Source organism: Dehalococcoidales bacterium (genome assembly GCA_028716225.1).
GTDB lineage: Bacteria > Chloroflexota > Dehalococcoidia > Dehalococcoidales > UBA5760 > UBA5760.
Map to the genome: position 1 here is coordinate 1 of JAQUQE010000011.1, position 49,555 is coordinate 49,555.

Here is a 49,555-nt window from a genome sequence, read left to right on the forward strand (position 1 = left end):
CCTTTGTGGCACTACTTCCGGGGCTTGACCTCTTGACCGCTCTGGATAATATCTACGGGGAAGATGAACTCCCCGAGGTAGAGTCCTTCGCCAACATTACCGGCTTCGTGGATGCGGTCGGCGGCAGCTCGGTCGATGTCCAGCTCGAATTACTGGTCAGAGGCTAGGCTATTTCCTGAGAAATAAATCTGAGCGGTAATTACGCCGCTTAAAATGGAGGTAAATAGCATGGCCATTGAAACAGAGAAATATGCGGCCGTAGTGCAGACGTTAACGGCGCTTGGTATTGGAGCCCTGTTATTTAAGGGTGGAACCGCCAAGGCTTCGACAACGGGTGAATATCCTCCGGAAGTAATCCAGATCCTTCAAGCCCTGGCCACCGGGATGGGGACCACGATCGAACAGCTTAACGACGTTCTAACTGCCATACGGGGGATCCCCGGAGGGGAAGCGTCCCGTTACTGGCCGGAAAATGCCGATTACGAGACAACTGTTCGAGTCCAGTGTATACAGGCAAATGTGGCCTACCAAGTCCCCAGCCTGGTCGTTCCTGATGGTTTCGAGGTTCTTGTTAAAGCCTATCCAACTAATGGTCCGTTAGCTCTTATTTTTGTTATTACTAATCCGGCCCCGAACCAAAGTATGGCGTATCCCCTTTTACGAAACGAAACCCGTACCATGAAGATAAAGGACACCGGCAAGATATACCTGTTTACTGATACGGCAGGCTCTCAGGCTACCGTTACCGTAGAGCAAAGGAGCGGTGGCTAATGGCTGGAGGATCGGGAAGTCCCGTAATCATAGATGAGCTTGCCCAACTGGCGATAGTCAGTCAGGTCATCAGTGCTACTCAGTTCGTGGCTAACGGTTTGGCTGGATTCGATAACGGGTCATTTGTCGGATATTCCGTATGGGTCCTTTCAAAAGTCGATGGAACCACTACGGCTCCTAAAGGGGAAACACCTAAAGCGATCACCGTATTTGTCGGATCTGGCGGCTCAGGTCTTATAGGCGCTGTAACTCACGCGGCTTTCACTGTACCGCTTTCAGTCGGGGATTCGGTATTGATCCTGCATCCGGCTGTAGCTAACGCAGTAGATTTAACTACTCTCGTAACCGGATCGTTCGATACTTTTCCCCTCTGTTTACGCGGGACCGTGACGGCGGTACCGGGAGCCAACCAGTTCACTATCCCTACGCTGGCGGGGCTGGGAGCCGGGAAGTTCATTGATCTCTCCGGAGTGAGCCCTTATTATGCTTTTGTATTCAGGGACGCAGCGGGTGGCGGAGCAGCTCCGCAAAATGAGTCACGCCCTATCACTAATTATGCTACCTTAACAGGTAATTTTTCAGCCAACGCCTTCACGGTGCCAGTGGGCATTGGTGACGAGATTCTGATTATTCACCCATTCCTGGCCAGAATCATGAACCTTTATGGACAGCCTCCGGTAACCGGAAGTCTAGTAGCGAACTGGCAGGCGGCTGAACAGAATATAGTCAGTATAGGAACCGCGAATACCAAAAATAAAGTTCAAACTCTTTTTATCAATATGTCCACTATCGCAGGGACATTAACGATCCGAATGTACCACCCAATAGCAGGGGTAGAACGTCAGGTATACAGCCAAACCTTCACTGTGGCAGCAGACGGACCAGGGCGGTGGACAATCAATGGTACCGTTGGGATTTTCGACGTACTGAGAGTCACAGCCCAGAGTAATAATGCCGCTGACAACGGTGCTGCTATTGCCTATTCCTACATGTTGGAGTCAATGTAATGAGCCTTGAGACAAAAGGCGGCGGAGTCACCACATTATCGGCGCTTACCATCGATGCTGATAAAGACTGGGTACTCAAGGGTATTAGTAATTTGAAAGAGGTTGTAGCCGGGATGGTTACCGGCGATCTGATTCAATTTGATGGAGTTGGAATCAATATACTATCGCCTGGTCCAATAGGAACCATTTTGACCACTAATGGGATCGGAGCACTTTCTACATGGAGCCACCCATGAGCGTAGAAACAAAAGGCGGAGGAGTAACAACCCTATCGGCACTCACGATCGATGCCGATAAAGACTGGGCAGCGAAAGGGATCACTAATCTCAAGGAACTCGCCGCAGGCATGGCAATCGGTGATTTACTGGTAAGAAATCTTACCAAGCTGGAAAGATTACAGCCGGGCCCGATCGGTTATGGTTTCACCTCAGCAGGCCCGCTCCATATTCCCTCATGGCAACCATTCCCGGTGGCGGGTGTCTACTATTACCCGGCACCTATTATGTCCAGCCACACCGAAGCTATCAAGGCAGTAGCCCAGTCAGTCACAAAAAATGCGGCACTGGCTTCCATTCTCAAAAAGGCTTATTCCGACGATCCGGCCGATCTTATCAGGCGTTTTGATGCCACATTAGCATCTGCTCATGCAGAGAATGTAATCGCCGCGGTAGACGAAAGTATTACAAAAAACGCCAGGATAAAATCTGGCTTATCTATTTTATGTGATGGGTTTGTCGAAGAAACAGCCGCCGCGGCGCAGACCGACCATACTGCCGAGGCCAGGAGCGGAGCGGCTAATGACCTTAATCTGTGTCCGATGTCGGATACGGTTCTGGACAAGATCTATATAGGTTCAAACTATAAGTTCTGGCAGGCACAGATACAGGTGGGAACGGGCGGCGCTGGTAACTGGACTAACGTAACATATTACTGGAATGGAGCATGGGCGGCGGTTGTAGATGAAAACGATGGGTCAAATTCTTTCCAGCATGGGGCCGGACTTAAGTTCATCAGCCATACTCCACAAGGAGACTGGGCTCTAAGTAATATTATGGGAATGAATCTGTACTGGTTGATGATTCGTACTGACAACTGGATAAATAGAGTAACCAAGCCGCTCGGCTCTCAGATCTGGGTGGCAATAGCATAGGAGGAATAAATGCCAAATGCTGAACTAAATACAAAACCAACGTTAAAAACAATCAATCCTGAATATATACCTCATGTCCTAGAAGAAGGAGAGCTTGGTTGTTCAATTGAGTGGGCGGTAACAGATCCTAAGACAAAAAGGGTGAGTCAGCATGTAGTCAAAAGGTCAGAAAGTTACGTACGGCAATTTTTAGACCTTCTTTACGCCCAGATGCGTATATCTCAGCAAAGTGATAAACAGAGTATTCGTGACACCGGGAATACACTCCGAGATGTTTTTACACTTACCGATAGCAGTGGGGGGATTACGTTCGATGTCCTGGCTGGAGCTGGAGTCGTCACTTTTGGGATCGTTGTAGGAACCGGAGTAGTCGCTCCAACAATAAATGACTATGCTCTCGGGACTCCGATTGCGCATGGAGTGGGGGCTGGTCAATTACAGTACAGTGCTATAACATTTGGCGCTCCTTCAAGCGACGCTACGACCTCTCAACTGACAATTACCAGGAATTTTGCTAATGGGAGTGGCGGAGATATTACAATTACTGAGGTTGGCCTCTATTGCCGAGCCAACGATGGAGTAGCTGCGAGATATTTTTGTATCATCCGAGATGTCATCGGCGCTGGCATACTTGTCCCCAACGGCAGCACGCTTACTATCAACTATCGTCCCCAGGCGACCATATAGGAGGAGAGCCAAAATGGCTAAAATTGTAACGACTGTCAAGATTACCAGATTCGACAACAGGCATCGACCTGTTGATAGTAGAGAACAGCATTCGCGGAGTTGGTTGAGACATTTTTTTGATATCTGGTATCCGATTCTTGGTTATAACGTAAACTCGCTGGCGGGCATAACTGACTATGCTGGCGTTGCCAGAAATCTAGGTCAGCCCATCGATTCTCCAGCGAATTTAATTGTTATTGCATCTCCAGGCGGTGGAGGAAATCTAGTTCCGGCAGGTGAGGACGCTGGCAGAAGAAGATACGACTATAACCAGTATTCAACCGGACAGATAATAGGTATCGTTGTAGGTTCAAACAATACAGCCGTTACTCCGACCGATAATGCGTTGAATACCCGGATATTACACGGGGAAGGCGCAGGGACTCTACTTTATGGAGGCTGTGAGCTATATGGACTCACTTTTGCAAACCCTAACGGTTCGTTCAAAATACGCCGTTACTTTACTAACAAATCAGGCGGTAATGTGACAATCCGTGAAGTTGGGATATATTCTCCTGCTTTTATATCTACACAAGAGGTTCGCAGTTTTTGTATTTGCCGTGACGTGGTCAGTCCGGATGTGGTCGTAGCCGACACTGAGATTCTTGAAGTCGAGTACACAGTAGCGATCACGGTTTAAGAAATTATAAGTGGGGAGCCCTTTAATGAACGATACGCAGAAAAAAGAGATGGGTTCTTTTATCGGGGGTGGAGGAGTAGGTTTCCTCGTCGGTTACTTCTGGCCCCGTAAAAAGGCCGGGGGTGGGAGCGGAATAGAATTATCCAATTTAGTGATAGACCCGCCCAATGCCCCTTATAGTGAAGCTGCCACTAATGTTACCATCAGCGTAGACGCCGTTAATAACGGGCCGGCAATTGATGTCGATATCGTGGCTCAGTTCATCCAGGTTGATCCGGATTTCGATAACCTATTCGGTAATGTATTCATGCCAACGGCTGAACATTTCGAGGCTGGGGAGTCTCGGACTATTACCTGGAATCGCCAGTTACAGAATGCTTTTGATTGCAGAATTATTATATATGTTAACCCGATAGAGGGAGTTTTTAGAAGTATTCACCCGTCTTAATACAAAACTTGAGCAAAGGAGACTTCGAAAATGTCAGCCTGGCAAATCTTCTTAGTTTTCGGGGTAGCAATCGCTACTATCGTTGGGGCCATTGTTGGATTCTACTGGAAAATAGTTGATAAGGTGGATGAGAAGCTAAAAGACTCGGATAAAGCCGCCCAGGAAAGAGAGAAGGAAAGAGCCAAACTTGAAGCTGAAGCGAGAAAAGACGTCTCTGATAAATTAAAAGAGGCCGAAAGATTGGCTCAGGAGAGGGATAGAACGGCTTCTCAGGAAAGAACCGAACTGGCGAGAAAGCTAGAGGGCTATATAGCCCAACTAGCTGCCATAGCGTCGAGCCTAGAAAACTATAAGGATGTTAAAGAGTTTTGTTTTAACCGGTTTACTGAGATAGAATCTGATATCGTTTCTTTGAAAAAAGAACAGGACGCCATTAATGGACGGCTGAACGGCCATATTGGTGGGGTGAATAGACACAGCGGCAAATAGAAGGATTAAGTAATGGATAATACCGAAAAGGTCGTCGTCGGTATACTCGGTCTAGGCTTAGCTATCGGGGCTATTGCTGTGGCCTCCCGGCCGGCTAAAGCAGCTCCCGGTACCGGCACCCTTTCCGGAGCGGTCGGAGACGAGTCAGGAGATCCGGTCTCCGGAGTGAATGTGACCCTGGGTGAGATGACTACCCTTACGGATCCGGACGGATTCTTTTACTTTTCAGATATTACTACGGGCAGCTATCCCATGAGTTTTATCAAAGAAGGCTATGAGGCGGTGTATCTATGACCGTAAACATAATAAAAGGGGCTAACACTTTAAATGTTTCCATGACGCCCATTGCTGGAGTCACCCACCGCCTTAATGTTTCCGTTCAGGGACAGGGTACGACTAACCCGGCTCCGGGCGGCTATGATATTCCGGACGGGCAGACGGTTAACTTATCTGCAACTCCGGCAGCCGGCTGGACCTTCCGTACCTGGACCTGGCCGGGGAACGATCCCGATTATTCCGGGTGGCCGGATAATCCGATATCCTGGCCGATGACCGAGCCCCTTACGCTTATAGCTGTTTTCGACCAGACCGGCACGCCGACAGGACCGGTCGCTAATTTTAATGCCAATCCGATGTCCGGGCAGGCACCGCTTACGGTGGCTTTTACCGACACGTCGACCGGGAATATTACCGGCTATCTATGGAACTTCGGAGACGGGAGTACTTCTACTACCCGAAATCCGAGTAACGTATTTAACACTGCAGCACAATATTCGGTCAGTTTAACAGTAACCGGACCGGACGGATCCAATACCACCACTAAGGTTATAAACGCAACTTCGGAACCTATTCCTCCAACCGGAATGTTAGTCCCGGCCTATCTGGGAACTAGCATTCCCAGTGGTTTACCTATGAGCCGCATTACCGAGGGTATCTGGGAATATCTCCAACCGAGGACCCCATCTGATATGACACTGGTGGAAATGAGCTCATCTCTTAGTACCGCTACAGCCTTTATTAACGCCTGTCACAATGCCGGTAAATTAGCTTCATTCTCGGTATTCCTACCCTGGGGTACCAGCGAAGGAGATTTTACTACGGCCATTACCAATGCCTCGCTACGCAGTCAGTTTGCGAACAATATAGCCGCCGTATTCAACTCATATAATTTTGATGCGGTTAACTTGGATCTCGAATGTGATAATAAATCCAACGTAACCAGAGAGATGGTCACCGCCCTGATTAGAGAATTGTACGGGCTTGTCACCCCCATGGGCAAGACTATTTCTGCTACCGAGAATGGCAGCCCACAGAAAGTAACCATGAACACCGAAGCAGCCGACTACCTGGAATGGATCGGCCTCATGGATTACGATGTAGCTCAACCTACCTGGTACGGGACGCTTAACGATGTGGTCACGGACCTGGCCCTCTGGGCTTCAGCCGGCTTCCCCAGGAATAAGATGGTTACGGGTATCAACTTAGCTGCCCGGGATTCGAGCGGCAGTTGGTATAGACCGGGCTACGCCGGTATCATAAGTAACTACAATCCTCCTCCTAGTGCTAACTCTGCCGGGCCCTATTATTACGGGGGATATGATCTGACCGTACAGAAGGCCCAGTATGTGAAAAATAACGATTTCGGTGGAGTGTTCTGCTATTACACTCAGACGGACGCGTTTAGTGATTATCGTTCCCTGCTGCTGGCCCTGCAGACAGGGTTCTCGTAAATTGGAGGGAGATATGGCATTCGCTAAGATATCAGGGAAAGTCTCCGATCAGTTCAACAACCCGCTGAAGGGCGTTAGTGTTAACTGTGGCTGGGGGTTAGCGAAAACGGATGAAAACGGCAAATACGGTATTTCCGGGCTTTGTTCGGGAAGACATACAGCTACGTTTACAAAAAAGGATTATGGGAGGATTCAAATGGCAGTAACAATTAACCCGGGTGCAAATATACTCAATGTAACCATGGTCTTCGAACTCGGAACTCTAAGTGGCAAAGTGACGGATTCGGTAAGCAATGCCGGCCTTCCTGGCGTAGCAATAGCTATGACGGGACAGGGCGGGAACGCAAATACGATTACTGATAGCACCGGTAACTTTGGCATTACGGGAATAACGCCGGGATCCTACTCATTCACTTTCACCAAAACCGGCTATGTAACCGTAACCCGGTAAACCCGTTATTTCCTGAGAAATAGACCGTTGCTGAAGGAAGGTGCCTTATGGACAAAAATAAAAAGACAGCCCTCATTGTGGCAGCCGGCGTTGGAGTTGCGATAGCCGCCGTAGCTCTGGCCAGCCGCAAAACCGAAGCGGGGGGGGAAGTAGATCAAGCAGCACTGGGTGGTTATGTAATAGATTCAGCTACTACAATGGGGATCAGCGGAGCGGTAGTTTCCATAGGGGGAAAATCGGGAGCGACCGGGGCCTCCGGTTATTTTAATATCACAGGGCTTACCCCTGGTGATAAGAATATCAGTGTTTCAGCCAATGGGTATGAGTCTTTTATGGGCACGGTTACATTGGTAAAAGGACTAAATACTTTAACCATACCTTTAACTCCGGGAGGGACTGGGCCCGGGACTGCAACCCTCATAGGTGTAATCACGGATGCCGATACAGGTACCCCTATAGTTGGCGCAACAATCAACGTGAGAGATCTCAGTGGTAATCTGTTAGCTGCGGCGGCTTCTCAAATGTATGGGAATTATGAACGTCCGGATCTTCCCGTCACAACGGTAACATGGGAAGTAGTAAAAGCAGGTTATGAAACAAAGAGTGGGACCAAGACCCTGTTAGATGGAGATAATACTCTTAATGTCCAGTTAACAGTTATTCAAACCGGGGAGCTGGCAACCGTAGCTGGCTGGGTTGCCTATTACGGGCAGATTGAACCGGGTGGGGGTTACTGGCTGCTGGCGGTAAGAGATGCCACGGTAACCATCAGCGGCCACACGGTTAATACAGGGCCAAACAGTGAGGTTTTCCGCTTCGGGAGTATCACCTTTACCCCTGGCCTTAATCCGGTCCATGTTACCGCACCGGGTTTTCAGGATTATGACGGACAGGTAAATTTGTTACCCGGGTACAATGACAACGTTGGCATCATAATGCAGCCGGCGTAGGAGAAAACGATGCCTGATAGAAGTTACGGTTGGTTAAAGGATAAATACGACCCCAAGGCGATATATCACCGCCCAAAAGCTATAAGGCTTCTGCCATACGTAAACTTCTTGTCCTGGTGCCCCCCTGTAAGAGACCAGGGCTCGATCGGTTGTTACGACGAGTGCACAGAAGTATTAACAATGGATGGATGGAAGCCTTTTTCAAAAGCATCTTTAGAAGATAAATTAGCAACCTTGAGCCCTTCTGGCTTTCTGGAATATCAGCTACCAACCCACAAGTTTGAATCTTCCTATTCAGGGCCAATGGTTACAGTTGAAAAACCTGGCTTCAATTTCTGTGTTACTCCAAATCACAATATGCTCGTCAAACCGTGGAATGAAAGTCTAAGGAAAATAGATAATCAAACAATTCTCATCAGAGCAGATAAGCTCGGCTGGTTCTCGGCAGTACCAAGAACTGCATTGTGGAAAGGAGACGAACCCGAATACTTCATTCTCCCGAGAAAAGAGAATTCAGTGCATCCGATTGAACAATTGAGAATACCCATAAATGATTGGCTCTGGTTTCTAGGAATATATATAGCTGAAGGCTGCGTAAACCATTGTACTGATAATGGGAATTACAATATAGAGATAGCAGCCTCTAATCCTATAAAAAGAGAGAAAATAAAGATACATTTACTAAAATTACCTTGGCGTTTTACCGAACTAGAAGATAGGTTTGTGTTTCACAATCTAAGATTGTGGAAAGAACTAGAGCCACTTGGACAAGCCTTGGTCAAATACGTACCTCAATATGTAAAAGACGCAAGTTCCCCAAGTATTAAAGTCTTTTTAGACGGTTTTTCTACGGGAGATGGATCTATTGACGGGAAAAGACTCTATACCTCTAGCAAAAAATTGGCAGACGATCTTCAGGAGCTAGTATTAAAAACAGGGAAAGTAACTAATATCCGAATCGATAAAGAAGCAGGGCGTAAAAGTACTATCCATGGGAGAGATATTATTAGTACTTCGGATAGCTACCTTTTAATTATAAAAGAAAGAAACCAGTCTGACATTGAACGTAAAAAGAACGTCAGAATAGAAGATTATTCAGGCGATGTCTACTGCTTCGAGGTACCGAATCATACGTTGTACGTTAGAAGAAACGGCTGTCCGATGTGGTGCGGTAATTCTTGTACCGGGCATGGCATTGGTGGCGAAGCCTACACCGTCGCTAAATCCAACGGGTTTGAGGTCGAAATTTATTCGCCTACCTGGTTGTATAATGGAGCCCGGTTTTTGGAAGGGACATTAGCTCATGATTGTGGAGCGGTACCGGAAGATGTATTCAAGTGGGCGACCCTGAACGGTCTTCTTTACGAACCGTACTGGCCGTATAACCCCAATACTCTGGATAAGTCGGCCCCCAGCTCCCTCCGGATGAGCCAGGCTATCAAATACCCCGACTTCGAAGCGGTCCGTGTCGACAATGGACTTAACGGGATTATGTCGGCCTTATCTGAGGGTCACTGCGTGGCGATCGGCGCTCCATGGCCGTATCTCTGGCAATCCGGATCTGACGAAATTCTACCCACCCCGGGGCCCGGCTCCCTGGTAGCTGGCGGGCACGAAGTTTTTATCTACGGATATGACCAGACCAAGGCCTATTTTGACATACAGAATTCATGGGGAAAAGACTGGTCGACCGGTGGCCGGGCGAAAGTCCCCTTTGAATGGATAGAATGGTCCAAGCAGAACGGGGGGTACGATGCTCACTACATAGTCATGTTTGACCCGGGTCCGCATCCGGTACCGCCCCCGGTTAAGAAACGCTTTCTTTGCTTCTCGTGGTAATATAGGAAAATTCTTATATCAGGAGGGTTAAACAATGAGCTGGGGATTTTTAAAGACAAAGTGGTTCTGGTTAAACCTCATCGCTATCATCATTCTGGTAATCCAGTATTTCGTCTCCAACGAAATGTTCCCGCAGTACGTGGCATGGGAAGGGCTAGTGTTAGTCGTTCTTAACGCCATTGCCGGCATGATTCAGTCAGGGCAAAACACAGCCCTAAAGAAACAGAATGCCAAATTACTGGCCATGACTAAGAAATAGGACTCCTCCGTGGAAAATAGCGGGCACTTCTATCTCTGCGAACAGCTAAGAACTGAGGGTAGAGATACAGTGCCCGTCTTTTATGAGATTCAAACTACAGATCTGGGGACGGTTATCCAGAACGCCCAGCGGATCTCATCGGAAAGAGGTCACCGGTTCTGGGTTGAATGGCTCAGGGAATCGAAGCCCGATGCTTATTAAGATTTTAGTGATAGCGCTACTGGTCCTGTTTTTCATCGGGCTCCCGCTGACGTGGTGGCTTGCCGGCAGAAAAAGAAAGCACTAGGCTTACGATACCATAAATAAGCACCGAAAGAATTAAACCGATTTCCCCAGAAAGGACATATTTATTCGGCTCGCTAGCCCAGGAGCCCGCCGGCCACAGGCAAATAAAACATGTAAGCACTCCCAGCGACATAGCTATCAGTAAAAATAGAGTGAACTTATGTATTAATTCCCTATTTTCATTCAAGTCAGAAGACCCCCTCAATACTTTTTATTTGGCCTTCGTTTGATCTCAATGTATTTTTTGATGAAATCTCGAGAGCCGAGGATAACAAATGAAGTAGATATCGCGATAACCAGTACCAGAATTACCCAGGCTAATATGAATTTCGTCACGTTTACCTCCTAAATTTCCTCCAAATCTCCCGGAGCAAGTGTGAATATTTTAGGCAGTTCAAAATCTTCAATTTCCCCTTTCTGGCCAAGCCAAAGAGTGCCGTATTCGCCAGATTTTCTACCTACAAGTGTTATTTCAGTACCCGGTTCTAACCACTCTCCGAGATATATGGGTTTTTCAATTTTGACTTTATCGCCTAATTTCAGCATTCTAGTATCCCTCCAATGGGTCTCGTACTCGACCCTCTGAGATATAGTCTTCTTTGTAAAAATTACCATCTGCGTCTAACATAACTACACCACTGGTAACCTGGTAAACCATATCAGTTTCGAGTTCGTGTTCCGTTCCTTCCCAGGTTACAAGGACTTGGCTTTTCCCAGGGTATTTTTTCAGTTCATCGATAAGTTGATCTATATTCATTTAGCCCTCCGTTATTTTAAAAAGCTCAGCTTCCAGTTCAAGCAACCTTTTTGCTCTCATAGGATCAGCGGACATGAATTCGTCATCGCCGGTACAGAACTGGACACACTCGACCAGGTACTCAGCGTCCTGGGGGGAAATACTTCTAAGCATGCTTACCTCCGATATAATATTTTTCTTATATTGCTACTTAATCATCATCTTCGTATGGTGTCATATCTGGTAATTTTTTATCAGCAAAATCAAACGCATTTCTTACAAATGCTTCTACTTCGACATAATCAAGGAGCCATCCGACTGTTTTAGCTAACTCAACAAGAGTAGACAGAAATTCGTCTGTCATCCGTGGTTTTAAAAGTGCTTCCCGCTCTTCATTTGTCAATTTGGGAGCTCCTCAACCACCTGTAGCCGCCAGGACTCCTTCCAAACGAATTCCCCCTCTGGAAAGCGTCTTAGCTTCAATACTTCCTCGGGGGCCTCTTTAGTTTTTTCTTCGACCGTAGCCTCGAATATGTCGTCGCCGTCGACGTGGATCTCCTTCAGGAGATATCGGTGACCGATCTGCAGCTCTTTAACTTCTGGCATCATTATCAAACTCCTTATATGGTATTTTAGAAAACCAATTCTGCCGGCACCAATATCGGGTAAATCTGGACATTTCCTTTTCGGTCCAATTACCCATGCAATTTGTATCAAACTGGTCTTTTTTAAGTGCGTTAAGCGGCTGATATCTCATCATAAAAGGCCTAATACCCTTCTCTTTGATCTTATCCGCTCGGTATAAAGCGTCTTCAGATGTGTCATTGTAACCAAATAAGGCATAACAGTGAACCCGTCTTTTTGGGAAACCGGCTGCCAATATGCGGGCTATCGCGTCCATGATGACCGATTCATTACTGGTATCATCCCAGGCAAAGCGCAAGATCGGCAGTCTCAGTTCCTGCAACCGTTCAATGTGATGAGCATTGAGAAGTCGTGCATCTAACCCCTGGTTAAAGTCCACGCCTTTGAATACTTTCAGTCTATCGATCACGGTATCGAAGTGCTTTTGGCTGGAAGCTAGCAGATTGTTGTCACAGACTATCGGCGCGGGGATCCAATCGTTTAGTTCACGGAAATCGCCTTCAATTTTGGGTACAGCACAAAACGTACATCTTCTAATACAGCCACGGGTCGTAAAGGTCGCGTCCGGATTGTGTCTTGAAAGTGGGAGCGGGTACATATTCCCGCCTACTTCGGCAACGTCCGCTAGATAATGGGGCATTAGTTCAACAGCAGGGCCACCGGCTAGGACCCTAAAGCCGGCCTGTGTGTTCCACTGACATAGCTTGTGAGCAAGCGGTAGATGCCATGTGAAGGCAACCGAGACGTATACATTGTCTTCTTCCCGCCAATGGATAATTGATTTATTCCAGGACATTATCTTTTAACCTCCATCCAATACGTTTTTAGGTTTCCAGGAATCGTGGCGCCCGAATCTCCTTTCCCTCCTCTCCTTCCTGGAATCGTCGACAATAAGCGGCTCCGGATACGCTGGAGCATTAAAAGTGGAGACTGAATGTCTTCTTGTTATGCTCGCTACACTAGTAGTTGCAGTATCCTCTCCGATAATAACAATGACATTTGAAGTTGCCGCTGTACTATTTTCCTGCATTAAATTCCTTCCCCCAAGTGTTTTTCAGCTTCTTTCCGCTCTTCGTTTTCAATCCGTTTCTGCTCGGCAATGGCAGCCAGTCGCTCAGTTTCCTCGTCAAATTCGGTAAGAACTAAAAAATTACGATCACCCCAGTTAATGTTGACTGCTAAAGGTTTAAGATACTCATACCAATAGTTCTGTTTGATCTGGTCATAATGAGCTCTGTTCAACATGCGAGTGCCGAGTCCCCAGCGGTGTTTGTCGACCACTGCGACTTTACAATCGGATGGTTTACCCTCGTCAAAAGTACCTATATTATCATCCCAGTATTCAACGCGGCCTAGCTCAGCATTATCAAGGACAACTTTTAGCCTTCCCCATCCTTGGTCTGGATTCTTCATATTTAGAGAAGCCGTTCCCCTGATATGACAATCCTCCTCAACCCATTCGCCCCGGCCATCGCTCGCGTCGTAAGTGATAACAACCCTCTTACCGTGCCAGTTCCGTGCCCATTCCCTTGATTCTTCCATGGAAAGCTGTATTCTTTGGTACCTGCTTAATCCCTCCCGGCCGCCTTTAGCTGCCGATTCCACCGCTTTAGCGTCCATCTTATAGGCACAGGGAAGGCACACCTTAGCTTTCACGGTTATTTCCCGTTCAAGAGTTCGAAAGGTTTCCTGATGGCACAGCCCGCACTCGACGCCGACTATATCTTCTGGCATTATCAACTTACCTCCGCTGCCTCCGCTGCTCTAAAATAGAGCTGCCTGTTTAACATCTGCCTTTTCCTTATTCTTAGACTGTTTTTCTACTTTCTTCCCTCTCATAGCCATACCCGCGCCCGAAGTCTCCAGTAAGGCTTTCTTCAGGCCGTTGTAAGTGCCAAAGCCTCCATCCTCCAGGATACGGCACATTGCGTCTATGACAAGGACCCCTTCAGGCGTGGTCATTTCAACTATGGCTGGGACATTCTCCATACAAAGGGTTGCCGGTCGCATCTCCACGACAAGCCGTACCCAATCAAAGACCAGGCTATTTCTCGGGTCCATACAAGTCTTTTTCGAATTGGCTCTGGAAAAGCCCTGGCACGGAGGAGATCCGAAAACACAGGAAAGTTCCTCTATTTTCATGCCTATGTGGTCTAAAATGAATTGGCCGGTCACCTTTCTAACATCGCCCAAGAAAACAGCCTTAACCGGTGGTTTTTTCGGGTCAAAGTGATGATGCCAGGATCCCCACCGGCCATGTTCGAGATCGTCAACTTCTCTCCCGAAATGCTCCCTGGCTTTTGGATCCTTCTCTCCCTTCAGGAGTTTCTTCTTTGCATTTAGCGAGCGTTTAATATGGTCGGTCCACCGCTCCTTATCTTCCGGGGATATGAATACGACTTCGGTATCCGGACCTCCAAGATTCGCTAAGTAAGTGTGGATGCAGTCCACCGCATTATCTAAGCCAGCCAGTACATTAAAACCAGCCTGTATAAAACCGAGACTAAAACCCCCGCAACCACAAAATATGTCTACCCCAGTGGGGAGAATATCCTTTGGTTTTTCCTCGACCGCATGGCCGGGAACAAGAAGGCCGGATGCCGTCTCCACGTAGTCACTCCATGGATCTACTTCTCGGGAGCGGAAAGTACCGGGCCCTATTCCCCTTTCAACCATATGTCTTAAATCAGTTTCGAAGTCCAATTCTTGGGTCATTTCAGTTCCTTAACAATCCAGAAACACATGATCTTCCAGATTTTGTATTTTCTTTCAGGCTTCGTACTGACAAATTTTCTATTAGCAATGAGATAACTTCCAATCTGTATTATCACTTTTGATCCTCCGCTTCCCTTAAAAATAAACACGGCTTCGGGATACAGCAGATCTCGCCCTGGTATCCGGCCGTCGCCCAATACTTCTGGGTATGGCAGAAAGCCGAGCCGGTGAGCTGGCAGCCGACGAACTTCTTATCGGACGGCAGGAAGAGATCTGGTTCCTGGGCGGACGGCTTGGTTGCCGGGGTCGCCGGGGAGCGGGCCGGGGACCGATCGCCTGTCATCGCCGGGCGGGCCGGGCATGACGCCCGGTGCTCTCTTTCCCGCTCGACCGACTCCCGGTATGGTCCGGAGTAGTAAGTCGGGCACCAAGGGCATTTCCAGCTATAATCATAGGCCATGAGAAACCTCCGGCAGCTCAGAGTTATTAGCCAACTCAAGAAGTACATCCGCGTGGCAAGGTTGAGGATGACACCAACAAACTAGGTCTTTACCTCTTAACTCTGAAAGGTCATATACTTTAGGATTATCTTTAATGCAATGCCTAATCCATTTTCGGTAAGTTTCAATGACTTGTTCTCTAGTGCCATGTACTCCGATTTTGTATGGATTGCCCCACTTACTCGGTCTGCCAACATAAACAGCACCTTCAGGTGTCCCACTTTTATTTTTATTAATAACCTTTGGCATTATTCTTTCTCCCATACCCTCCGTTTGTATCATTCAGCCTCGTTTATATTCCAAAGTTGCCATGCAATGTAACCCAAAATACCAAACAATATAGCTATTGGGAACAAAAGTACCCAAGTCCAATAGTTATACACTATGCAATAAATACCTCCATATAGAGGGATGGCGCCACCGATCCAAATATCAACGGCAAATACCTTACACAGAATGGATATAATCTTGTCGTTATCCATATCATTCAGCCTCGTTTCAAAGAGAAGTAGGAAAACATGGTACCAAAACCGACCGCACTGAATAGACTGGCGATCCAGGAGAGATCTGGTCTCTTCGATAAAGACATCAGTAGTCCTAGACACGAGCCTATTGCAACCCATAAAACAAATACCCAAATGAAAAGCATAATATTTTTCACTACTATCCTCCCCTTGGAGTTGTTATCCGGAGCCCTTCTTTCTTAAACTGCTCGACCCCCGGTATCTCGAGAGTCCCCTTGTTTTTCACAACATCTTTACGGATCTTCACGACATCGGCAGAGTGTATCTTGTATTTTTCCGGGAGTAGATCGAAGTTAACAATCTTAAAATCCCAGTTCTCCGTCTCGCTCGCGGTACCGGTAGCAGTCCTGACGGTCTTCTGAGGAGCTGCCGGTACCGTATTTATAACGATTGGGGTTAAGACCTCTCCGTTATTGGCCGCAGCCTCTTTACGGGCATTCTCTATGACGATCCGGTTGGCTTCCTGCAGGATGGCAGTCTGGCGTTTGACTTCGGCCCTGTAAGCGCTTACCTTTTCTCTCAGTGTTTTATCGATCTCCTGAAGGGGCTTAATCACATCATTGAAAGCCCCGGCCACTAACTCGAGGTTCGTCTTGGTCGGGGCAGTCCACTCTTTTTGGGCAGCGGCCAGTTTCTTTAAGAGTGTAGCCACAGATCCCAGGTCTTCGGTCGCTGACTTCTCATCTTTGGGATTATCGATTACCCGGACCTTGCCCCACTCGAGGAGACGTAGCGCTTCCTTTTTCATTTCCTGGAATACATCATCCGCTTCCGGATTAACCTTTATAATTGCGGTACCAGGGACCGGAGCGATCGGGGAGGGCACGATTATCGTCCCTTCAGGAAGTTTTCCATCGATACCCTTAGTCTCGGAACGCTCAAAAGAAATCGGGACCGTTTCCAAGGGAATGGGTTCGTGATGAGTTTTTTCCACGCCTGCGCCGGCAACCCCGGCAGCGCCGCATTGTGGACAGATAAGCCCCTGATATTGGACAATAGACATTTTATCGCTGCCGTTTTCTTTTTCGTCATAATAGTCCCAAGTTTTAGGGCATTTAGTACAATGACAAGGTAAAGATGACATGTTTTATTTAACCTCCCGTTATTCCTTTAGTCGTCTTACATTGGTCGCGTAATTCTCGACCGGTATATTCGTGATATCCTCGGGCAAGAAGTACAGAAAGACCAGGTGGGCGTTGTTGGCCGCATGGTACTTGAGCCTGGCATAATATAGAAAATTCTTTACCGTCTGCTCCTTGGCTCCCATCTTTTCGGCGACCTCCCGGGCGGTCAGCCCATGGGCGGTATACCAAACAACCTCATGCTGCCTGGCGCTTAAATTAAGATGCTTTGTCATAAACCCTCCCTCTAAGGTTGATATTTGCACCATTCCTGCCACTTATCGTTGTCCCGGAGCTGCTCGCCGTCGACGCCGGGCAGGTGTTTGTAGCTGGCAAGCACATACTGGCCATGTATTCCTTTCCCATCCAGGAAGATAGTGCCGGCCTGCCCCTGTATCTGGTAGACATAGACCAGCTCATAGGTTCCGGTTTGTCCTCAACCTGGTCAAGAACGTCCGTCTCGACCGGGCCATCGAGCTGCTGTCTGATAACTGCCCGCAGATACTTGGGCGCCCGTTTGACCCGGAAGGTTCCTTTGCATGGACCGTCAATTAAGGTCAGCATACTTAGAACAGCACCTTAATTACTTCCCCGTCCGAGTCAAGAACAGTACCATCGTCAAGTTTTATCTTTACAGTACCGTAATCACCTGATAGATAACCATATTCTTCGTCCCACTCACTAGCCTCTATAGAAACAATCGTCCGACCAACAAGACACGCCTTGACTTCCTCAATTGTACGTTCGTGAATTTCTGGCATATCTACATCTCCTCTAATGTCAGCATTATTACCCTCAATCCTCTTCTGTAAAATTGATATTAGCTGTTTAATCTCAGATTCTTCTAGGTCGCAATATTTCATTCCAATAGTGAATTGGACACTTTTATTTCCATTCGGGCCAACAAAAGAATGAACTTGCATTCTGTCGGATTTGTCGTCAATCGTAGCAGGCATAAAATACTTTAATAGCTTTGACATCTACATCTCCTCAATAGCCCGGCCATTATCCGATTATCCTTGAAGACAGCCTCACCTTCCCCCCGATAGATTCAATGAAATTCTTTACCTTAACGGCACAATTCTCGCAAATGTGCGCTTCCCACACTTCGAGATCGCGTTCAGAGTCCCAACCCCAACGGGCACTGAACGTGGCATACTCATAATTACGGGCTTTTACAGGTCGGCACGAATCTCCACAGCAGTCACAGAGAATATCCTTGGTTACCATTGTTTGCACTAATTCTTCAGCTTGTAATATCATTACATCTCCTCGATCGCCTGGCCGTATTTCTCAAGAAATAGCTTTATTTTACTCGGGACATTCTCCATTTATGACGGTCCCAAAGGACATATCTCAGGTAATAGCAAACTATCTTCCAAACCAGTTCAGAGTGCCGGGTTGCAATATCGCCGGCCAACTCATCCAGAAACAGTTTTTTATCGTCTTCGGTAGCACAGTAGAAGGGGTTAGGGACTTTGGGTGGTTCGACATAAACAGACACCCCTTCTATGGTCTTTCCGGTATCGTTTGTAATCTTAAATTTCACATTAGTACCGGTGAATGACTCCACATTTGTAATATTGCACAGTACACAGCCCATATTTAACCTCACCCCAGCGTTATTTTTATTCCGTAATGGTGCTCAAAAGCCCGGCGCTTCACCTTAAAGACGGGAGTCTCTGCGCCTTTGAAATCCATAACTACCAGCTCCATTTTCCCACTGACCAGTTCACAATACACGGCGTCGGCGACATACATATTACCCCCTGGGAGCGGAAACCGGACCTGCAGCCGGAGTCCGAAGATCTTCTTGTGCTGCTCGGCCATGATAAGACCGGCCACGCCGGCCGCTTCGTGTCCGCTCTGGAATACCATGCCCTTCGCTTCTGTTTTGACGTTATGATACTTACTGGCCGGTACCGCGGGGACAATATCCTTAAGCTGAGGATTCCGGTCAACCGTATCCTGGGATAGCCAGTAGCCGCCTACGTACATGATTTAGTGCTCCCTTTCCCATTTCTCGATAGCGTCGGCAAGCGCCTTGCAGAACTCAGAGTATTCCCGTAATGATCCGGGGCTCCAATAGATGATCGCAGGTGGGTTAATAACATATCCCCACTTCCAGGATATCCAACACTTATAGCGGCCGCAGGAGACCTCGATCTCGTTTTTAAGACTGGTCATTTATCCCCTTAGCCTATGCATCGAAATGTTCAGAAGATTCCCGTTTTCGTCGGCTGTAAAATCTTCGAGGATCGCCAGGAAGGGGTTGCCCGGTAATCCGCTAAGGCAGCGTTCGTATTTGACTACGCCATGGATCTCAGCCCCATCCTCTTCCAGTGAAAGGATCTTGATGCTGGGTTTTAGCCCGGATTGTATCTTTTTAAGCGCTTTTACTTTCATTTTTCACCTCAAATAAGGAGTACGGCCAGTCACAAAGCAGCTCTTTCGCGAACCGGCAGCCCATACACCAGGTAGCGTCCGGATGGAAGAGAGGGCAGAAGAAGACTAATGTCATTTGCCTCTCCGGGTTCTATATTCAGGTCCCTCCATGGCAATTACCGTCCCTGGTACAAAACGTTTCAGACGGCTTCCGATCCGGCCTTCATCATCACCGGGCAGCTTATCTACTGACTTATTCGTGGTAACCATTAGCGGCAGCCAGTTTTCGTAACGGTAATTGATTATGGTTATAAGCCTCTCCTGTGCCCAAGGTGTAGGATTTTGGGCGCCCAGGTCATCCATAACCAGGAGCGGGACCTCACATAGCACTTTCATCCGTCCGGCCAGATTAAGGTCTTTATTGTTCATACACTCCCGGAGCCAGTCCAGTAGAGAGGGCACAAATACATATTTCGCCGGGTGGCCATGTTCAATCCATTGCCGGCACACGGCGATCGCCAGGTGTGATTTACCAAGGTCTTTAGTACCGCTCAATGTCAACCACTTAATCTTTTCGGACCCGGAAGCCAGTGCCTTTGCGGCATTTAAGGCTTGTTTAAGAGTTGGGTGATTACCCGGAATATAACTATCGAGGGTTTTGTCATCAGAGTGGCCCGGCAGTTCACAATACTGCATAAGCCACTCTTTTTTCTCGCGAGCAATCCGTTCTGCCTGGCATTCGCAGGGTACAATGTGAGAATAATCGATCTTCCCGTCTTTTAACTGGTAGACAAACCCATGGCCGCTACACTTAGGACAGATCGAGTTGCTGGGCTCCGTCAGCTCCCGCCCTTCGCTCTTCATCGGTTGTCTCCTCTCTTTCTTTGGTATTGAATCCCCTATTTTTTCTAGGTCTCCCATTATCAGCTTTCTCCTTTTGCATGATTCTCCTGGCCTTTGTCATCCAATTAAAAAGGGCTAATTTGGGTTTTTTCTGTTTCCGTCCTTCCCAGTAAAGTTGGTATTTTTCAAACTCTTCATCAAAGGATAAATCGCTAAACCGTTTTCGGAGATTTTCTTTGTACTGTGAAAAGCTGATTTTGCCGCCGTCTTCTATTGTAGATTCTATTGTATAGTTATATCTTTCTATTGTGTTTACCTCCCTAGGTAACGATTTCGTTACCTCGTTAGGTAACGCCCCGCGCGTTTGAGGTAACGATACGCGCGTTTGAGGTAACGATTTAGCGACATGCTCTTTGAGGCTATCGTTACCTAAATGGGTAACGGTTTCAGTCGTTACCTCACTAGGTAACAAAATTCCTTGAAAGTTAGACCCCATTTTTACTTTTTTCGTTACCTCGTTAGGTAACGATTTTAACCATTGAGAATAGTCTGTTTGCACCCCGTATTCTATGTTGTATCCAGTACTGGTGGTAAATATTATCTGTCTTGTCTCTAGCCTTTTTATGGCCCGTCCAATATGGGGCCTGGCCATCTCCGTTTCTTCTTGAAACTGGCTAAAGCTGATACGATCGGTCGCTTTTTGCCAGCCGAAGGTTTTCCGAACTATGAGCCAGAATATACGGCCTTCGTACCCTGAAAAGTTAGTCTTGACGACAGCAGCCAACAGCTCTGAAGGAACACCGGTAAACGAGTTTCCATTCTTATTTTTCTCCATCAGGACCCTCCCTGACAGGATGGAATAATATATTTAACCAGGGCTTCGAGCGTGCCATGCGTGCCCCCTTTATTCTTCTTGAATTAGATCCCAGTCTGCTAACAGGTTCGCAACCTTTTGCACCTTATCATCCGGAATTTCACTGAGCTTGGTAACCGGGGTGTCGAGGACCTCGTTAATCTTTGAGAGTAGCCGCTCGACCGGCCAGATCCGCGTCTTTTTATCGGCCTTCATCTTCTTATTTAGCTTGGTAGCAAGAGAATTAATCATGCCCCGGGTGTCGGCAATCGCCTTTTTCTGGTCCTCTTCGGACATCGTTATTTCCCCGTCCGCCTGGTTGCCGAAGAGCCCTTCCTCAAGAGGGTCACCGGTATTTTGTCCCGATTTGGAGACTACCGTCTTTGCAGTCGAATCAATAACCTGTGACCCTGGGGGCTTATTACGGGTATCGGGAGCCTTTTTTACGGCGACCTCAGTTTTTTTCTTGGGCTCGACCACTTTATATTCGGCTTCGATGAGTTTTTGTGCTTCCTTAACACCGGCTGACCGCTGTATCCATTCGCTGGTCATGTCGAGCATCTTCTGGCGCCATTCCGGGAAGTTCTCACGGACCCAACGTTTGATCGCCCGGATCCGGGCCTGGTTACCTGGTAGTTTTGCGGAGACAACCCTTCTACTGTCAGCTTCTTTTTGGTCGGCTTTAGTAAACCAGCCATAAGACGGGGAATCTTCCCTGGTGCCGGACTTTCGCTTTCCCAGCGCCACCCATACCCAGGCTTCACCATCTGCACAGAGGTCTAGAGCCTGGCGCTTTGCGATCTTCTCGATATCCGCAAGAGACCGGTCTTTAAGGTGGGGAAGGGAAAGCAAATAGTCCTGCAGGGGCATGGTCCGCGGTGGTCCGTCCCATTCTTCCGGATCGGCCCGCTGAGCCCCAGAGAGGTACCCATCTTCGGTAATAACTTCGACTACGACCGCGTGGGTAGTACCCTTACCGAAAACAACGGGTACTATTTCAGGTTGCCCCATAAGTGGTTCTAACCCAAGTCGGTAGCAGTCCATAAGAAACAAGGCAGCCGAAGGGGGATCTAGCCCAATATCTGGATATTTTGCCATCAGTGAGGCCATATTCTGCTGAAAGTCTTCTGCCGTGGTACCTCTGGGCATCATGCGCTTGTTAATCTGGTCGACAATGACGCCGGCCCTGGTAGCCTCTACCCGCTGCAGTTGGGTATATGACTGGCGCTCAATGAACCCATGATGGGTCCTATCCAGGCACCCGACCTCGATAGTCTTTTTATCCGGGTTGGTATGGATGGTTAGTTGGCCGCCGCACTGTGAACACAGATTATCAGCGGCGACCTTTTTCATTTCCTCGTATTGTTCAGGTTTTATGGTATCCTGTGCATATTCCACTATCCGCCTCCTCTGCGTGTAAGTGTTTTATTAACTGTTTATATCTCCGTTACATCAAGCGTCAAAGGTTTCCGTGGGACGACTTTTTGCTTGGAGGCCTTAGAAATAGAGATTACGATATCCCCTTCCAAAATATCCTTCCCGATGCGTGCTTCCAGCTCGCCGTCGTCTTTGACGTAGAAAGCGGAAAAGGGTAAATCGCTAGCCAATCCTCTCGTTTCTCTCAAAACTACGTAATCCAAAGTTGTTATCCTCCCGTTTCCTTTTTACTCTCCAAATATTTCCACCGGCAGCGGATATGAATATAGTCCGGGTGCTTGAGCCACCCCAGGCCGCCACCGGCGCGAGTCACTGCACAGCAGTGCTCCCCCACTGCTATATCTCCATCCCCCATCTTACAGGGACGCGTCTTACGAGCCTTATGCGAGGTGAAAATCCACCCCGCTTCGGCTTCAAAATTAGTCTTCTTCTCCATTCCCGAATCCCATATCCCCATCATCCGGGAACATTCGCCCCTGCTTTTCAAAGTCGGTCGCTGGCCGGGGCGGGCCAAGCCGCTCATTGGTATCCTGCCGGATCTCTTCGACGGTTTCCCCATCGCCAAGCATTTCGATGGCCACGTCGACGGTTCGCTCTTCCAGACCGGTCAGTACCGTATTGGAAAGGTTAGTCCATTCTTTCTCAAGAGCCCCCATTTCATTTTTCAAGTCTCTTTTGATCTCGGCCTGGTGAACTCTTTCAGCGGCTATGCGTCCGTTGATTTCGGCCAGTTTAATGGAACGGTCATGCAGCTCTTCCGGGGTTAAGATACAGGGCAGGAGTCTTTGCTGCATACCTACGCGGTGAGCGGTACCGGGTTCCGGTCCCTGATCGGATCCGGGAGGGGGTGGCGGTAATCCTGGGTTGGTCCCGGAATCATCATCCTGGGGTTTCAGAATTGAGTTCTTAACCCTCTCGTCGAATTCTTCCCTGGTCTCTTTTTTCTTAGGTAACTTTGATTTTGCCAATGTAAAACCTCCTTACTTTACTCTCCGGTTAAAATAACCTCTTTTATAGAGTGCATACGCTAGTTTGGCTTCGTGTATAGCGTCGTGTCCGGCCCTGTGTTTTTCTTCAAAAGGTGTCTCCGGAAAGAACCAGTTGTACGCTTCGCTGAATTTAGGGTATTTCCAGTCGCCGTACCTGCCCGGCAACTTGAGAATATCCTTTGTCGTCAGCATGAGGCATGGCCAGGTATGACCCGCTCTTACTCCATGCTTATAAAGCACCTGCAGGTCGAAGCTGAGATTAAAAGCAGTGATCGGACCAAAAGAAAGATATGCCTCGATCCCCGTCTTGATATCCGTAAATTTAGGAGCTGTTCGGATAAACTCGGGATCTAAGCCGCAATGGTTCATAAACCAGCAATTAGTCCAGGTCTCCGGTCCGGGCGGGCAGATGAGAGTATCGAACAAGAGCTCAATCTTTCCGGTCTCCAGATCGAGACTTGCCATTCCGATCTCAAGAATATTTGCGAGCTGTGGCTTAACGTTATCGGTTTCGGTGTCGACTATGAATATCTTCATGGTTCAAACCTCATTCCCGGCCTGCGCTTCTCAAGCGGTATCGCCCGCTGCGGCCGGAATCCGGATTTATCCTTTTTGCCCTGGGTCCCCGGCCGGAACTTTCCCTTGCCCTTAACTTTGGCGTGATAAGAGTTTTTCACTAAAAGCCCTCGATTAAGCTCTTAATCTGGACTAGCTTCTCCGCTCGTATTTGTTCCTGCTCTACAATCCATCTCATAATTTTTTGTGAGATTTCGAACAAGTCTTTATGAGTTTCGATCCGATAATCGATAGCTTCTTTACTATGCTGTTTTATCCCTTCTACAAATAGTCCCGGCCTTTCTAAATTTTTATGTGTGTACCCGTAAAGAGAATCGGCATACCAGTTGGTGAATTTTGGCTTGCCTGTATGAGAGTCTCCCCATACCAGAATATCAACAAAGCGAATCCACCTGAACCAGTTATCATTACCGAGCTCATCCGTTGGCGTTCCGTAGCACACTAGTTTTTCAAAGTTATTTTCCATTTCGCTCCTTACTATCTTGGCGGGCCGCCGTAAGACCTCTGAATAATTCTGTATGCTTCATTCAGGCGAGCCATCATTTCGGCGTTGCCGCCTTTGTCCGGGTGGTAGCTCTGCGCTTTGGCTTTATAAACCCGGTCGACCAGATCGGGCGGGTCACCGCGGGTAACCCCGAGGAAGTCAAAAGCATCTTCCAGATCTTCTTTATTCGCCCGCTCGCTAGTTACCTGGTCAGCTTGCACGATATCTGTGGTAAAAGTAAGGTTCTGGTACTGAATGCCCTTATTCTCGGCAATCCGGATGCGGTCGAGGAAAAGAAAAATATTACGCAGGTTGAGAGATCTGGTGGCCAGGTTGTAGGATGAAACTGTCTGCCACTGTCTTTGGTGCAGGTACCGGACAGAGACCCCCGGCAGCCGGCGCTTTGTGGCGCCAACTATCTCTTCCTGCCAGATAATCTCATACTGGCCTTTATCGACTCCCCACCGGTAGAACATATCCCGGATGTCCTTTCGACTTCTTTCAGAATCAACTCCTGCCATTTCTTCCCTCCAACGGTATGTATAGGTCTCGAGCTGCTTTTAATGTGCCCGGTAGTTTGGTCATAGGGCCGGCGCCGCGCGCGTCCCACCAACCGATTTTGCACGTATCGCAGACGAAGAGGGTCATTCCCGGAATGTCACCAGGTTGCTTCGGGATCCGGTGCACCCCTTTCGAAGCCTTATGAACCGGGCACCTTTTGGATTCAGGCCAATCAAAATTAACCATCTATTAATCCTCGACGGTGTAAACTACCTTGATTCTTTGGTGATTAGTCCGGCCACATATTTTCCTTTAGGAACCTTGACCACAGCGACCGCAACCGGATCCTCACCTGGTTGGTGGGCCCGGACTTCGACCACACAATCTCTTTCGGTGTCCAGCAGTACGGGGTTAAACCGGATTTCCCCTTCGACCGGGGGCCTCCCGTTAATCATCAGCGTTTCCGGTACCGTAACCATGACGCCGGCGCCGGCGTCCTCTTTATGTTCCGGAACAATGACGACTTCGACTGCCATGCCGGAGCTGATTAGCTTTTCGATCTGTTTAATATTTTTAGCTGTTAGTTCCAAAGATCTCACCCCTTCCGGTCAATTAAGACCTTGTTATTTTTAATGGAAACCTTGATCTCTCCGGCCTCGATGGAATCCAGGAGCCCGGTAGCAACCCGGATATTTTCCGCCCACCGGACCAGTATATCGATGTCACCCTGGGATACGTCGGGTTGATTCTCCATAAGCCGGGCGATTAACATCGCTTGTTCTCTAGCTGTTAGTGGTGTGTTTGCAAGTGCCATATCATTCCTCTACGTGGTGAAAAATATTATTCAAAACCGAAAAGGCCGCTTGCAGAAGGCCGTTAGTATAGCCGGCTTGCCATGCTTCCCATTTATCATTAGGGACCGATACCCCACTGGCCTCGTCGACAATATCCTTTGGGTACGGGTTTCCCTTTACGGTTGTTTTTCCTGCACTCACAATAATCTCCTATTTTTTATTCCCTGAACAGGTACCGGTGCCCGACCTTAAACTCTTTCATATAGCGATGGCCCAATTACCCTTTTTTCTCTGTTCGTTCTCTTTCCGCTGGAGTAGATCGCCCCGGTGCTGTTGTTCCATCAGTTTTCTTTGGCTTTTGCTTAACCGATTTCTTTTTGAACGGCGCTCCTTTGCACTTTTCGAGTTTGACATGACTCTACTTACCTGCTGCCAGCTTGAGAATGTCCTGCTCGAGCTGGGTGATACGATCTTGAATTGCTTTTAGGTCTACAAGATCGGTCTCTTTAATGTCTTCCTGAATTATTCCCCTTATGGCACTGCTCAGGGTCAAGTAATAACCTATAGTTTCCCAGTGCTCTCTCCCCATAAGAGTTGTATGCCTTTTTTGGATAACTATGTTGTAAGGAATACTGGCGATCCGGTATTTCTGACCGACAGGTATGCCCCTACGTGGCACCAGAGCCACATTCTTTGCCCTTCCTGGCGGTGTAACAACCCTTCCCCTACCAATTCCCTTACCCGACAATGTTAGGGGCTCCGTACGACGTTCTACGCTATTGGTTGAGTCTGTAGCTTCTGGCATAGCATTTTCTCCTGACTTTATCATTCGGTGTTTTTACTCCGACGTTTCTTCGCTTTTAAGTAGATGGTAATGTTGTTATCACCAAACGTAGGGCGTGGAAGCCACGGGTTTTAACCCGTGAAGGAAACGCCCTTTCCTCCTTTCTGTTATTGTGAATGTCGTTGTTATATGGTATACTAACAACATGAGCAGAGAATACAAACATGACGCCCATCGAGTCCATCTCGTGCTATACCATCTGATTTGGTGCCCCAAACGCCGGAAGGCGGTGTTGACTGGCAACGTAGCAATAAGGCTGGACCAGATACTGCATGATGTAGCGGCAAGCCATAATTGGAACATTGAACGTCTGGCTATCCAGCCTGACCATCTACACCTGTTTATCCAGGGCGATAGTATAACGCCGGCACATGAAATGGTACGGCTCTTGAAGGGACGCTCTGCACACGACCTCCGTAAGGAATTCCCTACTCTGCTACGGTTGCCCAGCCTATGGACACGGTCATATTTCTGTGCTACTGCCGGGAATGTATCCGCCCAGGCGATTGAACGATATATCGAAGCCCAGAAGGGAACGTAATGAAGCAGACCTTGATGATAAAGCTCGCTCCAACTAAAGAGCAGCACCAAGCGTTGCTTACCACGATGGAAACGTTCAACGTAGCCTGTACTTACGTTGCCGATGTGGCCTTTAATAACAAGATATTCGGTAAGTATCGCCTTCAGAAGTCGGTATATACAGTTCTTCGTGATGAGTTCAATCTCTCGGCACAGATGGCGATCAGGGCTATCGCCAAAGTTTCCGAGGGCTATAAAGCGGATAAGAAATCCCAGCACGTAATCAAGCCTCATTCGGCGGTTGTCTATGACCAGCGCATCCTCTCCTGGAAGGGCCGAGACATGGTTTCTATCCTTACTCTTCAAGGGAGACAGATGATCCCTGTCAGAGTCGGGGATTATCAAGAGGGTCATATGGATCGCCGTGTCAAGCAAACCGACCTGGTTCTCCAAAAAGGTGTCTTCTACCTGGCCGTGATTGTAGATATCCCTGAACCGGCCACCGATCTGGCAACCGGAAGCATGGGGGTTGATTTGGGTGTAACCAACCTGGCGGTCGATAACGACGGCCAGTTCTATTCGGGTGAAGATGTCGATAAGGTCAGGGAAAACATCGATGCCCTGAAGGCTGATCTCCAAAGCAAGGGCACCAAGTCGGCTAAGCGGCATCTCAGGAAACTCGGTGGCCGGGAGTCCCGCTTCCGGCGTTCGGTCAATCATCGAATCAGTAAAAAACTTGTGGCTAAGGCTAAAGACACGCATCGCTGTATCAGTCTCGAAGACCTCTCCGGTATCGGCGACAGCACGGTTCGACACAGCCAGAGGCGTAGACACAAGTCGTGGGCGTTCAATCAGCTCCGTACCTTCATCGAATACAAAGCTAAGATCGCCGGGGTTATGGTACGGTTGGTCAATCCTCGGAACACTTCCCGGGAATGCCCCCAGTGCCATCATATTTCTAAATCCAATCGCCGTTCTCAATCGCTATTCCTCTGCCAGCACTGCGGCTATAGCCTCCATGCCGACGTTGTTGGCGCTATCAATATCTCTCGTAAGGCATCCGTCAACGTGCCTATCGTCTCGCCTGGCCTCAATTGGGGCTGGGCAGGGACAAGCTCGCCGGCTTTAGCCGTGAGTGGTTGACCTTCAATGAGTCGAATAATGGAGTCGTAGGGTGTGAAACCAGAGGCTTGTATAGTTAAATTAACATCGCCAGCGGGTAAGTTATTAATCATAAAATAGCCATTATTATTGGTCGATGTTGCAATCTGAGAAGTCGAAATAGAGGCATGACTCAGAGAAGAAAGAGTTTTCTTATCTAAAACTTGACCAGTTAATGTTGCTAGATTTACTACTTTTTGAGGCATGTCTCCTCCATATTGACACCGGAGGAGGGTCATGCTAAATTATGAGCTAATCGTTCGCTTTTTATTTAGACCCTCGCGGCGCCTGGCTCCGGTTCAACCCACCGGAGCCAATTAATTTTCACCCTCTGGTTCAAGTCTTTGCTTCCTGATATTGTCTAGCTCTGTTTTGGGAATGTAGATAGTGCCCCCGATTTTAACCGCCTTGATCTTATCCTTATCGATCCACCGGTATAGAGTGGGACGGGGTACTCCAGTTTCTTGCGAAGCCTGGTCAACGCTCAATAAATCCTCGGTATTGATCTCAATTACGCCCATTATCACGGCCTCCTGTAGTAGACCGGACAATCTTATCACGACAAAAAAGAAAAAGTCAAGCCCTAATTTACCCTCTTCTTTTCCTGCTTTCGGGACTCATCCCCAACTTTGCCATTCTTTGGGCCTTGTCGATCAGGTAGATTGCTTCTGCCGGTGTAAGTACGAAACCTGGCGGCATGGGGGCGAAGGGATCGGCCCGCTGGACCTCCGGACGGATCTTGCTCAAGTCGATGTTGTCTGTCACGAAAAGACCTCCTACCAAAATATCAGTTGTATTATATTAAAAGCGACCGGGAAAACAGCAATGGGGACAAAATAGAACATCCACTTGGGCCTGTTCATCCAGACCAGCATCAGCGGGATTAACCCTACTACCAGCCACTTGGTCAATATGGTGATCGCCCAGCTCCCGGACATGAGATAGACGGGGTTGAGCTCAGTCGCCCCTAACCTGGTACTAAAAAAGGTTGTAATGCTATCAGTGGCATTGAGCCCGATCCACAATCCGAGGGAGACAGCGGCGACTTTGGAATTTAGCATTTTAGCCTCCAAATTTACTGAAGTATTTGCTTCCAATCGTCTGATTCGCATTTGGGGCAGATATCTTTTGCGTAATAGCCATCTACGGGTAATTCCTCTAGGCTGGCTTCGTATTCATGGCTGCAATGCGTGCATAGTAATTTTACTATTGTCTGCAAGATTCCCCTCCTTTTTTCTTTTTTCTGCTATCTCATCCCACCGGGCGGCAAGGTATTGCAGAAAAGTCCTCCGGTCGACGCCCTTTTCCTGGCATATTAGGATTAGCGGCTCAAGACTCAGTTTGTTGTCGGTTTGTACTTCGCTCAAATCAAGTCTCCTTTGGTGTAATTTAGTTTACTTTGGTGCACTAAGGTGTAAAAAAGTCACCTAAATTGGCGGCCCCGGACACCGGAAGGAAATGATAAGGGGTCTCAAACCAAACCTTCCGGGCCGGTGCCATGTTAAGAGGGGTAGCGCCCGCCACTTGTCGAGGGCGGACAGGCGCATCCCCTGAAGGAGAAGTCCGGGGCACAGGTATCCCCGCTTTACCCGCCGTTATACCGGTTGGTCACTTAGTCTATCACAGGCAACTAAATCCCTCTTAGCAAGGGCCGGTACTGTAGCGGCAGCCGACAGTGATCGACTGGCTCGCCTGTGCCCCGATTGAGTTTCTATGCGTCCTCGTCAAATAGGTTGGGGAAAAACCCCAAAGCTCCCTCTCTCTCACCTGGAGATAATCCGTAATTTGCATAGCCAGCTTTTTCTAGTAAAAACTGTTTGGCTTCTTCGTCTGATATCAAATGGAAATTGGATTCCGTGCCTTGCCACATTGACCAGGAGTAAGTGTAGAAATAGAGTTTGCCCGATCTGGCCTTATGGGCGTACAGGTCGACGCCGGAAGTGTACCGGGTGCCCGTATTGGGCGGATTGTGTGGCGCATCGAATAGACAAGCGTCGGTGTCGATATTGATAGCGACCTTTTTGTTCTCGGGAGTCATTAAAATGTGTACCATTTTAGCCCTCCGTTCCCTACCTGGCTGGACTCGCTCAGGGATTACGGGAAGGTATTGACAACAATTTTGAAGTATTATACGATGTGCTCACTTAATTCGATACAAATTTTTAATAAACAGTGATTGGCGCCACAAGAAGGCCCGGGCTATACTGCAGTAACCCGGGCCAAACTCGTTTTAGTTCTGTCTGTGGCACAGCGGGCAGGTCAGCCGATGGGTCGCTTCGTCTCCGAAGTCAGCAACCACTTTCAGGGCTTTCATGATCTGTCTGGTATTGCCCCTCTCTATCAGATGAGAGGTCGCGTAGGTTATCAGATTTTGCATGTCCCAGGCATTCTCCGGAGGCTGTTCTATCGCTCTTGCCCTGATTGCCTCTGCAACCGACCCGGTGATTCCAGAGTCTTTGATTAAGGCTTCCAGCATTCGGGCCCGTTCCTCTGGGGGGACTTTTTCATCGACCAGCTTTTTCCAGCCGGAGACCACCTTATCGAAAGAGTTGTAAGCTCTCCTGATGGACTGCCGGAAGAATTGCCAAACGCTGTCGCCCTCGCCCCCGCCACCCGTAAATTCAGAAAGGACAGTATTCGATGTGAGTCCATTGGTACAGACTAGCCTCACGGCATACGACTGGACAAAAGGCCGGGTTATTCCCATTGGCGAGAACCTCAGCAGCACTCCGGCTTTAACGAGATCCCCCCGCGGGATGTGAGTTCCGTCCGGGGCAATAACGGGAGCGGTTTCGGTGCCGGCTACTTCAAGCGAGACAGTCTGCTTATCGATCATTACCCGCATGTATTCTTCTACCGGTATGGTCTTTTCCAGCAGGTCTAGTAAGTGATCGGGTTCCACTGTGCGTCGAGTCCCAAAGGGTACCAGTGAGGTGATCTTATCGTCTTTGACGACCATGGAGTATGAACCATGCCCCTGCAGGAGCTCGGATAGGGCTTTCGAAAAAGTCTCCGGACTCAGTTTTCCAGCGAGTCCCAAGGGAAGGCCAGCGAATTCCATCAGCGACCGCTTATCGGCCACGTCGATTGCCGGGGATCCCCGACCCGGTCGGAGCTGGACCATATCCGGTGTTACCAGTATCCGGGTACCGCTGGAATCTTTGACGTCCCTGATTTTGCCCTCTACCAGAGGTTCGATAGTTTTAAGTACGGTTTCTCTTTTCATTTCGTTGCGACTAACTCCTTTTTACTTTGATTTTAATAACCATTTTGAATATAATACTGTAATGCCTGCTAAAAATAGCTTAGAGGTTGTTTGCTCATATTGCGGATCTGTTTTTTCACGCCCTCCTTCTTTACTTGAAGGTAAAAAACTCCATTTCTGTAATAATAAGTGCAGATCTCTTTATCAAGATCATAAGGTTCCAACCAGGTGTAAGGGCTGCGGCATTGTGATTTACGTTCAGCAATTCTTTTATTCTCATGGACAGTCCCATTTTTGTAGCCGTGAATGCTACGATAAACATAGGACAGAAGGGTCAAGATACATATCGTGTGATTACTGTGGAAAGATCACTTACCGGAAACCCTCTTTTGCTTTAAAACTTAAACATCATTTCTGTTCAAAACAGTGTTGGAGAAGATGGTTACACTTTTTTAGGGTACGAAATCTAAACTTTAACTGGCGAGGTGGAAAAGCCTATTATTATGGTCCAAATTGGGAATATCAGTCCCAATTAGCAAGGGAGAGGGACCATACTACATGTCAGCGTTGTGGGAAGAAACCAAATGGCCGCAAACTTGATGTTCACCACAAGAGGGCTTTTAGATTCTTTGGGTTGAAGAATTACATCGAAGCCAATGACTTGTCAAACTTGATTACCCTTTGTAGAGTATGCCATCCCCAATCTGAGGATGATAGACCATCCGTTACCCGCTCACGCAGCAACGTGCCCGTTCTCGAAAATACGACTCAGTTCGTCACACCACCAGCTCGGCAAATTATTGGTCAACAGTCCGAACCTCAACCTGCTGGTATCCATAACATAGCCACTTCTTAATTTCTGCCTGTCAGTTGGGATATTGGCGAAAACCTCGATAGCTCTTCTGGTGAACATCTGCATTTCGCTCCGTTCAAACATGGCGTGAGCCTGGGTAGGCTCTTTCCATATTACTCTTTGAGCCTCCATTACTACATTTCTGTCGAGTTTCGAGGAGTGGTGAGCTATGAAAATGATGAGCTGTTCTCTTTGACCTGATACACCAATTAGATTATCGAGTGTAACTGCTTCACCCGATTGAGTCCTTCGTGCATGAGCGGTCTGTGAGGCTTCATCGACAACTATTACCGCCTTTTTAGGTAAATCTTTGAGGGATGTGACAACAGAAATCCACGAAGGAAGCAGCCTTCGTTTAGGCTTTTCAAGTTGGAACGGTAAGAACAAACACCCGGGTAAGTCGCGTTTAGAGTGGAGGTAGTCCATTATTTCGAATGCTAACCCCGTTTTACCTTTCCTACGATCTCCCATAATAACCACTGTGCCAGGGAAAGGTATCTCTTTCGATATTGTTGTAATTTCAGGTTTTGAAAGAATAGCCCGAGCGAATTGCTCGTCTTTATTCCTTTCCCACTTTTTAAGTCTTTCAGTCCATGAAACTGCTGGTACCAATAATCCTTACCCCCTTATCCTTTTTTTGCCCCTACTAAGCATATCGATTGAGGTCGATTTATCGTTGCAACGAGTTTTTGACGCTATTTCTCAAGAAATGCTAGTACCTCTTAGGTTTTAAGACGACAGTGACTTTCGTCTCTTTTGGTATCCATGCCTTGTTTTTAATGACCATCGAGGCGGTATTGTGCTTCGGCTTCTGGAAGTATCCCTTAATCTCCCCGTCCGGTCCTTTCCGGTTTATCCTCAGTATCGCCTCAACTTCCAGGTGTCCGTTGGACCGGATCAGAGTATCCGGCTGAGGCATGAGCTCGATGAGCTGCCGGAGCTGCTTGGAGCCAACCGTAATGTCTCCGAATTCAACGGCGTCGCCCATTTTAAGGGCCTTGATGAGCGACTCGTTGAGAAAGACCCACCCGCCGTCTTTTTTCTTGCCCCACGGGCGTTGTATGGTACGCTTCAAATTCCACCCCCTTTTTAGTTAATATGGGCCTGAACGTATTCAAAACCGTACAGCCAGTCCATTTCGTAGATATTAGAGGCGGCCAGGAAGATGTTAGGTACCAGCCGGCAGAGGTCGGGATCGACCAGGGCGTTGCCAAAATGGTCAGGATAGATGGAGTCGTTATTATCCAGTTGGTCTTCCATGATTTTCCCTCGCTTGCCGCTTTTCTTCCCGGTGCTGATTCCAAAGACCCTCGACGAAAGCGACCGTAAAACCGAAGGTCAAGCACACGATGATACCTGCCATTATCCAAAACCACGTTGGGATTTTCATACTGGATTCTCCCTCCTTACTTTGACATCTTTTGCTCCATCCAGAAAAGCATCAGCTTCTTCTTGGTCGTTGATATCAAGCTCTTTGTAACACTCTGGACAGGAAAATGTATTATCGGAATACTCTGTATTCTTCTCGTGGAAATTGCCCCCTTGACTATAATCTCCACTTTCTGAAGCTGTTACGTGATAATTGAGGTAATCAATCTCTTTTTTACAGCTAGGACACTTCGGCACTTTGCACCCCCTTTGCGACTTTGACGATAGCCTCTCCGAATTTCAGGGCGTCTTCTCTCGATAGATGCAACTGGATTGGTTCGCTGCCGGCAGGGCGCCTACTGGATACCTCAATGAAAATCAGGTCTTCAATTACACTGGAGTCCCAAATTAGCGAATGATGTGGCGTAAACCACCCATTCCGGCCTCGCGCCTTATTGTCCTTGTTTGAGAATTGTACCTGAGCATCAAGTGACATAATCACCCCCTTAACATTCGCTTAGACAATCGCAGGTTCCGTCCCATGTGCCGTTGGCCATGAAATGAGAGTTGAACTTGCCGTCCAAGTGGCCGTTTTCTCTTTTGCAGGTTCCGAATGAATAAAATTGAGCCATTGGGAATTGACTGACGGTATAATTCCTCGCTCCGTCAACCATGTTCAAGGCATCTTTATGAACCTTGAACGGCCCGACTAAATAGGCTACTCGCTTACCATCGATGCAATCGACGTAGTAGCAAGGCTCATCAGTCCAGTTACCAAGTTTCACGGTATCAGAAGCCATTTGCACCCCCTTACCAACTAAGTACTAACGCCAGAAACAGGATTCCGACTACTCCGAGTAGAACAACGTCCCATAGATCGAACATAGTTCCTCCCTTATCGTTAATCAGCCCACTACTGCCAATAAGAAGATCACGGAGCGTTTCAGGCTTCTTACGGGCAGTCGGTCGGATGACTAGCTATTTTTTCTTGGTCTTATCGGCAGGCTTCGAACCGCAAAGTACAGCGGTCACTTGTACCTGGTACTTCTCACCCGCTTCGCCTAGCACTTTCCCTTGCCCTCGAAATCCGGTTGAGCCGGTGCTAAACTTGGTCGGACTCATCGGGATAGTGATAGATGCTCTGTTTAAAATATCCTGTCCGGTCATTGTGTTATGATTCCCCCTTATCTTTTTTTATTCTCTTATCGCACGTTTCCGAGCGATAGACACGCGGCCTTGAACTTTTTAATTTGATCCCGTGTATAGCCATGCTGGTATTCGTCGATATTGATAACCCGCGACTTTGGCACACTCTCAAGATCAAGCGATTCCCGCTTTGCGCGGTAATGTAGTTGACGATCTTCGAATTCTCCGGTCGGATACAGACCGATCAAGATTCCGTGATAGTGCAAGTAGTAACGCGGAATCTCTTTCCGTTTATCCCGCTCGCTATTCTCACCTTGAATTCGAGCGTTACACTGATTGCAGTATTGAGACTGAAGCATCGCTGGCCTAGTCTCACAGATTACGCACTTTGGCCTATTTACCACGCTTCACCCCCTTAACTATTTTCCCCGTCTCAAGTGACGCTAGTTTTGGGCACTTGAGGCCGCGGCATGGATAATTACATTTACGGCAGAACGATATAACCATAATTCACCCCTTATCGGTTTTTAGACCAATTCCGAGAGTTGACCGAAGTCAACCCCCGTCGATTGAGCTAAAAGCACAATCCCCCCTGTGATCTGCAGCAGGGGGTCTGTGCTGTAGTCATACTCACGGATGACAGTCGCGTGTGGTCGAGGATACAGTAAGCTCGTGTGGGACTTTTGCACACGGGACTCTCGTAATCGGTTACAGCCCAAAAGACTTGCTACCGTCTTGGCCGCCGTTCTAACAATAGCTCTCCCGTTATCCAGCGGAGCCTCTCAGGAGGGCGCAGGAAGAGAGCTAGTGCCACCGGCTGGCTGTACTGTGTTCTCTTGCTATTGGGGGAAGATAGCACAGCCGCGTTACGAGCATGGCTTACCGAACCGTTAGACCATCTGTTGGAGAATAGACTCCCGTCGATGCTCCACGGTCATAGCTCACGGCCTCTTTAACGTCTAGACAGGACGGGAAACGTAGTGCTTACGCTTCCGGAAGCCGTTGATTTAGGCCAACGAGTCCCCGTTCATTATCCGTCAGAGTCGGCCAGGAAGTGCAGAGCCTTATCCCGAAGACCACGTTCCCACGTAGGACAGCGATACACTCGTGCTGGCGTAGATTCCTCGGTGTGCCCAGGTCCGCGTAGCTATCAGGTTGACCATGTGACCCCCGCATGGGAGAGAAAACTCCCCCGTAGCCAGCTCCAGACTTCGGAGTGGTTGCGAGCACGTGACCGGATATTAGCTTTGCCTCACTCTAGGTATTGGCTCATTTTACTAGGCTTGAATTGTCTTATAACTAGCATATCGAATGACTGCTAATTACTGTTGCAATCCATTTACTAACAAAAACAAGTGAGAGACTTTTTATAGTCTCTCACTTGCCTTAATTAGTGCCTTATGCTTAGTCTATCGAATGACTGCTAATTAGTGTTGCACTAGCTTAAAGTTAACTGATAGCCGCTCTTAGCAATCCATCGCGCTAACTGTGAACGTTCAGTATTGGAAAGTGAATGACCGGTAATTGGACGCCCGCGCAGTAGAAAGCGCTTGTATTCTTTTCGATGTTTTCCTACAATCGGCGCTTGAACAGGTTCACGGATTGCGCGGTCATGGGTTAACGATTGTCCACGCATACGCTTGATGATTAATGGTTTTATGTCGTCTGGTATCCGCGACCACAGTCTAACCGCGGTATCATCACTCTCATACTTGTTAACGAATTCAATCTCTCCCACAATTAAGTCACCTAAACTTGTTACGTCACCATCGTCGCTCTCTATCTTAGAATCTAAGTCAATGTGAGCGTGAATCTTGCTAGCTTTCCACCAGTCTAGCCAGTCACCGCGTATGACTGAATATGCCAGTTTAGGCTCATCGATACCAGACTTCAAAAGCGTAGCTGTAAAATCTTGGAAACAATCCAGTCTATCATCATAAGGCACTTTAGACGCGAATATGTAGGCAATTCGCATTGATAGCTTCGTTTGTTCTGGTAGATTCTTTACAGCTTCGAGTGTAGATTCTACCGCGGCCGTGTAGTCACATTCTGGTATGTTAGTGCAAAGCACTTTAGCTATACTTCGATATTCAACTTTGATTGTATCTGTATTCATTTTTTAACCCCTTATCAATTTTTTATTTTTTAGCTTCAAATTTTAATTTTCGATTTTGAGGTTATCAGACTCTAATTTGATGTTTTTCACTCTCCATGACTTTACAATATATCCTATTGTTAACTTTGTTGGTATACGGTAATAGACATATTAATGAATCTCAAACACGATTGCAATAGGCTTGATTGATTTTTTTTGAAATTCGAAGCTAAAAAAATATTTTCGAAGCTAAAAAAAATTGAAAAATCGACGCGGCTCCACGAAGCTAATCGAGACTGGAAGCGGTTAGCCCTGGCCGGGCTATCTGGCTAGTCTGAACAGCTTCCTGGTCGGGACCTCATCCCTGCCTGAGAACTGAGGCTCTGGCGACTCCTCAACGTTCTCACTGATCTCGAGTATTCCCTGGCCCTGGAGTGTCCACACCTTAACCCGGAAGCTGTCCCAGGTAGCCATCCGGTAGGGGATCTTCCGGCCGGCCTGCACTGAAAGAGCCTTCATCCGGACCAGGTAGGCTTTGTGCATTTCGGTCGTACTGGCTTCCCGGTGGCTGGATAGGTATTCTACAATAAAGTCCACTACTCTCAGAGGATGATGATCGCCGCCCTTGGCTGATATAAACGGTTTTCTAATTACCACTTGGTTTCTCCTTTTCGAATAGCTTGTCGTACCAGTCCTGTTGCTCCTCGAGGGCCAGTTTCCGGTACCGCATAGTAGTTCCAATATCCTTGTGGCCGAGCTGCTCCTGCAGGAGCCGAGCCCCTTCCATGGTCGGGTTTAGCTTCATAGCATGGACCGCAAAAGCATCCCGGAGCTTGTGGGGACTGATATTGTGGTACTTTTCCGTCTCCGGGTTATAGATCTTCGGCAGGCCGGCCCGGATGCCCGCCTCTACAAATATCTGCCAGGCGTGTTGCCGGCTCAGGCTGAATAGTTTATGCTTTTCTTCTACCACCTCGAGTTGGACACCTTTCATATACCCCCGGATCATCTCCAGGGTATCTTTGTCGACCGGGACGGTCCTCATTTTGGGATGGGATATCACTTTCTGAATAACCGCCTCGACTTTGGCCGTACAGTGGGGACAAAAAGAGTCGGATTTACGGAGCCGTGTGTTGCACTGTGGGCAGGATATGGAAACCCTCGCTTTCTGGTGCCTGATCGTAATCAGGGACCGTTTAAAGTCGATGTTTTCAACGTACAAGTTGAGGGTCTCGGAAATGCGGCAACCGAGCCGCCTGGTTATCCGGATCATCAGTTGGTCCCGGAGATTCTTGGCAGCCGCCTCATGTTTGGCCGTTTGTTCCTGGTCGAGATAGGCTTGAGCCTCGATTGTTTTTTCTTCTGCCATATTCCCCTCTTTTATTTAACAATCTCTCAAATTGTCTTGCTTGTCAGTATAGCACACAGTTGAAAGTCGTGGTATCATTATGACAAAAGTATTTCTTGAGAAATGGAGGGGTTATCATGGCAGAAGTAACAGAGATCCCGAAAGAAAAGGAAATGATTAAGGTCTATACGGCCGGCCACTGTACCCCCTGCGAGGAGATAAAGAAGGCCCTCCAGGAAGGTAATTTCACGGTCGACGGTAAAGAGGAAACGATCGATGTCATCGATATCGAGACGGATGAGGGATTCGTTGAAGCCCAGAAAAGGGAACTTACGGCGGTACCGCAAGCCTTCCGTGGCGCCAAAGAATGCAAAATAAAGATCGACGACGAGACGAAAACCGTTCTAATCGAGTGCGAAAATGGCGAAGATAACAGCTAAAGTCATTGTCCGTAAAATGCCGGCATCTCACCCTTTGAGCGAGCACCAGCTCCACATCAGGGAAGTCAACGAGAAATGTGGTATTAAAAAGGGAATAACCCAGGCCGAATTCCAGGAAGCGATGAGGGAATGTATCCCCCAGGAATGGAAAAAACTCAAAGAGCAAACCCAGTCTGATGAAAATACGAATAACCCGTCCTAGGAGTCAACTATGGATAATAAGCCGGCGATTTCTGTTAAGTTATGTGAATGTGGCTGTGGTTTACCTGCGCCTATTTCAAAAGAGAATAGAAAGCGTAATGGCTATATCAAAGGACAGCCTGTAAGATTTATCAAGGGGCATAGGGGTAAACTGCCAAATAGATACAGATATCCCCCTGAATTTTGGGATGACATCGTTACTCTTTATGTTGACAAAGTATTAAGTACCACTGATATTGCCAAAATTAAGGGATGTAGTGACAATGCGGTGGCTAATTGGCTTCGCAGGAAGGGAATTGTACTGAGAGATTACAATGAGCGCTTCCAAAAAACATATAAAAATCATCCACGAAAACACGCTGATAAGGAAACAAATAAAGAAGGCTACGTTCTAATCTACCTGCCAGATCACCCTTATTGTAATAGCCATGGGCGGGTGCTTGAACATCGCCTGGTTATGGAAAGACGATTAGGAAGGTACTTACTGCCCTCTGAACATGTTCATCATATCGATGGAATTAGAAGCCATAATGAGGATTCTAACCTAAAATTACTCTCTCCGTCTGATCATTCTGTCCAGACTCAGATCTGTAGTCAGTGCAAACTTCGAAAAGAAATCAGGTTGCTCCGCTGGCAAGTGAAAGAGTTAACAAAGTCTCTTCAGTTAAGGCTTAACAATTAAAGCTAATTATTGAAATTAAAGAGGGCTCGATAAGAGCCCTCTTTAGGTCAATCACATCCACCCATCGGCTATGAGCTAAGTTAGAACTGATCAGGAATGCAGGTCCGCATCTTATTGACCAAATCTCCCCTACTCATACCTTTCTTGATCCCGCAGGTCTTAGCCGCATCGCGCACTTTCCGTTGAGGTGCAGTGATGGGGTATTTACGCGGGAACTTGGATAGGACGAACCCCGAATGCTGTTTGGTTGTAATTCCTTCCAGCTTGTGGGGGCCCGGCCGCCTCTTGATTACCAAGGGCATACTTTCGACTATCATTGAGACGTCCTCCAGAAATAATAAAACCCGCTTTCGCGGGCTGCTGGACCTTCCTGGTCTAAGTGACCTAAGCCTCGGATCGACCCTTAGCTCGATATCTTATCAGCCGATGGTCGGGCTGTCAATACCTCGAGAGGATCGTCGGTGATCTCAACGTTGGTGGAGTGGACGTCTAAAATATTGTCCGTCTTACAGCGCCGGCAGCGGATTACGACGGTACCTTCAACCATGGCATAGAGAGAGAGAAAACGGCCGCAAGAAGTACAGTGGAATTCTTTAAACTCGATATTGTCTTCCGGGGAGTATTTCGCCTTGCTTTCTGCCATTAGTCGGGTACTCCTGTTTTCACTATCTGCTGGAGGCGTTCGCTAAATTCTCGGTAATGCTCATCCTCATCACCGGCGATGTCTTCGTAAAGCCTGGCGCTCTCATTATCCCCATGGTTTCGGGCATGGACCGCTCTTTGATGATACCAGTTGGAGGCGGTCAGCTCCTCGCTCATACTATGCTGCAGTCCATCAGAGATCGTCGCCGGAGTATTATATGTCAGCGGTGCCCGGTGGAGTTTGTCGACCACTTGCTGGGCTATCTGTTTGGACAGGTCGATTATTTGTTGCTGGCTGATTTCCATGCTTTTTCAACCTCCCGGACTGCTTCTTCTGCGGCGAGTTTTTTAGCGTCTTCGAGAGTTAAAGTTACGGCCTGGGGATCGGCCGCGGAGTCCATGATTATCTTCCTGAATTGCTTGAACTGGTTGGCCATGACCGGATATTCGCCGGCATATTTTCCGCTGGCGATCGCCTCAATGGTGAGTTTCGAATGGTTTACTTTCAACCAATCTATGATCTCCTGGTAAACCGGGTTTCCCGGATCCTGGGCGACTAATTCTTCACTGGCTGCCTCGAGATAAAGGCCGTGTTTATGGTCCAAACAATCACAGGGTTTGCCGGCGATCTTCATGCCGGAGGTCAAATCCAGCTCTGCTTTATACAGTTCTTTGGCCAGGCGGCGTTTTAAGGCGACGGTTGTTTCATCAGATGTCGGGAGAGCTGGTTTTATTATTTGAGGCTGAACAGCCGCAGTAACGGAGGGTGGACCTATAAGAGATCCGGTTTCAGTGGTGGTTTCAGTCAGTTCCGTTTTTCTGGAAGTCGACCGAGAGACAAGGAATTTAAGGCCCTGGGATACTAGCTTTCCACCTTCACGAAGAAAAAGACCTTTAAGCGTAGCGTCCATGCCCCAAGTTTAGAACCACAATAATGGATTGTCAATATACCCAAACTAAAAAGTATTGACAGCCCCGGATATAGGGCTTACACTAACAGGTACCGTTGCGTAAAACTAGTACGCCGTTGCGCTAAAAGGGCTCTAAGCCGTTGCGTAGGCTCAAAAACGGAGTTAAGAATGGCGAAATTCGGACCATCCCCCCACAGAGATGAAGCTCTTAAATTCTTGAGAGAGGGTATCCAGGAAGGGAAGGACGTTAAAGAACTGAAAGAAGAGAGTGTCCGGAGATTCGGGATAGCTTTAAGAACCGCCGATAACTACGTCAAGGAAATCAATAGCCCTAAACCGCCAAAGCTGACCACGGTAGAAAAAACAAAAATCGGACTTAACACGGTTAATACCACCCCTCAATCTCCACCGGTCAATCCAACTGTCGAGCCAGACAAAACAGCAGAAAATACCCAGGTACCTCAAGCCCCCTCCGGACAGACCAAGCCAATTCCTCAGACAAAGCAGACGGTCCTCGATGTCGTTGGCCCGACACTGGTAAATTTTCGATTTTATAATGACCCCGTTCAGATAAATTTAGCTTATCTTGAGGGAGCATACGGCGATTACAAGAAAATTATCCGTTTGGATCCATCAATCGAAGACACATTTGAGGAAGCGGTTGTTGGCGCCATGAGATATGTTCTGACCTCTCTTCGTAAGAGAGCCGCCCGAGAATTCGTTCTAATTATGGAGGAAGATGATAATGCCAACGTTAGCGGACCGACTGCAGGATGATGAAAGTACCCCAGTAAAGGGAGAACGTAAACCCGCCTCTATTTCTTCTCTTGAAAGAGAAATGGCATTAGACGATGATGCCCTGGCCACTGATTTAAGACGGACCCGGGCGGAAGAGCTTATTGCTATTCGTAGAAAGCGGATTGAGCAACTCACTGGAAATTCAGGTCAGGGAGCTGAGGTATCAGCCAGGCGAGAGACAAACGTGGAACAATCACTTGTCGATGTTGCCCAGGGGCTTCTTGATAAAGGCATGGAACCGAACACCGTGGGTCGGATGGTAGATTATCTGATCGGAAGCCGTCAGCCAGTCGGAGCTTACGGATTTCCGGGAGCACCTGCCCCTGCAGGACAGCAAATTACACTCACTGATATGCTTAATTTTGCCGATCGGTTGAATAAACAACCCCAGACGGATCCGGCGATCGCATCTCTCCTGGATAAACTAACCACTGAGATTACTGAAATAAAAGCGAAGGTAGCAGGTGGATTTAAACCTACCGGAGCTATCATGGTCCAGCAGGCGGACGGTACCTTCCTGAAGGTTGCAGACAGCGATCAGACCGTCGTTATACCTCGGGCCACTCCTCCACCTACTGGAATATCTCTCGAGGAGAAAAGACTAGATATCCAGCATGAGGAATTTAAGGCAAAGTTGGACGCAGACAAAGAGCGAAGCACTGCTATTGTAAATACCCTGGCTGCAATACCCGAGAAAATTGGAGAAGGGCTGGCGGCATTAGCTGAGGCCCGTTCAAATACCCCGGCAGCAAGAACAGTGAATAAACCTGGCCAGAACCCTCAAAATCTACCGGTCTGGAGGTGCACTACGGAAGGCTGTGGGACGGATATACCGGTACCGCCTGGCGCCCAGAAGATAGTCTGTCCGAAGTGCAAGACTGAATATAAGGGATCGGAATAGCCATGAAAGTAGACGATATCCCGGAATGGTTAATTAGAGCTGCCGGCGCCCTGGGTGGCGATAAGATTGCTTTTGGTTTCCTTTTCCGGAAGCTCAGAGACGAGAAAGTAGACGCCGAAGCCGTCCGGATTCAGATACAAAACAATATGGCCTTATTTGTATCTAATGACGTAGAGTGGGCTAAATGGCAAGATCTCTTCGCCCGGGCCGGCCTGGGTAAGTTTATTACTAAAGAGCGCTTCGAACAGGAATTCGAAAAACACATGCCTGATGTCTGTCAGTGTGTCCGGGATGAGCCAGGGGGCATTAAGTGGTTCGAAAATCAGATATTAGATCTTAGAATCAAGCTAGGCGTGCAAATAGACCCGTCACATTTCAGACCTATTGACAAACCATAATTTCAGTCTTAACATTGTCTTGAGGCGGACGACCCAATTTTGACGAAAGGCGCGTCCGCTTTCCTTTTTGCAGATTGGGTACGTCCCTCTCGCTAGAGAGGTGCCCCGTGGATTACGAGACGATTGATCGGTTCATGAAAGAAACCGGTCTGGCCGAAGAGCCCGCTTTCGACGACCTTAACTTTCTAATTGAGCCGATTAATTCTACGATGAACGGGAGAACCATTCTTGGCCTATACTACAAGAATTCCGCTCGTGATAATGTCGGCGCCCTTCCCGCCCACACTATTCACCTTCCGGAAGATTCAGACTATCAGACTCTAATCCACGAGCTCGGTCACCGCCATGGCGACTACTACCATCAGAACTTGAGCGAAGAATATGCTGAACGGTACCGCTATGACAATCAATATTTACTGCCGGCCGTAGCCCGGGTGTCTGAAGCCCCGGTCGCTGCGACCTTAGTTCCCGCGAATGCCCACCTGGTCTATGACCACACCTATGAGGAGGCTGGCAGTTATTCCGGAAACACGGAGCAGTGTACCACTAAAGTAACCGTCAACTTACCGGATCAGCTCTTCTCGAGCACCTGGCTAGTCGGCAGCATAGCCAATACGGTTAAGCAGCAGATCTCCGATCAGGGCGGGATGGCTCTCACCGTGAAGATCTACGAAGACATTGGTCCTACCTGGGTGACCGATTACTATGTCGTCATAACAGCGGCCCCAGCTCCGGTCCCTCGAGGGGCAGTCGGCTTTCCTTTCCCCTGGGTTATAGTTATTCCTCTTATCCTGGTCATCCTGGTAATAGTAACTTTTACCTGGCTGATAATCGAAATTAAGGATGTTACATTTGGTTCGCCGGCAGGGCTCTTTGTTTCCGGACTCGGTATAGCCCTCATTGGAGGCGGCGCCCTTTTACTCCTCATTGCCATTTCCAGGGCTTTTAAGGGAGGAAAGGAGATAGCTTCCAGCGCTAGCCAAAAATTCAAACAGGTTAAAGCGACATGAGCAAGCAAGAAGAAGATCAGGGAGTAACCGCGGTCGCAGTAATTGGAGGCCTAACCGTACTGGGGGTCGGCATTTACTTTATAGCCAAAAAGATCAAGGAAGACGCAGGGGGAAACGGCGGCGGGGGCGACACGGCGACTCTGACCGGAAAGATAAAGAATAGTTTTACCAACCAGGGGATACTCGGGGCAAAGGTAACAGTCGGAGCTCGAATAACTTATACCAACAACCAGGGTAATTACAGTATTTCAGACCTCGATCCGGGAACCTATGATGTGACGGTAAGCGCCACAAACTATGACCAGCGGTTGCTCTCGAAAGAAATTGTGGCCGGGGCCAATACCTTAGATATCGGGCTTATCGCCCGGGTTACCCTGCAGGGGATCGTTACGGACTCGGTAACAAACGGAGCGATCGCAAATGCTCTCGTGACTATCGGGAGTAATCAACTCTACACAAATGGCTCTGGCGGATACTCGATTGTCCTTCCGGAAGGGAATTATTCGGTCTCAGCATCAAAGACCGGTTATGTTCCCCAGACTCAACAGATACAGGTAATCCTTCCCCTGGCAATACTCAGCTTCTCACTTGTCCAGGAGTTTTCCAATACTGGAGTCATTCAGGGTACCGTTAAGGATTCTTCTAATTCAAACGGGATCTCTGGCGCCGTCCTTACTTTTACCGGGCCCGACGCCATTCCCCACCAGGTAACATCCGGAGCCGGAGGCGGTTACTCTATCGAGCTCCCTTCCAACTCGATACCGGGGATAACCTACTCAATATCCGGAGTGAAAAGCGGATATCAAAACTATTCCGGATCGGTAACCTTAAGGACCGGGACCTACACCCCTAAAGACATTCTGATGACGCCGGTCACTGTCTATTACGGAGCTGCTCACGGTTATGCCCTGGATAAAAATACCGGCTTCGGTATTTACAATGCCAGGGTAGTATTGATTCAGAATGCCGCAGAGCGCTATACCTCGTACACGGACGCCGAAGGCTTCTATGACATCGAGAATGTGGCCACAGGGACTTACGAGATCTGGTGTATCGCCAACGGTTATACCCAGCAGCAGGCCAGCATTATGATTAATGCCAACCAGGTGACTAATTACAATTTCCAGATGCCGCCTGTCGGTACCGCTATCGGATTCCACATGGAAGTCGAGTTCGACCCGAGCAACTATCCAACTGCTTATAAGTGGTACTGTGAAGTAGCTGGGATGGTCGCGGCTTACCTGCCGGTGGATGTGAGTAACCCATCAAGTATCTGGCACGGTCCCTGGGACTTGACTACCCGGCCGTGGCCATCGAATCTAACCCTGGAACTTTACAGTCAGAATGGCACGTTGTTATACAGGCGTACTTCAAGCGTGACTATGCAGAACGGTCATGCTTACTCGATATATGCGGATCTCTACATGGTTAATCCGCTGGTTGATCTGGGTCCGTTCTAACCGATAAAACCCGGGTCAGGAGGTGCTTATAGAGGAATAAAAGGGTATTGACATCGGTCAATTCATGAAATACTCTTATGTTATTCAAAGCCGGCGAGGGTTTGTTGATAAAATAGGTCTGTCTCGCCGGCTTTCCTTTTTATCACGGACCCCCGCCGAAGTAGAAAACCCTAAAAGGAGGAAACCCAAGTGCCTAATTGGACAAAAGTTGTAACAAACGTTGGAATCGGGGGGGCCGCTGGCGTTGCAGATAATCTGGCTCAGTCTTATGACGAGAAGAGAGCAATGGAATACGCGGCAGCCAACCCGGGGAAAGCCCTATCTATGTGGAAGCAGTTTGGGACTTACCTCAACTTCTTAGCCCCCGCTGCAGGCGTCGCGGCCATCGCCTTCATGCGTATGAGCGATGAAAACCAGATGCGGATCGCCCTGGTTGGTGGCCAGCTCGCAGGCCGGAAAGCCGCCCATCGATGGTGGAAGGTAACCGGCGCTCCGGTATCACCGGCCCCGTACACCCGGTTCAATCGGGTGGTTTCACATTCTGCCCCGGCCCCGAGAACATACGAACCTGAGTTCGATGCTGCCGGAACCAAGTTCTAAGTAACAAAATATTTTAGAAGGACCTTGAAGGAGGTATACACTGATGGGTTCAAGAAATTATCTACTCAACGTAAACGACCTTTCCGTAACCGACCGGGGTGACTTAAAACTCTCCGCCCTGGCTGCCGGTCTCGAGCGCTGTGCTATCAAGGGAATCGGTGACTGTAATTCCGATATCCCCGGACTGCAAGCGATACCTGATGCCAATAAAATCCAGAGGGTTCAACTGATAAAAGGTTGGATCAAACAAGGGAATTGGCCTCAGTCTATTACCCAGCGCGAGCTAACCCCGAACCTTAACGGCGACCTGGTTGCCGCGACGGCTCTGGATAGCTGGCTAACCGCAGCCCTGGCCGCTGTCGGTACCTTCTACACCTGTTTCCAGGCCATCGTTTCCCCGCAGCTCGCCCAGGACAAACTCATGGTTCTCTACGGCGCCTCGGTTGATTCCGTAGCCGTACCCATGCCCGTGTCCCGGATGGTTATCCGGCGCGGCGGGGCTGCCGGCAATATCATCGCCCAGTACGATATGGAAGAGCAGATGATCCGGCAGGATGTCGACTTCTTCTTCAGCGAGCCCCAGGTGATCGATCCCCAGCAAGCCTTCGCTATCCAGGTACGTGCCCGGGTCGCGACGGCAGCCGCCGAGATCGTCCACGTCCATAATTTCCTGTTTGAGCAGAGTGGTCTAATCGTAACCTAAAAAGGTCGAAATCTAAGTTCCCCTAACTAGGCAAGTAGAATCGGCAGGGGGAAAACCCCTGCCGATTATCGAAAGGAGAAAAAGACAATGAGTCTTAGGAACGTAATTAATGCAATCTACAAGGCCAGAGTTGATTCTGGAAATATTAACTATCTCACCGGTTTAACCGGTGTCCCCGCCTCCGGTGCTCCGGGTGCTTATGCCAAGTTACTGGCCAATGCTACGGCGACCGTAGCCTGGTGGCTGTGTGCTTTGGGCTACGGCAATCCCGATGCTGCCGGCGCCGTCGTCTTCGACTACGATATCGCCCGCTTTGAGGATGGGGTTGGTGATCTTAACCTGGCTGCCGTCCGGATCCATGTTGACGGGGCCTCCACCGACATTTCCGGTCAGATCAACTTCCCGTTCCCGCGGAGATCTCCTGCGGCCCAGGGCGCTGCGGCACAACAGACCACGGCTTCCGGTAAGACGCTGGACGTGTCCATCCTGTACGCTACTGGTGTAGGGACCTAATAATGAATAAACCTTTTGAAGAGCTACTTAAACGGTTAAGCGCACTCGAGAGCATTCACGGTCTCTTCGATACGGCGGAGAAGGAAGTAGTCGAGCATATCGGCCTCCCGATCTGCATGGAAAACTGTGGAAAATGCTGTGAGAACAACGTCGTAATGGCCTGGGGAATTGAGGTCGAGGACATCGCCACCTACCTTATCAGCGACGACAAACTTCTTAACAAGGTTATGGACCGCTGCGAGGCATGGATGAAAGAATCGACAGGACCGGTGTTCACGGTCAAGCAGCTCCTCAGAGACCAGACCCGTTTGATGAAAAGGGCTCGCGAAATATTTACCGGACGTTGCCCTCTCATGGAAGGGACTAGATGCCTGATACACCCGGTTCGACCGGTTGCTTGTCGGTCCTTCGGTGTAACCACCTACCCTCGTGGTTGCAAAAGACCCCCGGGATTCGGTGAAACTATCGACCGCCGAGCTTATAACCAGGGCATGGCTATTCCCATTATGGAAGCGGTTAACGCCTTCCTGGTCGATTGCTCCGATAAACCCTATGATACCTCAGTCGGATTTTTGCCCATGATGCTCATGTCCCGACTGAGGGCAAGGGAATTCGCCGGACTGGTCGACTCCGGAAAGGTAGATCCGGTCAAGCTGGTTAAAAACCAGGTACACTCGCTCGCCGCCCTGGTCGAAAGCCAGTTCAACACCTTTGAGATGGCGGGAGACAAGGCGCTTCAGAAGGTTGAAGAAAAAGCTATTAAAACAGGACCCTTAACCTTTGTAATTAAATAAGCTAAGAAGGGAGGGGAAAATAAGCCCCTCCCTTTTTCCACAACTGAATAGGTTTAAAAAACCTCTTAGAATAGCGATAGAGAAAAAGGAGAGGAAAAATGCCAGATCTACACATTTTCAAGGCGGCTATAGGGATGTGCGATCCCGTAGCACTTCAGGACCAGCTCGTTGCAATTCACTATGTCGAGTCTATCTACTACAAGCGTGTCACCTTCTTGGAAGGAATCCCCGATTTTCAGTGTCTAAACATTGGCGCCGTACTGGCAACTAACCAGTCCGGACGGACCAATGTAGCCAACCTCGAGATGGCCGACAATGAATTCGGTCTCTTCCGGTGGTATCCGATCGATGATTTCCAGTGTCAGCTCTTTCACCCGGCAGGAATCGCCAAAGGCCAGCTCCGTAACGTGCAGGCGCCATACGACATGAATATCCTGGCTAATGATCCCAACCTCGTCTCGACCGAGATAGCGGTCTGGGAAAATAACCGGCCGGCCATGATTGCGGTTAACGCCAATGCCGTTCCTTTAGCCATGGCACGGATCCGGGCGATTGGCTACCGTTTCCACACCAAGGAACCGGTCCCGCTGACCAGATCTGAAAAAGCCCTTGTCGATAGTCTCAAGGTAGAGATTACGAACGCTAAATGGACGGATACGGATTATCTCAAACATGCCATGAGCGAGAGACGGATCCCGGTAACCGATATCTGGGCAAGCGGCCGCGGTATTGGCGACTAACGTTTAAAAGGTGATTTTCTGAAGGAGGAAAGACATGGTAACAAATGCGAAAGAGATCGGGACCAGGGTAACCAGTCCCATTGTTAATATAGCGGCAGCCGGCGTCGCAAACGCCGCCATACTTTTCACACTGCCGGCGCTGGCCGGTGTCCTGGTGGGGGCCAAAAGCGCCGTCATCAAGAAGGTGCTGGTGGACGATAACGGGACCGGTGGAACGCAGATACACATCGGTAATGGAGTTGGGGGTGCCTTTGTGGCACTACTTCCGGGGCTTGACCTCTTGACCGCTCTGGATAATATCTACGGGGAAGATGAACTCCCCGAGGTAGAGTCCTTCGCCAACATTACCGGCTTCGTGGATGCGGTCGGCGGCAG

Annotated in this window: 87 protein-coding genes; 30 read left to right on the forward strand and 57 right to left on the reverse strand. The window is 48.5% G+C overall.

Annotated elements, in window-relative coordinates; translation table 11 throughout:
* The first annotated feature begins 228 nt into the window (after positions 1-228).
* The 14 genes from PHI12_07340 to PHI12_07405 are packed head-to-tail and all read left to right on the forward strand — an operon-like array spanning position 229 to position 10,460.
* Positions 229-771, forward strand: coding sequence for a hypothetical protein (locus tag PHI12_07340; protein MDD5510604.1), 543 nt, complete (start codon positions 229-231; stop codon positions 769-771).
* On the forward strand, positions 771-1,778 hold the full coding sequence (locus PHI12_07345; protein ID MDD5510605.1) for a hypothetical protein: 1,008 nt from the start codon (positions 771-773) through the stop codon (positions 1,776-1,778). The genes PHI12_07340 and PHI12_07345 overlap by 1 nt, the downstream gene beginning before the upstream one ends.
* The gene (locus PHI12_07350; protein MDD5510606.1) at positions 1,778-2,014 is read left to right on the forward strand and encodes a hypothetical protein; all 237 of its coding nucleotides are present in this window, start codon (positions 1,778-1,780) and stop codon (positions 2,012-2,014) included. Before PHI12_07345 ends, PHI12_07350 begins: the two co-directional genes overlap by 1 nt.
* Positions 2,011-2,928 carry a hypothetical protein gene (locus PHI12_07355; GenBank protein ID MDD5510607.1) on the forward strand — a complete coding sequence of 306 codons (918 nt, stop codon included), beginning with the start codon at positions 2,011-2,013 and terminating at the stop codon, positions 2,926-2,928. The genes PHI12_07350 and PHI12_07355 overlap by 4 nt, the downstream gene beginning before the upstream one ends.
* A gap of 9 nt (positions 2,929-2,937) precedes the next feature.
* The gene (locus PHI12_07360) at positions 2,938-3,615 is read left to right on the forward strand and encodes a hypothetical protein (GenBank protein MDD5510608.1); all 678 of its coding nucleotides are present in this window, start codon (positions 2,938-2,940) and stop codon (positions 3,613-3,615) included.
* A 13-nt stretch (positions 3,616-3,628) separates the two neighbouring features.
* Complete coding sequence (locus PHI12_07365) at positions 3,629-4,294, forward strand: hypothetical protein (GenBank protein MDD5510609.1); 666 nt, start codon at positions 3,629-3,631, stop codon at positions 4,292-4,294.
* 25 nt (positions 4,295-4,319) lie between these two features.
* Positions 4,320-4,742 carry a hypothetical protein gene (locus tag PHI12_07370; GenBank protein MDD5510610.1) on the forward strand — a complete coding sequence of 141 codons (423 nt, stop codon included), beginning with the start codon at positions 4,320-4,322 and terminating at the stop codon, positions 4,740-4,742.
* Positions 4,743-4,772: 30 nt separating this feature from the next.
* On the forward strand, positions 4,773-5,231 hold the full coding sequence (locus tag PHI12_07375; protein MDD5510611.1) for a hypothetical protein: 459 nt from the start codon (positions 4,773-4,775) through the stop codon (positions 5,229-5,231).
* Between the two features lie 12 nt (positions 5,232-5,243).
* Positions 5,244-5,525 carry a carboxypeptidase-like regulatory domain-containing protein gene (locus PHI12_07380; protein MDD5510612.1) on the forward strand — a complete coding sequence of 94 codons (282 nt, stop codon included), beginning with the start codon at positions 5,244-5,246 and terminating at the stop codon, positions 5,523-5,525.
* Positions 5,522-6,961, forward strand: a complete 1,440-nt coding sequence (locus PHI12_07385; protein MDD5510613.1) for a glycosyl hydrolase family 18 protein — start codon at positions 5,522-5,524, stop codon at positions 6,959-6,961. The genes PHI12_07380 and PHI12_07385 overlap by 4 nt, the downstream gene beginning before the upstream one ends.
* A gap of 13 nt (positions 6,962-6,974) precedes the next feature.
* A complete protein-coding gene (locus PHI12_07390) occupies positions 6,975-7,412 on the forward strand; it encodes a carboxypeptidase-like regulatory domain-containing protein (GenBank protein MDD5510614.1) in 438 nt (145 codons plus the stop codon).
* A 47-nt stretch (positions 7,413-7,459) separates the two neighbouring features.
* Positions 7,460-8,362 carry a carboxypeptidase regulatory-like domain-containing protein gene (locus tag PHI12_07395; GenBank protein MDD5510615.1) on the forward strand — a complete coding sequence of 301 codons (903 nt, stop codon included), beginning with the start codon at positions 7,460-7,462 and terminating at the stop codon, positions 8,360-8,362.
* 9 nt (positions 8,363-8,371) lie between these two features.
* Positions 8,372-10,201 carry an LAGLIDADG family homing endonuclease gene (locus PHI12_07400; GenBank protein ID MDD5510616.1) on the forward strand — a complete coding sequence of 610 codons (1,830 nt, stop codon included), beginning with the start codon at positions 8,372-8,374 and terminating at the stop codon, positions 10,199-10,201.
* Between the two features lie 34 nt (positions 10,202-10,235).
* Positions 10,236-10,460 carry a hypothetical protein gene (locus PHI12_07405; GenBank protein MDD5510617.1) on the forward strand — a complete coding sequence of 75 codons (225 nt, stop codon included), beginning with the start codon at positions 10,236-10,238 and terminating at the stop codon, positions 10,458-10,460.
* 486 nt (positions 10,461-10,946) lie between these two features.
* On the opposite strand, the gene PHI12_07410 is transcribed toward PHI12_07405, so the two are convergent.
* The 35 genes from PHI12_07410 to PHI12_07580 all read right to left on the reverse strand — a co-directional run bounded on the left by PHI12_07410 (position 10,947) and on the right by PHI12_07580 (position 26,653).
* Positions 10,947-11,081: a hypothetical protein gene (locus PHI12_07410; protein MDD5510618.1), complete on the reverse strand. Its 135-nt coding sequence runs from the start codon at positions 11,079-11,081 to the stop codon at positions 10,947-10,949.
* A 9-nt stretch (positions 11,082-11,090) separates the two neighbouring features.
* A complete protein-coding gene (locus PHI12_07415; GenBank protein MDD5510619.1) occupies positions 11,091-11,291 on the reverse strand; it encodes a hypothetical protein in 201 nt (66 codons plus the stop codon).
* Between the two features lies 1 nt (position 11,292).
* Positions 11,293-11,502, reverse strand: a complete 210-nt coding sequence (locus PHI12_07420) for a hypothetical protein (GenBank protein MDD5510620.1) — start codon at positions 11,500-11,502, stop codon at positions 11,293-11,295.
* A complete protein-coding gene (locus tag PHI12_07425; protein ID MDD5510621.1) occupies positions 11,503-11,655 on the reverse strand; it encodes a hypothetical protein in 153 nt (50 codons plus the stop codon). It lies immediately after the preceding gene.
* Positions 11,656-11,692: 37 nt separating this feature from the next.
* Positions 11,693-11,884 (reverse strand): hypothetical protein, encoded by a 192-nt coding sequence (locus PHI12_07430; protein MDD5510622.1) that lies wholly within the window; start codon positions 11,882-11,884, stop codon positions 11,693-11,695.
* Positions 11,881-12,090 carry a hypothetical protein gene (locus PHI12_07435; GenBank protein ID MDD5510623.1) on the reverse strand — a complete coding sequence of 70 codons (210 nt, stop codon included), beginning with the start codon at positions 12,088-12,090 and terminating at the stop codon, positions 11,881-11,883. The genes PHI12_07430 and PHI12_07435 overlap by 4 nt, the downstream gene beginning before the upstream one ends.
* Positions 12,074-12,922: a hypothetical protein gene (locus tag PHI12_07440; protein MDD5510624.1), complete on the reverse strand. Its 849-nt coding sequence runs from the start codon at positions 12,920-12,922 to the stop codon at positions 12,074-12,076. Before PHI12_07440 ends, PHI12_07435 begins: the two co-directional genes overlap by 17 nt.
* A gap of 233 nt (positions 12,923-13,155) precedes the next feature.
* Positions 13,156-13,860: a hypothetical protein gene (locus PHI12_07445; GenBank protein ID MDD5510625.1), complete on the reverse strand. Its 705-nt coding sequence runs from the start codon at positions 13,858-13,860 to the stop codon at positions 13,156-13,158.
* A gap of 30 nt (positions 13,861-13,890) precedes the next feature.
* Positions 13,891-14,829: a DNA cytosine methyltransferase gene (locus PHI12_07450; protein ID MDD5510626.1), complete on the reverse strand. Its 939-nt coding sequence runs from the start codon at positions 14,827-14,829 to the stop codon at positions 13,891-13,893.
* Between the two features lie 124 nt (positions 14,830-14,953).
* A complete protein-coding gene (locus PHI12_07455) occupies positions 14,954-15,301 on the reverse strand; it encodes a hypothetical protein (protein ID MDD5510627.1) in 348 nt (115 codons plus the stop codon).
* A complete protein-coding gene (locus tag PHI12_07460; GenBank protein ID MDD5510628.1) occupies positions 15,291-15,590 on the reverse strand; it encodes a DUF4326 domain-containing protein in 300 nt (99 codons plus the stop codon). Before PHI12_07460 ends, PHI12_07455 begins: the two co-directional genes overlap by 11 nt.
* A gap of 29 nt (positions 15,591-15,619) precedes the next feature.
* The gene (locus PHI12_07465; GenBank protein ID MDD5510629.1) at positions 15,620-15,823 is read right to left on the reverse strand and encodes a hypothetical protein; all 204 of its coding nucleotides are present in this window, start codon (positions 15,821-15,823) and stop codon (positions 15,620-15,622) included.
* A gap of 181 nt (positions 15,824-16,004) precedes the next feature.
* Positions 16,005-16,949, reverse strand: a complete 945-nt coding sequence (locus PHI12_07470) for a hypothetical protein (GenBank protein ID MDD5510630.1) — start codon at positions 16,947-16,949, stop codon at positions 16,005-16,007.
* Positions 16,950-16,967: 18 nt separating this feature from the next.
* Complete coding sequence (locus PHI12_07475) at positions 16,968-17,222, reverse strand: LuxR C-terminal-related transcriptional regulator (GenBank protein ID MDD5510631.1); 255 nt, start codon at positions 17,220-17,222, stop codon at positions 16,968-16,970.
* Positions 17,206-17,550, reverse strand: coding sequence for a hypothetical protein (locus PHI12_07480; protein ID MDD5510632.1), 345 nt, complete (start codon positions 17,548-17,550; stop codon positions 17,206-17,208). Before PHI12_07480 ends, PHI12_07475 begins: the two co-directional genes overlap by 17 nt.
* A 2-nt stretch (positions 17,551-17,552) precedes the next feature.
* Positions 17,553-17,966 carry a hypothetical protein gene (locus PHI12_07485; GenBank protein MDD5510633.1) on the reverse strand — a complete coding sequence of 138 codons (414 nt, stop codon included), beginning with the start codon at positions 17,964-17,966 and terminating at the stop codon, positions 17,553-17,555.
* Positions 17,967-17,991: 25 nt separating this feature from the next.
* Positions 17,992-18,249 (reverse strand): hypothetical protein, encoded by a 258-nt coding sequence (locus tag PHI12_07490; GenBank protein ID MDD5510634.1) that lies wholly within the window; start codon positions 18,247-18,249, stop codon positions 17,992-17,994.
* A 43-nt stretch (positions 18,250-18,292) separates the two neighbouring features.
* A complete protein-coding gene (locus PHI12_07495; protein ID MDD5510635.1) occupies positions 18,293-18,589 on the reverse strand; it encodes a hypothetical protein in 297 nt (98 codons plus the stop codon).
* Between the two features lie 8 nt (positions 18,590-18,597).
* Positions 18,598-18,984: a DUF1064 domain-containing protein gene (locus tag PHI12_07500; GenBank protein MDD5510636.1), complete on the reverse strand. Its 387-nt coding sequence runs from the start codon at positions 18,982-18,984 to the stop codon at positions 18,598-18,600.
* Positions 18,985-18,987: 3 nt separating this feature from the next.
* Entirely contained in the window at positions 18,988-19,173 is a 186-nt protein-coding gene (locus tag PHI12_07505; protein ID MDD5510637.1) for a hypothetical protein, read from the reverse strand.
* The gene (locus tag PHI12_07510; protein MDD5510638.1) at positions 19,174-19,392 is read right to left on the reverse strand and encodes a hypothetical protein; all 219 of its coding nucleotides are present in this window, start codon (positions 19,390-19,392) and stop codon (positions 19,174-19,176) included.
* Positions 19,393-19,503: 111 nt separating this feature from the next.
* Positions 19,504-20,235, reverse strand: a complete 732-nt coding sequence (locus PHI12_07515; GenBank protein MDD5510639.1) for an ATP-binding protein — start codon at positions 20,233-20,235, stop codon at positions 19,504-19,506.
* Positions 20,183-21,049 carry a replication protein gene (locus PHI12_07520; GenBank protein ID MDD5510640.1) on the reverse strand — a complete coding sequence of 289 codons (867 nt, stop codon included), beginning with the start codon at positions 21,047-21,049 and terminating at the stop codon, positions 20,183-20,185. The genes PHI12_07515 and PHI12_07520 overlap by 53 nt, the downstream gene beginning before the upstream one ends.
* A gap of 69 nt (positions 21,050-21,118) precedes the next feature.
* The gene (locus PHI12_07525; GenBank protein ID MDD5510641.1) at positions 21,119-22,465 is read right to left on the reverse strand and encodes a hypothetical protein; all 1,347 of its coding nucleotides are present in this window, start codon (positions 22,463-22,465) and stop codon (positions 21,119-21,121) included.
* A 38-nt stretch (positions 22,466-22,503) separates the two neighbouring features.
* On the reverse strand, positions 22,504-22,707 hold the full coding sequence (locus PHI12_07530) for a hypothetical protein (GenBank protein ID MDD5510642.1): 204 nt from the start codon (positions 22,705-22,707) through the stop codon (positions 22,504-22,506).
* 5 nt (positions 22,708-22,712) lie between these two features.
* Entirely contained in the window at positions 22,713-22,940 is a 228-nt protein-coding gene (locus PHI12_07535; GenBank protein ID MDD5510643.1) for a hypothetical protein, read from the reverse strand.
* Entirely contained in the window at positions 22,924-23,472 is a 549-nt protein-coding gene (locus PHI12_07540; GenBank protein MDD5510644.1) for a hypothetical protein, read from the reverse strand. The genes PHI12_07535 and PHI12_07540 overlap by 17 nt, the downstream gene beginning before the upstream one ends.
* Before the next feature lie 12 nt (positions 23,473-23,484).
* Positions 23,485-24,030, reverse strand: coding sequence for a 3'-5' exonuclease (locus PHI12_07545; GenBank protein MDD5510645.1), 546 nt, complete (start codon positions 24,028-24,030; stop codon positions 23,485-23,487).
* Entirely contained in the window at positions 24,027-24,170 is a 144-nt protein-coding gene (locus tag PHI12_07550; GenBank protein ID MDD5510646.1) for a hypothetical protein, read from the reverse strand. The genes PHI12_07545 and PHI12_07550 overlap by 4 nt, the downstream gene beginning before the upstream one ends.
* The gene (locus PHI12_07555) at positions 24,170-24,535 is read right to left on the reverse strand and encodes a hypothetical protein (GenBank protein MDD5510647.1); all 366 of its coding nucleotides are present in this window, start codon (positions 24,533-24,535) and stop codon (positions 24,170-24,172) included. Before PHI12_07555 ends, PHI12_07550 begins: the two co-directional genes overlap by 1 nt.
* A gap of 11 nt (positions 24,536-24,546) precedes the next feature.
* Positions 24,547-25,074, reverse strand: coding sequence for a J domain-containing protein (locus tag PHI12_07560; GenBank protein ID MDD5510648.1), 528 nt, complete (start codon positions 25,072-25,074; stop codon positions 24,547-24,549).
* Positions 25,075-25,323: 249 nt separating this feature from the next.
* Positions 25,324-25,644 (reverse strand): hypothetical protein, encoded by a 321-nt coding sequence (locus PHI12_07565; GenBank protein ID MDD5510649.1) that lies wholly within the window; start codon positions 25,642-25,644, stop codon positions 25,324-25,326.
* A 5-nt stretch (positions 25,645-25,649) separates the two neighbouring features.
* Positions 25,650-25,868 (reverse strand): hypothetical protein, encoded by a 219-nt coding sequence (locus PHI12_07570; protein MDD5510650.1) that lies wholly within the window; start codon positions 25,866-25,868, stop codon positions 25,650-25,652.
* A 1-nt stretch (position 25,869) separates the two neighbouring features.
* Positions 25,870-26,049, reverse strand: coding sequence for a hypothetical protein (locus tag PHI12_07575; protein ID MDD5510651.1), 180 nt, complete (start codon positions 26,047-26,049; stop codon positions 25,870-25,872).
* Positions 26,050-26,266: 217 nt separating this feature from the next.
* Positions 26,267-26,653 carry a hypothetical protein gene (locus PHI12_07580; GenBank protein ID MDD5510652.1) on the reverse strand — a complete coding sequence of 129 codons (387 nt, stop codon included), beginning with the start codon at positions 26,651-26,653 and terminating at the stop codon, positions 26,267-26,269.
* A gap of 184 nt (positions 26,654-26,837) precedes the next feature.
* Between PHI12_07580 and tnpA the strand changes: the two genes are divergently transcribed.
* Together tnpA and PHI12_07590 are read left to right on the forward strand one after the other, a co-directional pair.
* The gene (tnpA, locus tag PHI12_07585) at positions 26,838-27,233 is read left to right on the forward strand and encodes an IS200/IS605 family transposase (protein MDD5510653.1); all 396 of its coding nucleotides are present in this window, start codon (positions 26,838-26,840) and stop codon (positions 27,231-27,233) included.
* On the forward strand, positions 27,233-28,354 hold the full coding sequence (locus tag PHI12_07590; GenBank protein ID MDD5510654.1) for a transposase: 1,122 nt from the start codon (positions 27,233-27,235) through the stop codon (positions 28,352-28,354). Before tnpA ends, PHI12_07590 begins: the two co-directional genes overlap by 1 nt.
* Before the next feature lie 335 nt (positions 28,355-28,689).
* Here the strand turns inward: PHI12_07590 and PHI12_07595 are convergent, their stop codons facing one another.
* The 18 genes from PHI12_07595 to PHI12_07680 all read right to left on the reverse strand — a co-directional run bounded on the left by PHI12_07595 (position 28,690) and on the right by PHI12_07680 (position 38,408).
* A complete protein-coding gene (locus PHI12_07595) occupies positions 28,690-28,893 on the reverse strand; it encodes a helix-turn-helix domain-containing protein (protein ID MDD5510655.1) in 204 nt (67 codons plus the stop codon).
* Positions 28,894-28,960: 67 nt separating this feature from the next.
* Positions 28,961-29,137: a hypothetical protein gene (locus tag PHI12_07600; protein ID MDD5510656.1), complete on the reverse strand. Its 177-nt coding sequence runs from the start codon at positions 29,135-29,137 to the stop codon at positions 28,961-28,963.
* 11 nt (positions 29,138-29,148) lie between these two features.
* Positions 29,149-29,433 carry a DUF5658 family protein gene (locus PHI12_07605; GenBank protein MDD5510657.1) on the reverse strand — a complete coding sequence of 95 codons (285 nt, stop codon included), beginning with the start codon at positions 29,431-29,433 and terminating at the stop codon, positions 29,149-29,151.
* Between the two features lie 114 nt (positions 29,434-29,547).
* Entirely contained in the window at positions 29,548-29,739 is a 192-nt protein-coding gene (locus PHI12_07610) for a hypothetical protein (GenBank protein ID MDD5510658.1), read from the reverse strand.
* A 344-nt stretch (positions 29,740-30,083) separates the two neighbouring features.
* A complete protein-coding gene (locus PHI12_07615) occupies positions 30,084-30,425 on the reverse strand; it encodes a hypothetical protein (protein ID MDD5510659.1) in 342 nt (113 codons plus the stop codon).
* A gap of 177 nt (positions 30,426-30,602) precedes the next feature.
* A complete protein-coding gene (locus PHI12_07620) occupies positions 30,603-31,598 on the reverse strand; it encodes a hypothetical protein (protein MDD5510660.1) in 996 nt (331 codons plus the stop codon).
* 712 nt (positions 31,599-32,310) lie between these two features.
* Positions 32,311-33,042 (reverse strand): hypothetical protein, encoded by a 732-nt coding sequence (locus tag PHI12_07625; protein ID MDD5510661.1) that lies wholly within the window; start codon positions 33,040-33,042, stop codon positions 32,311-32,313.
* Between the two features lie 100 nt (positions 33,043-33,142).
* Positions 33,143-33,505, reverse strand: coding sequence for a hypothetical protein (locus PHI12_07630; GenBank protein MDD5510662.1), 363 nt, complete (start codon positions 33,503-33,505; stop codon positions 33,143-33,145).
* 14 nt (positions 33,506-33,519) lie between these two features.
* Positions 33,520-33,690, reverse strand: coding sequence for a hypothetical protein (locus PHI12_07635; GenBank protein MDD5510663.1), 171 nt, complete (start codon positions 33,688-33,690; stop codon positions 33,520-33,522).
* Entirely contained in the window at positions 33,671-33,820 is a 150-nt protein-coding gene (locus PHI12_07640) for a hypothetical protein (GenBank protein MDD5510664.1), read from the reverse strand. Before PHI12_07640 ends, PHI12_07635 begins: the two co-directional genes overlap by 20 nt.
* Positions 33,817-34,056, reverse strand: a complete 240-nt coding sequence (locus PHI12_07645; GenBank protein MDD5510665.1) for a hypothetical protein — start codon at positions 34,054-34,056, stop codon at positions 33,817-33,819. The genes PHI12_07640 and PHI12_07645 overlap by 4 nt, the downstream gene beginning before the upstream one ends.
* A complete protein-coding gene (locus PHI12_07650; GenBank protein MDD5510666.1) occupies positions 34,040-34,294 on the reverse strand; it encodes a hypothetical protein in 255 nt (84 codons plus the stop codon). Before PHI12_07650 ends, PHI12_07645 begins: the two co-directional genes overlap by 17 nt.
* 10 nt (positions 34,295-34,304) lie before the next feature.
* The gene (locus PHI12_07655; GenBank protein ID MDD5510667.1) at positions 34,305-34,598 is read right to left on the reverse strand and encodes a hypothetical protein; all 294 of its coding nucleotides are present in this window, start codon (positions 34,596-34,598) and stop codon (positions 34,305-34,307) included.
* A 178-nt stretch (positions 34,599-34,776) separates the two neighbouring features.
* Entirely contained in the window at positions 34,777-34,965 is a 189-nt protein-coding gene (locus tag PHI12_07660) for a hypothetical protein (protein ID MDD5510668.1), read from the reverse strand.
* A 35-nt stretch (positions 34,966-35,000) separates the two neighbouring features.
* Entirely contained in the window at positions 35,001-35,348 is a 348-nt protein-coding gene (locus PHI12_07665) for a hypothetical protein (protein MDD5510669.1), read from the reverse strand.
* A gap of 1,034 nt (positions 35,349-36,382) precedes the next feature.
* The gene (locus tag PHI12_07670) at positions 36,383-37,060 is read right to left on the reverse strand and encodes a hypothetical protein (GenBank protein MDD5510670.1); all 678 of its coding nucleotides are present in this window, start codon (positions 37,058-37,060) and stop codon (positions 36,383-36,385) included.
* A 300-nt stretch (positions 37,061-37,360) separates the two neighbouring features.
* Positions 37,361-37,696, reverse strand: a complete 336-nt coding sequence (locus tag PHI12_07675; protein ID MDD5510671.1) for a hypothetical protein — start codon at positions 37,694-37,696, stop codon at positions 37,361-37,363.
* Positions 37,686-38,408, reverse strand: coding sequence for a tyrosine-type recombinase/integrase (locus PHI12_07680; protein ID MDD5510672.1), 723 nt, complete (start codon positions 38,406-38,408; stop codon positions 37,686-37,688). Before PHI12_07680 ends, PHI12_07675 begins: the two co-directional genes overlap by 11 nt.
* Positions 38,409-38,524: 116 nt before the next feature.
* Between PHI12_07680 and PHI12_07685 the strand changes: the two genes are divergently transcribed.
* From PHI12_07685 to PHI12_07695, 3 genes are read left to right on the forward strand one after another with little or no spacing between them, the layout of a single operon-like run.
* Positions 38,525-38,827: a hypothetical protein gene (locus PHI12_07685; protein MDD5510673.1), complete on the forward strand. Its 303-nt coding sequence runs from the start codon at positions 38,525-38,527 to the stop codon at positions 38,825-38,827.
* Positions 38,808-39,029, forward strand: a complete 222-nt coding sequence (locus PHI12_07690; GenBank protein MDD5510674.1) for a hypothetical protein — start codon at positions 38,808-38,810, stop codon at positions 39,027-39,029. The genes PHI12_07685 and PHI12_07690 overlap by 20 nt, the downstream gene beginning before the upstream one ends.
* 9 nt (positions 39,030-39,038) lie before the next feature.
* A complete protein-coding gene (locus PHI12_07695; protein MDD5510675.1) occupies positions 39,039-39,710 on the forward strand; it encodes an HNH endonuclease in 672 nt (223 codons plus the stop codon).
* 80 nt (positions 39,711-39,790) lie between these two features.
* Here the strand turns inward: PHI12_07695 and PHI12_07700 are convergent, their stop codons facing one another.
* The 4 genes from PHI12_07700 to PHI12_07715 form a co-directional block, all read right to left on the reverse strand.
* Complete coding sequence (locus tag PHI12_07700) at positions 39,791-40,027, reverse strand: hypothetical protein (GenBank protein ID MDD5510676.1); 237 nt, start codon at positions 40,025-40,027, stop codon at positions 39,791-39,793.
* An 86-nt stretch (positions 40,028-40,113) separates the two neighbouring features.
* The gene (locus PHI12_07705; protein MDD5510677.1) at positions 40,114-40,353 is read right to left on the reverse strand and encodes a hypothetical protein; all 240 of its coding nucleotides are present in this window, start codon (positions 40,351-40,353) and stop codon (positions 40,114-40,116) included.
* Entirely contained in the window at positions 40,353-40,658 is a 306-nt protein-coding gene (locus PHI12_07710) for a ferritin-like domain-containing protein (protein ID MDD5510678.1), read from the reverse strand. The genes PHI12_07705 and PHI12_07710 overlap by 1 nt, the downstream gene beginning before the upstream one ends.
* Positions 40,634-41,263 carry a hypothetical protein gene (locus PHI12_07715; protein MDD5510679.1) on the reverse strand — a complete coding sequence of 210 codons (630 nt, stop codon included), beginning with the start codon at positions 41,261-41,263 and terminating at the stop codon, positions 40,634-40,636. Before PHI12_07715 ends, PHI12_07710 begins: the two co-directional genes overlap by 25 nt.
* A gap of 168 nt (positions 41,264-41,431) precedes the next feature.
* Here PHI12_07715 and PHI12_07720 point away from each other — a divergent pair, with 168 nt between their 5' ends.
* The 11 genes from PHI12_07720 to PHI12_07770 form a co-directional block, all read left to right on the forward strand.
* A complete protein-coding gene (locus tag PHI12_07720; protein ID MDD5510680.1) occupies positions 41,432-42,040 on the forward strand; it encodes a hypothetical protein in 609 nt (202 codons plus the stop codon).
* Positions 42,009-42,962, forward strand: a complete 954-nt coding sequence (locus PHI12_07725) for a hypothetical protein (protein MDD5510681.1) — start codon at positions 42,009-42,011, stop codon at positions 42,960-42,962. The genes PHI12_07720 and PHI12_07725 overlap by 32 nt, the downstream gene beginning before the upstream one ends.
* A 2-nt stretch (positions 42,963-42,964) precedes the next feature.
* The gene (locus tag PHI12_07730) at positions 42,965-43,360 is read left to right on the forward strand and encodes a hypothetical protein (GenBank protein MDD5510682.1); all 396 of its coding nucleotides are present in this window, start codon (positions 42,965-42,967) and stop codon (positions 43,358-43,360) included.
* A gap of 107 nt (positions 43,361-43,467) precedes the next feature.
* Positions 43,468-44,370, forward strand: coding sequence for a hypothetical protein (locus PHI12_07735; GenBank protein ID MDD5510683.1), 903 nt, complete (start codon positions 43,468-43,470; stop codon positions 44,368-44,370).
* Positions 44,367-45,830, forward strand: coding sequence for a carboxypeptidase-like regulatory domain-containing protein (locus PHI12_07740; GenBank protein ID MDD5510684.1), 1,464 nt, complete (start codon positions 44,367-44,369; stop codon positions 45,828-45,830). Before PHI12_07735 ends, PHI12_07740 begins: the two co-directional genes overlap by 4 nt.
* 189 nt (positions 45,831-46,019) lie before the next feature.
* Positions 46,020-46,430 carry a hypothetical protein gene (locus tag PHI12_07745; GenBank protein MDD5510685.1) on the forward strand — a complete coding sequence of 137 codons (411 nt, stop codon included), beginning with the start codon at positions 46,020-46,022 and terminating at the stop codon, positions 46,428-46,430.
* 43 nt (positions 46,431-46,473) lie between these two features.
* On the forward strand, positions 46,474-47,133 hold the full coding sequence (locus PHI12_07750; protein ID MDD5510686.1) for a hypothetical protein: 660 nt from the start codon (positions 46,474-46,476) through the stop codon (positions 47,131-47,133).
* A gap of 87 nt (positions 47,134-47,220) precedes the next feature.
* A complete protein-coding gene (locus PHI12_07755) occupies positions 47,221-47,646 on the forward strand; it encodes a hypothetical protein (GenBank protein ID MDD5510687.1) in 426 nt (141 codons plus the stop codon).
* Between the two features lie 2 nt (positions 47,647-47,648).
* Entirely contained in the window at positions 47,649-48,440 is a 792-nt protein-coding gene (locus PHI12_07760; protein ID MDD5510688.1) for a YkgJ family cysteine cluster protein, read from the forward strand.
* A gap of 98 nt (positions 48,441-48,538) precedes the next feature.
* Positions 48,539-49,180: a hypothetical protein gene (locus tag PHI12_07765; GenBank protein MDD5510689.1), complete on the forward strand. Its 642-nt coding sequence runs from the start codon at positions 48,539-48,541 to the stop codon at positions 49,178-49,180.
* Positions 49,181-49,214: 34 nt separating this feature from the next.
* Positions 49,215-49,555, forward strand: a 341-nt coding sequence (locus tag PHI12_07770; GenBank protein ID MDD5510690.1) for a hypothetical protein, incomplete at its 3' end; no start/stop codon positions are given.

What these genes read in the sequence shown, in the direction of transcription:
- PHI12_07535 (MDD5510643.1), bottom strand. Translation starts at nt 22,940, where the DNA reads ATGGAGAAGAAGACTAATTTTGAAGCCGAAGCGGGGTGGATTTTCACC.
- PHI12_07515 (MDD5510639.1), bottom strand. Translation starts at nt 20,235, where the DNA reads ATGAAGAGCGAAGGGCGGGAGCTGACGGAGCCCAGCAACTCGATCTGT.
- PHI12_07725 (MDD5510681.1), top strand. Translation starts at nt 42,009, where the DNA reads ATGCCAACGTTAGCGGACCGACTGCAGGATGATGAAAGTACCCCAGTA.
- PHI12_07355 (MDD5510607.1), top strand. Translation starts at nt 2,011, where the DNA reads ATGAGCGTAGAAACAAAAGGCGGAGGAGTAACAACCCTATCGGCACTC.
- PHI12_07615 (MDD5510659.1), bottom strand. Translation starts at nt 30,425, where the DNA reads ATGGTACACATTTTAATGACTCCCGAGAACAAAAAGGTCGCTATCAAT.
- PHI12_07500 (MDD5510636.1), bottom strand. Translation starts at nt 18,984, where the DNA reads ATGTACGTAGGCGGCTACTGGCTATCCCAGGATACGGTTGACCGGAAT.
- PHI12_07635 (MDD5510663.1), bottom strand. Translation starts at nt 33,690, where the DNA reads ATGGAAGACCAACTGGATAATAACGACTCCATCTATCCTGACCATTTT.
- PHI12_07670 (MDD5510670.1), bottom strand. Translation starts at nt 37,060, where the DNA reads ATGAATACAGATACAATCAAAGTTGAATATCGAAGTATAGCTAAAGTG.
- PHI12_07375 (MDD5510611.1), top strand. Translation starts at nt 4,773, where the DNA reads ATGTCAGCCTGGCAAATCTTCTTAGTTTTCGGGGTAGCAATCGCTACT.
- PHI12_07720 (MDD5510680.1), top strand. Translation starts at nt 41,432, where the DNA reads ATGGCGAAATTCGGACCATCCCCCCACAGAGATGAAGCTCTTAAATTC.
- PHI12_07465 (MDD5510629.1), bottom strand. Translation starts at nt 15,823, where the DNA reads ATGGATAACGACAAGATTATATCCATTCTGTGTAAGGTATTTGCCGTT.
- PHI12_07455 (MDD5510627.1), bottom strand. Translation starts at nt 15,301, where the DNA reads ATGGCCTATGATTATAGCTGGAAATGCCCTTGGTGCCCGACTTACTAC.
- PHI12_07660 (MDD5510668.1), bottom strand. Translation starts at nt 34,965, where the DNA reads ATGACCGGACAGGATATTTTAAACAGAGCATCTATCACTATCCCGATG.
- PHI12_07360 (MDD5510608.1), top strand. Translation starts at nt 2,938, where the DNA reads ATGCCAAATGCTGAACTAAATACAAAACCAACGTTAAAAACAATCAAT.
- PHI12_07345 (MDD5510605.1), top strand. Translation starts at nt 771, where the DNA reads ATGGCTGGAGGATCGGGAAGTCCCGTAATCATAGATGAGCTTGCCCAA.
- PHI12_07350 (MDD5510606.1), top strand. Translation starts at nt 1,778, where the DNA reads ATGAGCCTTGAGACAAAAGGCGGCGGAGTCACCACATTATCGGCGCTT.
- PHI12_07370 (MDD5510610.1), top strand. Translation starts at nt 4,320, where the DNA reads ATGAACGATACGCAGAAAAAAGAGATGGGTTCTTTTATCGGGGGTGGA.
- PHI12_07690 (MDD5510674.1), top strand. Translation starts at nt 38,808, where the DNA reads ATGGCGAAGATAACAGCTAAAGTCATTGTCCGTAAAATGCCGGCATCT.
- PHI12_07440 (MDD5510624.1), bottom strand. Translation starts at nt 12,922, where the DNA reads ATGTCCTGGAATAAATCAATTATCCATTGGCGGGAAGAAGACAATGTA.
- PHI12_07495 (MDD5510635.1), bottom strand. Translation starts at nt 18,589, where the DNA reads ATGGGCTGTGTACTGTGCAATATTACAAATGTGGAGTCATTCACCGGT.
- PHI12_07715 (MDD5510679.1), bottom strand. Translation starts at nt 41,263, where the DNA reads ATGGACGCTACGCTTAAAGGTCTTTTTCTTCGTGAAGGTGGAAAGCTA.
- PHI12_07490 (MDD5510634.1), bottom strand. Translation starts at nt 18,249, where the DNA reads ATGATATTACAAGCTGAAGAATTAGTGCAAACAATGGTAACCAAGGAT.
- PHI12_07570 (MDD5510650.1), bottom strand. Translation starts at nt 25,868, where the DNA reads ATGGCACTTGCAAACACACCACTAACAGCTAGAGAACAAGCGATGTTA.
- PHI12_07395 (MDD5510615.1), top strand. Translation starts at nt 7,460, where the DNA reads ATGGACAAAAATAAAAAGACAGCCCTCATTGTGGCAGCCGGCGTTGGA.
- PHI12_07485 (MDD5510633.1), bottom strand. Translation starts at nt 17,966, where the DNA reads ATGTCAAAGCTATTAAAGTATTTTATGCCTGCTACGATTGACGACAAA.
- PHI12_07385 (MDD5510613.1), top strand. Translation starts at nt 5,522, where the DNA reads ATGACCGTAAACATAATAAAAGGGGCTAACACTTTAAATGTTTCCATG.
- PHI12_07505 (MDD5510637.1), bottom strand. Translation starts at nt 19,173, where the DNA reads ATGACCAGTCTTAAAAACGAGATCGAGGTCTCCTGCGGCCGCTATAAG.
- PHI12_07460 (MDD5510628.1), bottom strand. Translation starts at nt 15,590, where the DNA reads ATGCCAAAGGTTATTAATAAAAATAAAAGTGGGACACCTGAAGGTGCT.
- PHI12_07650 (MDD5510666.1), bottom strand. Translation starts at nt 34,294, where the DNA reads ATGTCACTTGATGCTCAGGTACAATTCTCAAACAAGGACAATAAGGCG.
- PHI12_07595 (MDD5510655.1), bottom strand. Translation starts at nt 28,893, where the DNA reads ATGGGCGTAATTGAGATCAATACCGAGGATTTATTGAGCGTTGACCAG.
- PHI12_07765 (MDD5510689.1), top strand. Translation starts at nt 48,539, where the DNA reads ATGCCAGATCTACACATTTTCAAGGCGGCTATAGGGATGTGCGATCCC.
- PHI12_07405 (MDD5510617.1), top strand. Translation starts at nt 10,236, where the DNA reads ATGAGCTGGGGATTTTTAAAGACAAAGTGGTTCTGGTTAAACCTCATC.
- PHI12_07705 (MDD5510677.1), bottom strand. Translation starts at nt 40,353, where the DNA reads ATGGCAGAAAGCAAGGCGAAATACTCCCCGGAAGACAATATCGAGTTT.
- PHI12_07710 (MDD5510678.1), bottom strand. Translation starts at nt 40,658, where the DNA reads ATGGAAATCAGCCAGCAACAAATAATCGACCTGTCCAAACAGATAGCC.
- PHI12_07740 (MDD5510684.1), top strand. Translation starts at nt 44,367, where the DNA reads ATGAGCAAGCAAGAAGAAGATCAGGGAGTAACCGCGGTCGCAGTAATT.
- PHI12_07545 (MDD5510645.1), bottom strand. Translation starts at nt 24,030, where the DNA reads ATGAAGATATTCATAGTCGACACCGAAACCGATAACGTTAAGCCACAG.
- PHI12_07620 (MDD5510660.1), bottom strand. Translation starts at nt 31,598, where the DNA reads ATGAAAAGAGAAACCGTACTTAAAACTATCGAACCTCTGGTAGAGGGC.
- PHI12_07420 (MDD5510620.1), bottom strand. Translation starts at nt 11,502, where the DNA reads ATGAATATAGATCAACTTATCGATGAACTGAAAAAATACCCTGGGAAA.
- PHI12_07640 (MDD5510664.1), bottom strand. Translation starts at nt 33,820, where the DNA reads ATGAAAATCCCAACGTGGTTTTGGATAATGGCAGGTATCATCGTGTGC.
- PHI12_07590 (MDD5510654.1), top strand. Translation starts at nt 27,233, where the DNA reads ATGAAGCAGACCTTGATGATAAAGCTCGCTCCAACTAAAGAGCAGCAC.
- PHI12_07340 (MDD5510604.1), top strand. Translation starts at nt 229, where the DNA reads ATGGCCATTGAAACAGAGAAATATGCGGCCGTAGTGCAGACGTTAACG.
- PHI12_07365 (MDD5510609.1), top strand. Translation starts at nt 3,629, where the DNA reads ATGGCTAAAATTGTAACGACTGTCAAGATTACCAGATTCGACAACAGG.
- tnpA (MDD5510653.1), top strand. Translation starts at nt 26,838, where the DNA reads ATGAGCAGAGAATACAAACATGACGCCCATCGAGTCCATCTCGTGCTA.
- PHI12_07390 (MDD5510614.1), top strand. Translation starts at nt 6,975, where the DNA reads ATGGCATTCGCTAAGATATCAGGGAAAGTCTCCGATCAGTTCAACAAC.
- PHI12_07695 (MDD5510675.1), top strand. Translation starts at nt 39,039, where the DNA reads ATGGATAATAAGCCGGCGATTTCTGTTAAGTTATGTGAATGTGGCTGT.
- PHI12_07730 (MDD5510682.1), top strand. Translation starts at nt 42,965, where the DNA reads ATGAAAGTAGACGATATCCCGGAATGGTTAATTAGAGCTGCCGGCGCC.
- PHI12_07755 (MDD5510687.1), top strand. Translation starts at nt 47,221, where the DNA reads ATGAGTCTTAGGAACGTAATTAATGCAATCTACAAGGCCAGAGTTGAT.
- PHI12_07655 (MDD5510667.1), bottom strand. Translation starts at nt 34,598, where the DNA reads ATGGCTTCTGATACCGTGAAACTTGGTAACTGGACTGATGAGCCTTGC.
- PHI12_07680 (MDD5510672.1), bottom strand. Translation starts at nt 38,408, where the DNA reads ATGGCAGAAGAAAAAACAATCGAGGCTCAAGCCTATCTCGACCAGGAA.
- PHI12_07470 (MDD5510630.1), bottom strand. Translation starts at nt 16,949, where the DNA reads ATGTCATCTTTACCTTGTCATTGTACTAAATGCCCTAAAACTTGGGAC.
- PHI12_07760 (MDD5510688.1), top strand. Translation starts at nt 47,649, where the DNA reads ATGAATAAACCTTTTGAAGAGCTACTTAAACGGTTAAGCGCACTCGAG.
- PHI12_07480 (MDD5510632.1), bottom strand. Translation starts at nt 17,550, where the DNA reads ATGCTGACCTTAATTGACGGTCCATGCAAAGGAACCTTCCGGGTCAAA.
- PHI12_07435 (MDD5510623.1), bottom strand. Translation starts at nt 12,090, where the DNA reads ATGATGCCAGAAGTTAAAGAGCTGCAGATCGGTCACCGATATCTCCTG.
- PHI12_07415 (MDD5510619.1), bottom strand. Translation starts at nt 11,291, where the DNA reads ATGCTGAAATTAGGCGATAAAGTCAAAATTGAAAAACCCATATATCTC.
- PHI12_07580 (MDD5510652.1), bottom strand. Translation starts at nt 26,653, where the DNA reads ATGCCAGAAGCTACAGACTCAACCAATAGCGTAGAACGTCGTACGGAG.
- PHI12_07445 (MDD5510625.1), bottom strand. Translation starts at nt 13,860, where the DNA reads ATGCCAGAAGATATAGTCGGCGTCGAGTGCGGGCTGTGCCATCAGGAA.
- PHI12_07555 (MDD5510647.1), bottom strand. Translation starts at nt 24,535, where the DNA reads ATGGAAAATAACTTTGAAAAACTAGTGTGCTACGGAACGCCAACGGAT.
- PHI12_07380 (MDD5510612.1), top strand. Translation starts at nt 5,244, where the DNA reads ATGGATAATACCGAAAAGGTCGTCGTCGGTATACTCGGTCTAGGCTTA.
- PHI12_07685 (MDD5510673.1), top strand. Translation starts at nt 38,525, where the DNA reads ATGGCAGAAGTAACAGAGATCCCGAAAGAAAAGGAAATGATTAAGGTC.
- PHI12_07475 (MDD5510631.1), bottom strand. Translation starts at nt 17,222, where the DNA reads ATGACAAAGCATCTTAATTTAAGCGCCAGGCAGCATGAGGTTGTTTGG.
- PHI12_07750 (MDD5510686.1), top strand. Translation starts at nt 46,474, where the DNA reads ATGGGTTCAAGAAATTATCTACTCAACGTAAACGACCTTTCCGTAACC.
- PHI12_07520 (MDD5510640.1), bottom strand. Translation starts at nt 21,049, where the DNA reads ATGGAGAAAAATAAGAATGGAAACTCGTTTACCGGTGTTCCTTCAGAG.
- PHI12_07700 (MDD5510676.1), bottom strand. Translation starts at nt 40,027, where the DNA reads ATGATAGTCGAAAGTATGCCCTTGGTAATCAAGAGGCGGCCGGGCCCC.
- PHI12_07560 (MDD5510648.1), bottom strand. Translation starts at nt 25,074, where the DNA reads ATGGCAGGAGTTGATTCTGAAAGAAGTCGAAAGGACATCCGGGATATG.
- PHI12_07425 (MDD5510621.1), bottom strand. Translation starts at nt 11,655, where the DNA reads ATGCTTAGAAGTATTTCCCCCCAGGACGCTGAGTACCTGGTCGAGTGT.
- PHI12_07400 (MDD5510616.1), top strand. Translation starts at nt 8,372, where the DNA reads ATGCCTGATAGAAGTTACGGTTGGTTAAAGGATAAATACGACCCCAAG.
- PHI12_07510 (MDD5510638.1), bottom strand. Translation starts at nt 19,392, where the DNA reads ATGAAAGTAAAAGCGCTTAAAAAGATACAATCCGGGCTAAAACCCAGC.
- PHI12_07605 (MDD5510657.1), bottom strand. Translation starts at nt 29,433, where the DNA reads ATGCTAAATTCCAAAGTCGCCGCTGTCTCCCTCGGATTGTGGATCGGG.